The following is a 57,274-nucleotide window of genomic DNA, read 5'->3' on the forward strand; positions in this document are numbered from 1 at the left end:
CGCCCGGCCCGTCCCCCCCTCGGCGGCCCGCCCCCCCCCCCACGCCCAGTTTCTGCTGCGTGCCGCCCCCCCCCCCCCCCCCCTGCCCCCCCCGCACCTGGCGCCCCCCGCCCCCCCCCGTCCCTGTCTTGCGAGGAGCGCAGCGAGAAGGCTCAGTCCTCGTCGTCGAGCGTGATGGAGCTGGTCTGCTGGACCTGCATCAAGAACTCGGTGTTGGAGCCGGTCTTCTTCAACCGGTCCAGCAGCACCTCGATGCCCTGCTGCGAGTCGAGCGCGGCCAGCACGCGGCGCAGCTTCCACATGATCTTCAGCTCGTCGTTGCCGAGCAGGATCTCCTCGCGGCGGGTGCTGCTCTGGTTGACGTCGACGGCCGGGTAGATGCGACGCTCGGCGAGCTGACGCGACAGGCGCAGCTCCCAGTTGCCGGTGCCCTTGAACTCTTCGAAGATGACCTCGTCCATGCGGGAGCCGGACTCGATGAGCGCGGTCGCCAGGATGGTCAGCGAGCCGCCGTTCTCGATGTTGCGGGCGGCGCCGAAGAACTTCTTGGGCGGGTAGAGGGCTGCCGAGTCGACACCACCGGACATGATGCGGCCGCTGGCGGGCGCTGCCAGGTTGTAGGCACGGCCCAGGCGGGTGATGCCGTCCAGCAGCACCACGACGTCCTGGCCGAGCTCGACCAGGCGCTTGGCCCGCGCGATGGCGAGCTCGGCGACCTCGGTGTGGTCCGTGGCGGGACGGTCGAAGGTCGAGGAGATGACCTCGCCCTTGACCGAGCGCTGGAAGTCGGTGACTTCCTCGGGACGCTCGTCGACGAGCACGACCATCAGGTGGCACTCGGGGTTGTTGGTGGTGATCGCGTTGGCGATCGCCTGCATGACCATGGTCTTACCGGACTTGGCCGGTGCGACGATCAGGCCACGCTGGCCCTTGCCGATCGGCGCGACCAGGTCGATGACCCGGTTGGTCAGGTGCTTCGGGTCGTCCTCCAGGCGCAGCCGCTCCTGCGGGTAGAGCGGGGTGAGCTTGCCGAACTCGACGCGCTCCTTGGCCTGCTCGGGCGTCATACCGTTGACGGTGTCCACGCGCACCAGGGCGTTGAACTTCTGCCGGCTCGGCAGCTGCTCGCCCTCGCGGAGCGCACGGATCGCACCGGTGACCGCGTCGCCCTTGCGCATGCCGTTCTTCTTGACCATGCCCAGCGGCACGTAGACATCGTTCGGGCCCGGCAGGTAGCCGCTGGTGCGCACGAACGCGTAGTTGTCGAGGACGTCGACGATGCCGGCCACCGGCACCAGGACGTCGTCCTCGCGCACCTGGGTGTCGACGTCGCCGAAGTCGTCGCCGCGGCCGCGGCCGCGCTTGCGGTCCCGGCCGCGCTGGCGACGCCGGCCCCGGCCGTTGCCACCGTCGTCGTTCCAGCGGTCGTTGTTCCGGTCGTTCCGGTCGTTGTTCCGGTCGTTGTTGTTGCGGTCGTTGCGGTTGTTGCCGCGGTTGTCGCCCTGCCGGTTGTTGCCCTGGCGGTCGCCGTCGTTGGCCGCCTGCCGGTTGCCGCGGTCGTTCGAGCGATCATTCGAGCGATCATTCGAGCGATCGTTGCGGTCGCCGGAGCGCTCGGTGTTGTTGCGCTCGGTGTTGTTGCGCTCGCCGGAACGGTCGTTGCCGGGCTCCTGCTCGCCCTGGCGGTTGCCGCGGTCTCCCCGGTTGCCGCGGTCGTGCGAGCGGTCAGCGCGCTCACCGCGGTCGCCCTGCGATGCGTTCTGCTCCGCGGGCTTCTCGGCCGGCGCGGTCTCAGGCGTGGTGTCGGCGGACTGGGCCTCGACGGGGGCCGGCTGGGTGCGGGCCGTCTCGGCGGGGGCCGCCTCGGCGGGGGCGGCAGGCGCAGCAGTCGCCCGGCGCGAGCGGCGCGGAGCGCCGGTGCTCTCGGCGGCCGGCTTGTGGTCGCCGCCGCGGTCGCGGATCGCCGCGAGGACATCGCTCTTGCGCATCTTGGAGGTGCCGCTGATGCCCATGGTCACCGCGAGCTGCTTGAGCTGGTCCAGCTTCATCGTGCTCAGGTTGCCCTGGGAGCTCGAAGCGGGCGCCGCGGAGAGTTCGGTGGTTTCGGTCACGAAGGTTCCTTCCCCCTCGTTCGTCCGGTGCTACGACCGGTGTGGGGTATGCCAAAAATCGTTGCTTCTCAAGCGAAGTAACTCTCACATCACCGGCACGTGCACTGCCGACAGGAATCGGTGAGGAACGTTGCGGTGAGACATCGACTTCCGGGACAGGACTGTCACGCGGTCGGCTTGGGCCGTCGATGCACTGCCCAACTTACACCGTGTGGGGTGCCGAATGCGAAACGACTCGCACACCCGACGCGGCAATCCCCGGCCGCGGCACCTGCCAGCCCGCCGGCAGGTCGTCCGCGCCGACCAGGATCTCGCCCGCACCGAGCACCAGCACGGCGGGCCCGGCGCCCGAGATCGTCGCCGCGAGCCCCCGCCCGCGCAACCGGTCCACGACCGCCATGCTCTGCGGGTATGACGCCCTGCGAGGCTCCTGGTGCAGCCAGTCCCGGGTGGCCGGGAGGAGCAACTCCGGCTCCTGGGTGAGTGCGTGGACGAGCAGGGCGGACCGGCCCGCGGTCGACGCCGCGGCCGACATCGAGACGGCGTCGCCCAGCGCGGCCCGCGCGGAGTCCGTCGACAGCGTCGCTTCGGGCAACAGCAGCGCCACGTCCACGGCCGGGTGCAGGGCCGGGCGCACGGTCCGCCAGCCGGCGCCCTCGTCGTCGGCCCAGGACACGGTCAGTCCTCCGTAGACACTGGCGGACGCGTTGTCCGGGTGCCCCTCGACCTCGCCGGCGAGGCTGCTCAGCATCGACAGCGAGGCCGCAGTCGCGAGACCGTCACCGCGGACCAGCGCGAGCGCTGTCGCCATACCGGCGACGATCGCGGCGGCCGAGGATCCGAGGCCGCGCGAATGCGGAATCCCGTTGCGGCAGTGCAGAGTCAGGCCGGCGGGCGGCTCGATGCCGAGCCGCTGCCACATCGTCTGCGCGGACCGCCACACCAAGTGGGTGCCGTCGGTCGGCACGTCCGCCGCCCCCTGGCCCTCGACCGAGATGCGCAGGCCGGCCCCGCCGACGGTCGCCCGGACCGTGTCCGTGATTGCCAGCCCCAAGCCGATCGAGTCGAAGCCGGGGCCGAGGTTGGCGCTGCTGGCGGGTACCTCGACGGTGACGGACGCGCCGGGCGAAAGCACTTGTGAATCCATCGGATCGGGCCCCGGTCAGCCTTCCAGGCCGAGGGCCCGCGCGGCGCTCACGGCGTCCACCGGAACCTTCGTCGGCTGCACCTGCTGGCCGCTCTGGTCCTGCAACGCCCACTGCGGGTCCTTCAGACCGTGCCCGGTGACCGTGCAGACGATGGTGGCGCCCGCGGGGATGGCACCGCGCTCGTGCATCAGCAGCAGGCCGGCGATGCTCGCCGCTGAGCCGGGCTCAACGAAGATGCCCTCCTTGCTGGAGATGATGTGGTGTGCGTGCAGGATCTGCTCGTCGGTGACCGCGTCGATCAGCCCGTCCGACTCGTCGCGAGCCGCGATCGCCTGCTGCCAGGACGCCGGGTTGCCGATCCGGATGGCCGTCGCAATGGTGTCGGGCTCGTCCACCGGGTGCCCCTTCACGATGGGCGCTGCGCCGGCAGCCTGGAATCCCCACATCTGCGGCGTGCGGCTCGCTGCACCGTCGGAACCTGTTGGCATCTCAGCAGATTCGCGGTAGCCCTTCCAGTACGCCGTGATGTTGCCGGCGTTCCCAACCGGCAGACAGTGGATGTCCGGTGCATCGCCGAGCACGTCGATCACCTCGAACGCGGCGGTTTTCTGGCCCTCGATGCGAGCCGGGTTGACCGAGTTGACCAGCTCCACCGGGTAGGCCTCGGCGAGCTTGCGGGCGAGGGTCAGGCAGTCGTCGAAGTTGCCGTCGACCTGCAGCAGCTGCGCACCGTGCGCGATGGCCTGGGCGAGCTTGCCCATGGCGATCTTCCCCTCCGGCACCAGCACGCCGCACGTCATACCGGCCTTGGTCGCGTATGCCGCCGCCGAGGCGGAGGTGTTGCCGGTGGAGGCGCAGATCACTGCCTTGGCACCCGATTTCGCCGCCGCCGAGATCGCGGTCGTCATACCGCGGTCCTTGAAGGAACCGGTGGGATTGAGGCCTTCGTATTTCACGTGCACGTCGGCACCGACGTGTGTGCTGAGCCACTCGGCATGGATCAGCGGCGTGCCGCCCTCACCCAGAGTGACCACCGGGGCGCCCGTCAAGGACGGCAGTCGATCGGCGTACTCGTGGATCACGCCTCGCCATTGCGTTGCCATTACAGTCCTTCCACACGCAGCACGGAGCTGACCTCGTGCACATCGTCCAATGTGCGTAGCCCATCGACCGTCGCCTTCAGCGACTCGTCGGTTGCCTGATTGGTGACCAGGTGCAGGATCGCCAGGCCGTCCTCCGACCGGCGGACGCCCTGGCGCATGCTCTCGATCGAAACATCATGTGCGCCAAAGACATTCGCAACCCGTGCCAGCACACCGGGCCGGTCCAGCACGTCCAGCCGGATGAAGTAGCTGGTGTTGGTGCGGGCGATCGGCAGCACCGGGAGTTCGGCGTATGCCGACTCGCGGGGGCCGTGCCCGCCGACCACGCGGTGACGGGCTGCCTGCACCAGGTCGCCCAGCACGGCGGACGCCGTCGGTGCGGCTCCGGCACCCTGACCGTAGAACATCAGCTCTCCGGCGAGCTCGGTCTCCAGGAAGACGGCGTTGAACGCCTCGTGCACCGACGCCAACGGGTGTGAGCGAGGCACCAGCGTGGGATGCACCCGGGCGCTGACGCCGTCGGCGGACCGCTCGCAGATTGCGAGAAGCTTGACGACACAACCGATCTTGCGCGCGTCGCGGATGTCGGCGTCGGTGACGCCCATGATCCCCTCGCAGTGCACGTCGTCGGTCGAGACACGGGTGTGGAAGGCCAGCGACGCCAGGATGGCCGCCTTCGCTTGCGCGTCGTGCCCCTCCACGTCGGCGGTCGGGTCCGCCTCGGCGTAGCCCAGTTGCTGGGCCTCGACGAGCACGTCCTCCAGTGCCGCCCCGGTGCGATCCATCTTGTCCAGGATGTAGTTGGTGGTGCCGTTGACGATGCCCATCACCCGATGCACGTCGTCACCGGCGAGCGACTCGCGCAGCGGACGCAGCAGCGGTATGGCGCCGGCCACCGACGCCTCGAAGGACAGGTCGACGTTGCGTGCATCGGCCGCGGCATACAACCGGGGCCCGTCGGATCCGAGCAGCGCCTTGTTGGCCGTGACGACCGCGGCGCCGTGCTCGATCGCCCGCAGTAGCAGCGAGCGCGCCGGCTCGATGCCGCCCATCAGCTCGACGACGAGGTCGGCGTCGGCGACCAGCGACTCGGCGTCGGTGGTGAAAAGCGCTGCGGGCACGCCGGATTCGGGCCGCGGCTTGTTGACGTCACGGACTGCGACACCGATCAGTTCGAGCGGGGCGCCGGCGCGCGCTGCCAGGTCGGCAGCGTCCTCGGTCAGCCGGCGGGCGACCGCGCTGCCGACCACTCCGCAGCCGAGCAGCGCAACCCTCAGTGGCTTGGCCATGCGTTTACTCCCCTTCGAGGGCCAACAGGTCGTCAATGGTCTCGCGTCGCAGCCAGGTGCGCACACCCTCCGGCGTCACGGCGAGCACCGGCGGCCGCGTGACGTGGTTGTACTGGCTGGACAACGCGCGGCAGTAGGCGCCGGTGGCCGCCACCGCGAGCAGGTCACCCGGGGCGATGTCGGCCGGCAACTGCTGGTCGCGGACGACGATGTCGCCGGACTCGCAGTGCTTGCCGACCACCCGGGACTGGGTCGTCGGCGCGTCGCTGCGCCGACTGGCAAGCGTGGCAAGGTAATCCGCCTGGTAGAGCGCGGGCCGAGGGTTGTCGCTCATGCCGCCGTCGACGGAGATGTAGGTGCGGGTGAGTTCGTCGGTGGCCTGCACCGGCTTGACCGTGCCGACCTCGTAGAGCGTGATCCCGGCGGGGCCGATGATCGCCCGACCGGGCTCGATGGACACCCGCGGCACCGGGGTCTGCGCGTCCTCGCAGGCCGCCCGGACGATGGCGGCCAGCTGGGTGGCCATCTCGCGCGGAGACAGCGGCTCGTCCTCGGGCACATACGCGATGCCGAAGCCGCCGCCGAGGTCGAGCTCGGGCAGCACCACCCCGTGCTGCTGGGCGATCTGCAGTTGCATGGCGATGAGGCGCTGGGCGGCGACCCGGAAGCCGTCGGAGTCGAAGATCTGCGACCCGATGTGGGAGTGGAAGCCGAGCAGCTGCAGTTGGTCCGGGTGGCCCAACACTGCGGCCGCCGCCTCCGCGGCCTGGCCGCCGGCAAGGCTGAAGCCGAACTTCTGATCCTCGTGAGCGGTGGCAATGAACTCGTGGGTGTGCGCCTCGACGCCGGTCTTGACCCGCAGCATCACTCCGACGCGGGTGCCGCGGCTGCGCGCCGTGGCGACGACCCGGTCGATCTCCTCCAGCGAGTCCACGATGATCCGGCCGACACCGTGGTCGACGGCCGCCTCGATCTCGGCGACCGACTTGTTGTTGCCGTGCATGCCGGTGCGTTCCCCCGGGAAGCCGGCCTTGGCGGCGACCGCGAGTTCGCCGCTGGTGCACACGTCCAGGCTGAGACCCTCCGCGTCGAGCAACCGCACCAGCGCCGAGCACAGGAAGGCCTTGCCGGCGTAGAAGACGTCGCACGTGGTACCGATCGCCTCGAACGCGGCCGCGAACTCGTCCCGGAACGCCCGCGCGCGCACGAGTAGATCGGGCACGTCGACGAGGTATGCCGGCGTCCCGTACGTCGTCGCGAGGTCGCGCAGGGTGATCCCCTGCAGGGCAAGCTCGCCGTCGGCGGTCTCGGTGAGCCCGGACGGCCACACGTGGGCGGCAAGTCGCGTGGTGGCGGAAGTCACGGGCGACACGATACGGCGGAGCGGTCGCGGCATACCGGCACGTCCGGCGGATGAACACCGCCCATCCGCACCGAGCGGGCGAGCGTCGTCACCGATCCTGCTGTCGATTCGAAGCGAGCGTCCTGCGACTGCTAATGTTGCGGAGCGCGGTTCGCCGCACGCCCCCGTAGCTCAGGGGATAGAGCACCGCCCTCCGGAGGCGGGAGCGCAGGTTCGAATCCTGCCGGGGGTACAAAATGCCAGCAGCTTGCTGCTGGTTTTTTTGTACCCCCGGGCAGAAGTAACAGGCGCGTCGGACGCCCGAGGAACGAGGTCGGACGAGGCGCCGACGGGGGTACAAAATGCCAGCAGCTTGCTGCTGGTTTTTTTGTACCCCGGGCAGAAATAACAGGCGCGTCGGACGACCGAGGAACGAGGTCGGACGAGGCGCCGACGGGGGTACGGCGTACTTAACCGGCAACGATCGCCGGAACGGGACGCATTCGAGGCCCATCGGCGTACTTAACCGGCAACGATCGCCGGAACGGGACGCATTCGAGGCCCATCGGCGTACTTAACCGGCAACGGTCGCCGGAACGGGACGCATTCGAGGCCCATCGGCGTACTTAACCGGCAACGGTCGCCGGAACGGGACGCATTCGAGGCCCATCGGCGTACTTAACCGGCAACGGTCGCCGGAACGGTCAGACGCACGGCCCGACGGCGTACATAACCAGCAACGGTCGCCGGCAATTCGCAGGTCCGCGCCCCGCCCGCGTACACAACCAGCAACGGTCGCCGAAACCAGCCAGGCCCGCGGGCCGGTGGCGTGTCCGCGTGCCACGCACCGCTGGCTACCGTGGTCGTATGACGAGCCGCGACGCCTGGACCGAACGCATCGGGCTGTGCTCGATCACCTTCCGCCGGCTGTCCCCCACCGCACTGCTGGCCATCGCGGCCGACGCCGGCATCCGCCGGATCGAGTGGGGCTCGGACGTCCATGCGCCGGCCGACCGACCGGACGTCCTGGACGAGGTACGGCACCGGACCCTGGACGCCGGTATGACGGTGGCGTCCTACGGCACCTACTGGCGTCCCGGCGCCCAGACCGACCCGTCGATCGAGCAACTGGTCGAGGCCGCCGCCCGGCTCGGTGCGCCGCGGATCCGGGTCTGGGCCGGCGCGCACGGCTCGGCGGAGTCGTCACCGGCCCAGCGCGAGCAGGTGGTCCGGGCGCTGCGGCACGCCGCCGAGGTGGGGGCCGCCCACGACATACTCATCGGGCTGGAGTTCCACGGCGGGACGCTCACCGACACGGTCGAGTCGACCGCCTGGCTGCTGCGCGAGGTCGACCATCCCAACCTCGCGACCTACTGGCAGCCGCGGGTCGGTGACCCCGCGGCGGAAGCGGTGGCGGGGCTGCGGACGCTGGCGGACGACGTCTGCGCCGTGCACGTCTTCTCCTGGTGGCCGCAGATCGAGCGGCTACCGCTGACCGATCGTGCGCCGTTGTGGCGGCAGGTGCTGGCGTTGCTGGACGACACGTGCCGGCCGCGGGACCTGCTGCTGGAGTTCGTGCCGGACGACGACCCCGCCGTGTTGTCCCAGGAGGTCGCCACGCTGCGCTCGTGGCTCGTCGAACCGCGCTGAGTCAGTCGCCGACCGCCGCCGCGCGGGGACGGGCTCGCACGTGCGCCTTCTCCCCCTGCTTGCCGAAGAGGCTGAGGTATTCGACCGGCTGCTCGTCTGCCGCGCCGAACCAGTGCGGCGTGCGGGTGTCGAACTCCGCCGCTTCGCCGGCCCGCAGCACCAGGTCGTGGTCGGCCAGCACCAGCCGCAGGTTGCCGGTCAGCACGTAGATCCAGTCGTAGCCCTCGTGGGTCTTCAGGCTCGGCTGCTGGCGACTCGTGCGCCCCGGTATGACGAATTTGTAGGCCTGGATCCCGCCGGGGCGGCTGCTCAGCGGGACCATCGTCATGCCGTGGACGGTGACCGGCCGCAGGTTGACCCGCGGGTCGCCGGTGGGCGGTGCGTCCACCAGCTCGTCGAGCGTCACCCGATAGATCTCCGCCAGCGGGAGCAGCAGCTCCAGGGTGGGTCGCCGGCCGCCGGACTCCAGCCGGGACAGGGTGCTCACCGCGACACCGGTGCTCAGCGCGACCTCGGTGAGCGTCAGTCCGCGCTGCTCGCGCAGTTGCCGTAGTCGAGGGCCCACCGCGGTGAGCGCAGCTTCGAGATCCGTTGTCGCCATACGACCAGCTTGCCATATTGGCAACACTGTTTGCCATCACCCGCTGTGCAGCGCACGCTGCTTGTATGACGACAACTGCCGAACTGCCCACTGATCTCGACGTTCTGGTGATCGGCGGTGGCCCCGCCGGACTGAGTGGCGCACTGATGCTGGCGCGTTCGCGGCGCTCGGTCGCGGTCATCGACTCCGGGTCGCCCCGCAACGCGCCCGCGCCGGCGGTCCACGGCCTGCTCGGGTATGACGGGACGCCACCGGCGGAATACCTGCGCCGTGGCCGTGCCGACGTGCGCCGGTACGGAGGCGTGGTGCTCGCCGGCGAGGTGAGCGATGTGCGTCGCGACGACACCGGCTTCGCCGTCAGCCTGGCGGACGGCCGTGCCACCCAGGCACGTCGGCTGCTGCTGGCGACCGGCCTGACCGACGAGCTCCCCGCCGTCGAGGGGCTCGCCGCGCGGTGGGGGCGCGACCTGGTGCACTGCCCCTACTGCCACGGATGGGAGGTGCGCGATCGGGCGATCGCGGTCCTGGCCACCGGGCCGATGGCCTTCCATTCGGCCGTCCTGTGGCGACAGCTGTCCGACCGGATCGTGTTGCTGCGCAACGGGATCGACCTGCCGACGGAACAACTCGACCAGCTGCGCGCTCGCGGCGTGCGGATCGTCGACGGCGCGGTGCGTTCCGTCGTCACCGGAGACGACGCGATCCGCGGTGTCACCCTGGACGACGGTCGGGTGGTGCCGTGCGAGGTGATCGCGGCAGGAACGCACCTGGTCGCTCGCGGCGCCGGCCTGTTCACGGCGCTGGGCCTCACCCTGGCCGAGCACCCCTCCGGCATGGGCACCCACGTGCCCACCGATCCGGTCGGCCGCACCGACGTGCCCGGCGTGTGGGCGGCGGGCAATGTGACCGACCTGTCGGCCCAGGTGGGAGCCGCCGCGGCGGCCGGCGCCATGGCGGGCGCCCAGCTGAACGCCGAGCTCGCCATGGCGGAGACGCAGCTCGCCGCTCGCGGCGCTGCTGCCCCGACGGCCAGGCCGGAGAGTGCGAAGATGCCCGGGTGAGTCCGACGATCGACAGCGAGCCCGAGTCCGCCCGGGTGATCCGCCGGCTGCGCGACGAGATCCTCGACGGAGTGCGCGTGTCGGGCAGCAAGCTCGTCGAGCGGGACATCGCCGAGGAGCTCGCGGTGAGCCGGGTGCCGGTCCGCGAGGCGCTGAAGGTGCTCGAGGCGGAGGGGCTGGTGACCCTGCGGCCACGGACCTGGGCCGTGGTGCGCGAGTTCACCCCGAGTGACGTGGCCGACCTCAACGAAGTGCGTTCCGCCGTCGAACCGTTGACGTTCCGGCTGGCGGCACAGCGCCATGAACCCGCCGGGCTGGCGCAGCTGCGCTCCACCGTCGAGGCTGAGCTGGCCGCCGCACGTGCCGACGACCCGATCGAGGCGCGCCGGGCCGCGGCCGACTTCCACGAGGTGGTCACCGAGCTCAGCGGCAATCTGCTGCTGTGCGAGTGGATGCAGACGATGCGCAGCCGGATGCGCTGGCTGATGGCACAGCACGACGACCTGCTGCACGTCGCCCTGGAGCACCAGGCGCTGTATGCCGCCATCGCCCGCCGCGATCTCGACGAGGTGGCCGCCCTGGCGGCGAATCACCTTGGTGACACAGGTCTTTCGCCCACTGCGAGCGGCCGCTGAGCGTCATACGGCCGGTGCGTCGCCGGCCTCGGCGGCCTAACGGATGTGCAGCATGCTCGGCACCCGGACGCCTATCAGCGCGAGGGCGAGCAGCAGACCGCACGCGGCACCGAAGGTGGTGAGACCGACGCCGACCCGTTCGGCGATCGCGCCGAGCGCGAGCGTGGAGACCGGCATGACGCCGATCGCCAGTTCCTGCAACCCGAGCACCCGGCCGTGGACGGATCGGTCGGTCGTGATCAGCAGCAGGGTCGTCTGCAGCACGGCGAACGCGGCACTCGTCATACCGATCCAGGCCATCAGCACGAAGCCGAGCGCGGGCGAATGCGCCCAGGCGAACAGCGCCCAGCCGACCGCCCAGAGACCGGTGCCGACGACGAAGAACGCCCCCTTGGCACGGAAGTCGCCGAGCGCGGCGATGATCAGCGACCCGATGAGGCCGCCGATCCCGCTGCAGGTGAGCAGGCTGCCCAGGCCCGCCGGGCCCAGCCCGAAAGCCTCGTCCGCGAAGACCGGCATGAACGTCTGGAAGATCGGCCAGAGCATCAGGTTGGCCGAGACGGTCACCAGCAGGATGGCGACGGCCAGCCGATTGCGCCCGATCGTCCGCAGTCCGCCGACGACGGAGGCGAGCACGGACTCGTGCTCGCCGGCGGGTGCGGCGATCGTGCCGGCACCGCGCAACGGGATGAGCAGCAGCAGGGAGATTGCGTACCAGCCCGCCGACACCCATAGTGCCGCCGGTGCTCCGATCGCGGCGATCATCACCCCGCCGAGCGCCGGGCCGAAGACCTGAGTCATGTTCAATGCCAACGCATTGAGCGCGTTGGCGTTGGAGATGCTCTCCTGCCCGACGAGGTCGAAGACCAGCGAGGCGCGTGCCGGTTGCGATGGCGACTGCGCGATGCCGATGGCGAGACCGCCGACCACGAGCACGCCGTAGGACAGGGCACCGAACGAGCCCAGCGCGGCCACCAGCGCCGCGACGGTCGCCGCCCATCCGCACGCGAGCGTCAGCAGCAGCACGCGGTTGTGCCGGTCCGCGATCGCGCAGCTCATCGGGCCGAGCAGCAGGGGCGCGAGCCGCACGGCCGTGAAGACCGCGACGAGCAGATCCGAGCCGGTCAGGTGGAACGCGAGCCAGCCCATCACCAGGGTCTGAGTCCACACGCCGCCGAAGAAGAAAAGGTTGGACAGCCACAGGTAGCGGAAGGTGCGGTTGCCGCGCAGGGAGGACAGCGGGCCGCCGGTGCGCGGGCGCACCGCGGTGGGCGGTTCGGCGAGGGCTTCGGTGATCAGTGGAGCACCTCCGCCGGCCCGGTACCGGCGCGAAGGCAGGTCATGCGGGTGTCAGTCACGACAGAATGGTATACCAAACTGTGTGGCCTGCAGCGCGCCGGGCAGTGCGCCGCTGCTTGCCTCGGCGTCCACGACCCGCGATAACGCCCGGGCTACTGCACCAGCAGACAGAAAGGGTGACCGGCCGGATCGGCCAGCACGTAGAGCGGCTCGTCGTCGTCCTCCGAGCGGTCGTGCAGCACCCGCGCGCCCAGCTCGAGCGCACGGTCCCGATGCCGTTCGAGTTCGGCGACGCCGGACACGCCGAAGTCGAGGTGCAGCTGCATCGGCACGTCCTCGGACGGCCAGGTCGGCGGTGTCGTGTCCGCCTTCTCCTGCACCGCCAGCACGCGCTCACCGGCGTCGTCGACCAGCACCAACCAGTCGGCGTGATCCACCTCGCCGTCAGCCGGCGGTGCATCACCCGCGCGATAGCGCAGGCCGAGCAGCCGGCGGTAGAACTCGGCCAGCCCGCGGCAGTCGCGCGCATCGATCGCCGTGTGCAGCAGGACGGGGTATGCCGGCATGAGCTTCTCCTCGATCGGGAGGATTCACGCTAGTCCGGGGGTGCGACATCCGGTGTGCCGACAGGCAGCTCGGGTCTCGATACACTCCTCCGCTGCGCTCCCCCGTTACTCGACCAGCGAGCTGGCCAACCAGCGACCGTTGCCGGTGACACACGCCACCAGCGGCCAGGTCACCGCTGGGTGGCGTCCTCCACCTCGCCGACGAGTTCCTCGAGCACGTCCTCCAGGAAGACCACACCCAGCACCCGCTGGGCGGCGTCGTCCACGACGCGCGCGAGGTGCGCACCGCTGCGCTGCATCGTCACCAGCATGTCGTCCACCTCGTCGGACGGCGCGACGGTCGCCAATGGCCGGATGCGCCGCGGGGGCACCGGTTCGGCATACGCCTCGTCGGTCGCGTAGAGCACATCCTTGAGGTGCACGTAACCGGCGATGACGCCGCGGCGATCCAGCACCGGGTAGCGCGAGAAGCCATGTTTGGCGACGAGTCGTTCGATGTCTTCGGGCGTCGCGCCGACCTGCACGGTGACCAGCTCGTCGACCGGCACGGCGACGTCGGCGGCCACCCGGTCGGTGAACTCCAGCGCGCCCTGCACGCGCGCGGACTGCTCCTCGGGCAGCGTCCCCTCACGCTGCGACTCGGCGACGATGAGCTCGACCTCTTCGGCCGAGAACGCTGATGCCGCTTCGTCTTTCGGCTCCACACCCAGGCGGCGCACCGCCCACTTCGCGATCGCCTCGACCGCGCGGATGATCGGCCGCAGCACCCGCGTCACCCACAGCAGAGCGGGCGCGAGCAGCAGCGCGGCGCGGTCCGGCCCGGCGATGGCGAGATTCTTCGGGACCATCTCGCCGAGCACGACGTGCAGGTAGGCGACGATCAGCAATGCCAGCAACAGTGCGACGACGGTCGACAAACCTTCCGGCGCACCGATGCCGGTGAAAAGCGGTTCGATCAGGTGGTGCAGCGCGTCCTCGGCAACCGCACCCAGGAGCACCGAACACACGGTGTTGCCCAGCTGGGCGCACGCCAGCAACGACGAAACGTTCTCCAGCGCTTCGAGACTCAGCTTCGCCCGCTTGGAGCCAGCCGCCGCGAGCGGCTCCAGTTGCGAGCGCCGCGCGGCCATCACCGCGAACTCGGCGCCGACGAAGAACGCGTTGCCGAGCAGGAAGACCAACGACAGCCAGAGCTTCATTCGGAAACCTCCGCCTCGTCGGCCGGTATGACGGGAGCCAACCGGACCCGGTCAACCCGCCGGCCGTCCATGGCCACCACCCGCACGGTCCACCCGTGCAGCGCGACCTCGTCACCGACCTGCGGCACGCGCCCGACCGCAGCCATCACGAATCCGCCGACGGTCTCGTAGTAGGCGCCTTCGGGGATGGTCGCGCCGATGCGGTCGTGCACCTCGTCCGGCCGCCAGAGTCCCGGCACCGTCCAGGAGCCGTCCGGCAACAGGCGGCTGACGTCGACCCGCGGGTCGTGCTCGTCGCTCACCTCGCCGACGATCTCCTCGATCACGTCCTCGAGCGTGACGACGCCTGAGGTGCCGCCGTATTCGTCGACCACGATCGCCAACTGGAAGCCGCCGGCCCTTAGCAACAGCAGCAGCGGGTCGAGCAGCATCGTCTCGGGCACGAGCACCGGCCGGATCATCAGTGCCGTGACCGGCACGTCGTCACGGCGGTCCTGCGGGACCGCGATGGCCTTCTTCACATGCACCACGCCGACGACGTCGTCCCAGTCGTCGGCGATGACCGGGAATCGCGAATGACCAGTGCTACGAGCCAGATCCACCACATCGGCAGCGGTCGCGTCGCGCTCGACATACACACAACGCACCCGGGGGCTCATCACGTCGGAGGCGGTGCGCTCACCGAAGTCGAGCGACCGGGTGAGCAGCCGCGCGGTGCCTTCCTCGAGGGTGCCCGCCTCGGCCGAACGCCGCACCATCGACGACAACTCCTGCGGCGTGCGCGCCGCACTCAACTCCTCCTGCGGCTCGATGCCGAGCCGCCGCAGCACGGCGTTCGCCGATCCGTTGAGTATGACGATCAACGGCCTGGTCACGGTCGCGAAGATGCGCACCGGGCCGGCGACGATCTTGGCGACGCCCAGCGGGGCGGAGATGCCGAGGAACTGCGGGATCAGCTCACCGAAGATCATCGAGAAGAGTGAGGCGATGACCAGGGCGAGCACCGTGGCGACCGCGGCGGACGCGGTGCCGGACACCCCGATGGACTCCAGCGGACCTTCCAGCAACGTGCCGAGCGAGGGTTCGACCAGGTAACCGAGCACCAGCGTGGTGATCGTGATGCCGACCTGCGCCGCCGACAACTGCGTGGACAGGCGCCGCAGGGAGCTGAGCACGACGCCGGCACGCGCGTCGCCCTCGTCGACCGCACGCTGCACCGTGGGCCGGTCCAGCGCGACCAGGCTGAACTCGGCGGCGACGAACAGGGCGGTGCCGACGGTCAGCACGACCCCGGCGAGGATGAGCAGCCATTGCACCAACATGTTGGCGACATAGTTTCATGCGTAGGGCGTTCCGACCGCATTCGGAAACGCCCGGCGCACGCACACGCTGGTCGAGTAGCGGCGAGGCGCTAGCCGACGCCCTTGATCTCGATACGTCGCTCGTCCCTCGCGACACTCGATCAGCGGGCGCACGCGACACTCGATCAGCGGGCGCGCGCGACACTCGATCAGCGGGCGCGCCGACCGCCGTGGCTACTTCAGCTGGTCCAGCTGCCGCTTCGCTTCGTGCACGATCCGCAGCGCCTCGGCGCGCACCGACTCGGCGGTCTTGCGCGACCGCAGGATCGAGCGCGCGCTCTGCCGCAACTCGTTGATCGCCTGCTCGAACTCCCCGCGCGCCCGGCCGCTCATCGGCTCACCGGTCGCCGGTTGGGCGACCCGGCGCGCCTCCTGCGCGGCCGCCTTGAGCTCGGCGCGCAGGTCCGCGGCCTCACCTTTGACCCGCGAGCGCACCTCGTCGGCGAGCTGACTGGCGGACCGGTCGAGGTCGTCCTCCAGGTCGCCGAGGTCGGCCTGCCGGCGCGCCACCTCCGCCCGGCCGGCGTCGGTGATCGTGTAGGTCACCTTGCGGCCGTCGTCGCCGCGGCTGACCAGGCCTTCCTCCTCGAGCTTGGCCAGCCGTGGATAGACGGTGCCGGCGCTCGGCGTGTAGAGACCGTTGAAGCGTTGCTCCAGATCACGCATGATCTCGTAGCCGTGCCGCGGCCCCTCGTTGAGCAACGACAGCAAATACAGGCGCAACTGCCCGTGGGCGAAGACCGGACTCATAGCGACCCCCTCCTCCGTCGGGTCTCGCTCTTCGACTGCGCCTTTGTTCGCTCGCTTCGCTCGCTCATCAGAGATCCTTCTCCAGCGACGGTCGGTTCGGCCGCTCCGCCGCACGCAGCACCACGACATCCCCGGACACCGACGACGCCGACAGCCGCAACGACTCGTCACCGTCGCGGGTCTCTCCCCCGCGGTGCCACTTGCCGCCGAGCTTGACGCCGTCGACGATCGCGGTGCCGCTCATCGTGGAGACGTTGACCCGGTATCCGCCGCCGGCGGGCACGCGCACCGTCACGTCACCGGAGACGGTGTTGGACTCCACCGTGGCGCTCTGGTTGGTCAGATCGAGGGTGATGTCACCCGAGACACCGTTGAGCTCGATCGGGTCGAGCACGCTGTCGTGCACCGTCATACTCCCCGACACGGTGTTGGCCTCGAGCCGACCGCGCAGGTTGTGACCCTCGAACGTGCCCGACACGCCGTTGATCTCGATGCGGCCGTCGATGTCGTCCGCCGTGATGTCACCGCTGACCGTGTTGAGCGAAGTGCGCGCATGGATGCCGCTCACCACCGCCCCGGCACTGACGGTGCTGACGTCGGTCCGGGCGTCCCGGGGTATGGCGATCGCGACCCGCGCGCGGATCTGCATGGAGCCGCCGAAGTTCTTCACGCTGGCCCAGAGGTTCTCGCCGCTGTGCTTGACGTGACTGATCTTCAGCTTATGGCCGTTCCAGGTGACCTTCAGCGGCGGACCGACCACCTCCTGCACCTCCACCTGCGCGGTCGGCGAGTCGTGCGTGACGACGTCGACGTGGCCGCCGACCAGGGCGACGGCGAGCGCGTCGACCCGCTCGCCCTCTCCGCCGACGTCGAGCACCTTCGGTCCGTCGAGTTCCCACTCCTGCGCCATGTCGCCTCTCCTTGTCCGTCGGTCACGACATATCGCGTTCAGAATAGACGCGATATGTCGTGAGTTGCAAGCCCTGATTGCTTCCGACAATGCCTGCCCGAGCCGGCCGACACGCCGCGTACGGCGCCGAAAAACCGTATAGCACACGCCCCATGACCTGTTGTCGGCGAGGAACCGCCGGGCGTTAGGCTGGACCTCGTATGGCGGTCCCCGTCGTCATACGCCTGAAACCCGCATAGCCGGACATCCTCAGCATGGCCGTGCCGACCTTGATGAAAGAGGCGCATTCGCGTGTCATCCCAGTCGCCTGACCCCCTCGCGACATTCGGACCCAATGAATGGCTCGTCGACGAACTCTACGAGCAGTTCAAGAACGACAAGAACTCCGTCGACAAGGCGTGGTGGAGTTTCTTCGAGGACTACCGGCCACGCACGGCGGAGACGCCGGCGGGCAACGGCACGACAGAGCCGCCCACACCCAGCACGGCCAGCACCGACACCAGCACCACCGCGAGCAAGGACACCGCGAGGGCCACCACCAGCACCGCCCCGGCCGCCGAAGCGCCGAATGGCGCCGCCCGGCAGGCCCCCAAGGGCACGAAGGACAACCGCCGCGACCCGGCGCCGCGCCCCAACCCCGAGGACTATGAGCGCCGGGAGGGTAAGGTCATCGCCCGCGACGCGGGCACCCCCAAGGTGCCGGAGGTCGAGGCCGCCGAGAACCAGACGGTCCCGCTGAAGGGCGTCGCGGCCCGCATCGTCTCCAACATGGAGGCCAGCCTCGAGGTCCCGACCGCGACCAGCGTGCGTGCCGTCCCGGCGAAGCTGCTGATCGACAACCGGATCGTCATCAACAACCACCTGTCCCGCAGCCGCGGCGGCAAGGTCAGCTTCACCCACCTGATCGGCTACGCCATCATCCGGGCGCTGAAGCTGATTCCGGAGATGAACTACTCGCTCGGCGAGGACGAGAAGGGCAAGCCGACGCTCGTCAAGCCCGGCCACGTCGGCTTCGGCCTGGCGATCGACCTGGCCAAGGACGACGGCTCCCGCACCCTGGTCGTGCCCAGCATCAAGGGCGCCGAGGAGATGGACTTCGCGCAGTTCTGGGCGGCATACGAGGAGATGGTGCGCAAGGCGCGCACCAACAAGCTCACGGTCGAGGACTACGCGGGCACGACGATCAGCCTGACCAACCCCGGCGGCATCGGCACCGTCCACTCGATCCCGCGGCTGATGAAGGGCGCGGGCGCGATCATCGGCGTCGGCGCGCTGGACTACCCGGCCGAGTGGCAGGGCGCGAGCAAGGACACCCTCAACGAGGCGGCCGTCAGCAAGATCATCACGCTGACCTCGACCTACGACCACCGCGTCATCCAGGGCGCCGTGTCCGGCGAGTTCCTGCGCGTGGTGCACCAGCTGCTGCTGGGCCAGGACAACTTCTACGACGACATCTTCCAGTCGCTGAAGATCCCCTACGAGCCGATCCGCTGGGTGCAGGACATCGACGCCGGCCACGACGACGACATCAACAAGGTCGCCCGGGTGCAGGAGCTGATCCACGCCTACCGGGTCCGCGGTCACCTGATGGCCGACACCGACCCGCTGGAATACAAGCAGCGCCGGCACACCGACCTGGACGTCACCACCCACGGCCTGACGCTGTGGGACCTGGACCGCACGTTCCCGACGGGCGGGTTCGGCGGCAAGCCGTTCCTGAAGCTGCGCGAGATCCTGGGCATCCTGCGCGACGCCTACTGCCGCTCGATCGGCATCGAATACATGCACATCCAGGACCCCGAGCAGCGGGCCTGGATCCAGAGCAAGGTCGAGAAGGGCTACGAGAAGCAGTCCAGCGCCGAGCAACTGCGCATCCTGCGCCGGCTCAACGCGGCGGAGGCCTTCGAGACCTTCCTGCAGACCAAGTTCGTCGGCCAGAAGCGCTTCTCCCTCGAGGGCGGCGAGTCGGTCATCGCGATGCTCGACCGGATCATCTCCGAGGCCGCCGACGACTCCATGGACGAGGTCTGCATCGGTATGCCGCACCGCGGCCGCCTCAACGTGCTGGCCAACATCGCCGGCAAGTCCTACGGGCAGATCTTCCGCGAGTTCGAGGATCAGCAGTCCAAGAAGTCGGTGCAGGGCTCCGGGGACGTGAAATACCACCTCGGCACCGAGGGCACCTTCACCTCCGACGCCGGCAACAGCACCAGCGTCTACCTGGCGGCCAACCCCTCCCACCTGGAGGCTGTCAACCCGGTGCTGGAGGGCATCGCTCGTGCCAAGCAGGACCGCATCAACCTGGCCGGCGCCGCGTTCACGGTGCTGCCGATCCTGATGCACGGCGACGCGGCGTTCGCCGGGCAGGGCATCGTCGCCGAGACGCTCAACCTGTCGCAGCTGCGCGGTTACCGCACCGGCGGCACGATCCACATCGTGGTCAACAACCAAGTGGGCTTCACCACCGCACCGGAGCAGAGCCGCAGCTCGACATACAGCACGGACGTGGCGCGCATGATCCAGGCGCCGATCTTCCACGTCAACGGCGACGACCCGGAGGCGTGCGTCGGCGTGGCCGAGCTGGCCTACGAATACCGGCAGAAGTTCAACCGTGACGTCGTCATCGACATGGTCTGCTACCGCCGCCGCGGCCACAACGAGGGCGACGACCCGTCGATGACCCAGCCGATGATGTACAAGCTGATCGAGGCCAAGCGCAGCGTCCGCAAGCTCTACACCGAGGCACTGATCGGCCGCGGCGACATCACCCCGGACGAGGCCGAGGCCGCGCTGAAGGACTACCAGAAGCAGCTGGAGCGGGTCTTCACCGAGACCAAGGCCGCCAAGCAGGAGCTGTCGGCTCCGGCCGCGGACAGCTCGGTCGGCACCGACGCCGAGGGCCACGGCGGCCTGGAGCGGCCGTCCGCGCAGGAGGCCGACGACACCCGCGCCGACGGCAGCGTCTTCGACACCGCGATCAGCAGCGAACAACTGCTGACCATCGGCAAGACCTGGGCCAACCCGCCGGAGGGCTTCACCGTCCACCCGAAGCTGGCCAAGCTGATGCAGCGCCGGGCGGACATGACGACCAGCGGCGGCATCGACTGGGCGATGGGCGAGCTGCTCGCCTTCGGCTCGCTGCTGATGGAGGGCACCCCCGTGCGCCTCGCCGGTCAGGACAGCCGTCGCGGCACGTTCGTGCAGCGGCACTCGGTGCTGATCGACCACACCAACGGCAACGAGTGGACGCCGCTGCGCTATCTCTCCCCCGACCAGGCGTGGTTCTGGGTCTACGACTCGCTGCTGAGTGAGTATGCCGCCCTCGGCTTCGAATACGGCTACTCGGTGGAGCGCCCGGACGCCCTGGTGCTGTGGGAGGCGCAGTTCGGCGACTTCGTCGACGGCGCGCAGACGATCATCGACGAGTTCATCAGCTCCTCGGAGCAGAAGTGGACGCAGCGTTCGTCGGTGGTGTTGCTGCTGCCGCACGGCTACGAGGGCCAGGGAGCCGACCACTCGTCGGCGCGCATCGAGCGTTTCCTCCAGCTGTATGCCGAGGACAACATGACGATCGCCTACCCGTCGACGCCGGCCTCATACTTCCACCTGCTGCGCCGTCAGGCGGCCGCCCGGCCGCGCAAGCCGCTGATCGTCTTCACGCCCAAGCAGTTGCTGCGGGTGAAGGCCGCGACGTCCAACCCGGAGGACTTCACCAACGGCCGTTTCCGTCCGGTGATGCCGGACCACCAGTCGCCGAAGCCGGAAGACGTGACCCGCGTGATCCTCGCGTCGTCGCGGGTGGTCTACGACCTGGAGGCCGAGCGCGCCAAGCGCGGGGACACCCAGACCGCGATCGTGCGTGTCGAGCAGCTCGCGCCGATCCCGGCTCGGGAGATCGCCGAGGAACTGCGCAAATACCCGCACGCCGAGATCGTCTGGGTGCAGGACGAGCCGAAGAACCAGGGTGCCTGGTCCTTCATGGCGCTCAACCTGCCCGAGATGCTGGCCCCGCTGGGTGAGACCCGCCCGCTGCGGCTGGTCTCCCGCCCGGCCTCGGCCGCCCCGGCCACCGGCTCGCACAAGCGGCACGACGAGCAGCGCGAGCAGCTGATGAAGCTCGCCTTCGACCGACGCTGATCGAGTAGGGCGAGGGACGAGCCCGTATCGAGATCAAGTCACGCTGGTCGAGCGCTTGCGCCCTGAGGAGCCCGTGAGGCACGAGCGGGCGTCTCGAAGGGCTCGCGCTGGTCGAGTAGCGGAGGAGCGAAGCGGGGGAAGCGTATCGAGACCCGCGCACCGCTCCACACAGCGCAAGGGCCGCACACCACCCGGTGTGCGGCCCTTGCGCGTATGCGATTCGTCCTTACAGCGCGACCGTTGGCCCTTCGGGACAGGGTTGCGTCGGCCGAAGTCAGTCCTCGACCGGGTCCAACACCTCAAATCCCAATTGCTCGGCAACCTGCGACATGTTCCGATCGTGACTGACGATGACGAGATCGTCCAGACCGGAATGCAGGGCCGAAGCCAGATGGATGGCGTCCAGTGTCTTCACGTGCGGCACGATCGCTTCCGCCGCAGTGAGCGTTCCGTGATCCACCGGAATCGTCGCGAGGCGGTCGATGATTTCGCCCCGCCGCTCCAACGAAAGCCCCTCCCTCCGGAGCAATCTGGTCAACTCCGTGCGTAGGAGTCGAGACGACACCAGGTATTCCCCGTCGCTGACAGCCTGAGCGAACCAGTCCACGGCCGATGGCGAATGGCCGAGCAGAATCCTCCCGGCTACGGAGGTGTCCAGATAGAACTGGCTCACCACTCGCCCTTCATGTCCTGCAGCAGCTCATCGATCGAGCCAGCTGTATTCAACGCATGGCGAGCAAACACCGAAGTGTCCACCGGGCCTGTCGTCTTCGCTGGAATGATGCGTGCCGCGTTCCGCTCCGGCACGATTCTGCCCACTTGCCGGCCGTGAATGGTGAGCGCGTAGGTTTCTCCGGCTTCGACGTCGTGGAGCATCTTCGAGGGGTTCTGACGCAGCTCCCGGGCACTGATCGTCTTCATGACCTCAGCATACGCAGGTTGATCTACTTTGATCTACATTCACCGAATGACTGTCAGGAGTGCGTGCACTCAGTCCTCGGTCTCGTCGCGGATGCGCTCGGCCTCCTCGACGCGTTCCTTCTGTTCTTCGTCCATCTTGCGGGTGTCCCGGGGTTCGGCGAACGGTTCGACGTCGGGCGGCATACCGGCCTGCACCTCCCGCTCCCGTTGCGTCTCGGCGTCGAACTCCAGGCCCAGCAGGATCGCGATGTTGGTGATCCACAGCCACACCAGGAAGATGATGACGGTGGCGAGCGACCCGTAGGTCTTGTTGTAGGAGCCGGAGAACGAGACGTACAACGCGAACAGCCCCGAAGCGATCAGCCACAACACCACGGCAAGGACGCCGCCGAGGGTGATCCAGCGGAACTTCGGCTGCTTGACGTTCGGCGTCACGCGATACAGCAGCGCGAAGAGCAACGCGACCACGATGAGCAGGATCGGCCACTTCACGATCCGCCACACCAGCAGCAGCGAGTCACCGATGCCGAACGCGCTGCCGACCTGGCTGGCGATCGGGCCGCTGACCACGATGATCACCACGCAGATCAGCAGCATGATCACCACGGCGACCGTGGTCAGCACCCGCACCGGGATGGTGCGCCAGATGGGCCGGCCCTCGCCGATCTCGTAGACCGAGTTGGCGGCGCGCATGAAGGCGGCGACATACCCCGATGCCGACCAGAGGGCGATCACCAGACCGACGATCGCGCCGATCCCGGCGGCGCCGGCGCGTCCCTGCACCTGGGTGATGACCGTCTGCAGGAATGTGGAGACGCCGCCCGGCGCCAGCTGGCGCACGTTGTTGAGCACTTGGTCGGTGGTCGACTTGCCCAGCAGGCCCATGATCGAGACCAGCACCAGCAGCCCGGGGAAGATGGCCAGGATCCCGTAGTAGGTCAGCGCCGCTGCGTGGTCGGTGACGTTGTCGTGTTTGAACTGCTGGAGCGCGCGCTTGAGGATCGTCAGCCAACCCGCTTTGGGTATGTCGGCCGGTGTCTGCGGCTTCTGTGCCTCATCGTCGCCATCGGCTCGTGTCGAGGTCATCGCTTCTCTCCGTCGGGGTCGCAGGGTCACCCCGCGGTACCCGATGGTGAAGTCGATCAATCGCCGTCCACGCTGGTCGAGTAGCGCCCGAGCCCAACCACACGGCTGGCCGAGTAGGCCGAGCCCACACGCACGCTGGTCGAGTAGGCCGAGCCCACACGCACGGCTGGGCCGAGTAGCCCGAGCCCACACGCACGCTGGCCGAGTAGCCCGACCCCCCACGCACGCTGGTCGAGTAGGCCGAGCCGCTAGGCGAGGCCGTATCGAGACCATCCCCCAAACGTGGCATAATCGTGGCATGCCCCGCTCTCGCATCAGCACGACAGTCGACAGCGACCTGCTCGCTGCCGCTCGCGCGTCGGTCGCACCCGCAGCCGATGCGGCCTTGATGGACGCAGCGCTGCGTGCGCTCCTCGCCGGCAAACGGAGGGCTGAGATCGATGCTGCATACGATCTCGCATACTCATCGCATCCGGTGGATGAGCCCGACGCATGGGGGGATCTGGCGAGCTTCCGCGCGGCCGCGAGCAAGTCGTGAGCTGGCCCGCGAGAGGTGAGGTCTGGTGGTGCGAACTTCCGGAAGTGTCTCGACGCCCCGTCGTGGTCCTGTCGCGCGACGCGGCGATTCCCCGCCACCGACGGGCCCTCGTTGCTCCGTGCACCACGACAATCCGCGGATTGGCCAGCGAGGTTGTTCTCGAACCCGGCGAAGACCCCGTCCCGAAGCAGTCGGCAGTCAACCTCGACTCGGTGGAGAGCGTGTCGGTCGCCGCACTCACCGAGCGGCTCGGCAGGCTGGCGGACACGCGGATGCGGCTGATCTGCGCTGCACTTGCCGTCGCGGTCGACTGCGACGTCTGAGCACCCTTCAAACCTGCACGGAGGACACGTTGTACTTCACGGATCGAGGCATCGAAGAACTCGCCGCCCGGCGCGGTGACGAAGAGGTCACCCTGGGCTGGCTGTCGGACCAGTTGCGCACGTTCGTCGATCTGCACCCCGACTTCGAGACGCCGGTCGAACGACTCGCTACCTGGCTGGCCCGGCTGGACGACGACGAGGACGACTGACGGGCCCGACGAAGTCCAAACGCGTTCCTGAGCGACTCGCGACCACGCCCTTCCGGACTGCAGCGACGCCATGCGCGACAATGTCCGACGTGACGACTCACCACGACGGCAGCGACCCCGAGTTCAGCCCCACCGCACGCTTTCACGTGACCGAAGGTGACCGTCACGTCGGACTGTGCTTCGTCGGCGACTCCTTCGTGGCCGGCCTGGGCGATCCGAAGGCTCTCGGCTGGGTGTCCCGGGTGGTCGCCCGCACGCCGCACGCCGGCATCGACCTGGCCAGTTACAACCTCGGCATCCGCGGTCAGAGCTCGACCGACGTCCTGGCCCGGTGGCAGAGCGAGTGCGAGCCGCGCTGGGCGAGGGCCAACGAGCGGCGCCTGGTGGTCAGCGTCGGCCTCAACGACATCGCCCAGGGGCTGACCACCGCCCGCTCACGGCTCAACCTGGCCAACATCCTGGACGATGCGTCGTCCGGCGCCATCTCGACGTATGTCGTGGGCCCCTCCCCGACCATCGACGCGGAGACCAACGACCGGCTGCAGACGCTGGTCGACGCACAAGCCGACGTCTGCTCGCGCCGGGGTGTCACCTATGTCGACTGCTTCCGTCCCCTGCTCGGCCACGACCAGTGGCACGCCGACCTTGCCTCCGGCGACGGCATGCACCCCGGCCAGGCCGGCTACGGCCTCATCGCCTGGCTGGTGCTGCACGCCGGCTGGCAGGGCTGGCTGCAGCTGGACAGCTGAGGGGCGTCAGCTCTTCGACCAGTCGCCGGTCACCCCGCCGGTCCAGGTATTGTGCGCGGCGACCAGCCAGCCGTTGTCGCCGGCAAAGGTTAGGTCGGTCGCCGTGCTGGCACCCTGCACGCAGGTGATCGGCTGAGCGGATCCCTTGGCGACCGTGACCAGTTGGACGCCGTCACAACCCTTCGCGGTGCGCGCCACCACCAGCGTGTTGCCGCCGGTGGTGGCGATGCTCAGCGCGTCGGCCGACTGGTAGATCGTCTTCGGCGAGCCGCTCGTGGGGATCGCGCGCACCTCGCCGGTGGAGCACAGCACGTCGGCGGTGTCGCCGGCCACGGCGAGGTCGATGACCCAGCCCCGGTCGCATGCCTGTCGCGTGCTGCTGCCGTGGAGCACTTTGGCGCTGCGCGCGCCGGCCGGCAGCCAGGACGCGGAGCTGGACGTCGACCAGGTGTCGCCGGTCAGCAACCAGACGGCATGCGAGCAGTCGCCGCTCGTCTGCCCGCTCAGTTGCAGCCGGCCGCTGCCGCTGAGACTGATGCTCTGCATCGCCCCGGCCGGTGCCGCAGCCTTGGTCGTCCAGGTGCGGCCGCCGTCCTGGGTCTGTTGCACGGTCACCGACGAATTGGCGCTGCACTCGCCGGAGTTCACCGCACGCCAGGCGCGCTGCCCATTGGCGGCGATCACCGACACAGCCAGTGGGTCGACCGCGTCGACCTTCATGGACGCCGAAGCTGATCCGGCAGGCGACGCCCCGGTCGGCGTTCCGGTGGCCGGCGTGGTCATGGTGTCGTTGCTGGTGCTGGGGCTGGGCGTCAGCGACGCTGTGGCCGCTGACGCGGTCGCCGCCGGCACCTGGAAGTGCTGATGGACCGCGGCGAATGCACCGGCGTTGACCAGCACGAGCGCGCCGATCGCTCCGCCGACGAGCGACATCTTCATCCGCTGATCTCCCGACTCCGGTGCTTGAGTGACACATGAGGTGAATAGCAATCCGAGGTGAAATATGCAAGTGACTCGCTAGTAAGTGTGCTAAGGCGGTACGCTCCTCGACGGCTGCCTGTGATTTGCGGCCACTTCTGGGACGGAATGTACCTGGCTTTGCCACCGGGGGAAGGATCTCATGGACCTGCGCAGTTATCTTCGGATCCTTCGGAAGCGCTGGAAGACCGTCGCCGTCACCACTCTGGTCGTGCTCTTGCTCGCGCAGGCCTACAGCCTGTTGGCGCCGAAGCAGTATTCGTCCAGTCTGCAGTTCTTCGTCTCGACGTCCGACTCCAGTGATCCGGCACAGCTCGCCCAGAGCAGCACGTTCAGCCAGGCGCGTGTCACGTCTTACACGCAGCTGGTCAATGCGCCCGTGGTGCTCAACCCGGTGATCAAGCAGTTGCACCTGCCGGGCACAGCGAGCGACTGGGCAGGCAAGGTCACCGCGACGGTTCCGCCCAACACGGTGCTGATCGACGTCACGGTCACGGACCGCAGCCCGCACCAAGCGCAGCAGATCGCCGCCGCGATCGGCCAGCAGTTCCCGAAGACCGCGCAGAACCTCGAGCGGGTCTCCGCCGACAAGACCAGCCCGGTCAAGGTCACCGTCACCAAGAATGCGGTCATCAACCGTTCCCCGGTCAGCCCGAAGCCGACGCGCAACCTGGCGTTGGGCCTCATCCTGGGTCTGCTGCTCGGCTTCGGCCTGGCCGTGCTGCGGCACACGCTGGACAGCAAGGTGCGCACCAAGGAGGACGTCGAGGAGCTCTCCGAGGACCTGACCATCATCGGCGCCATTCCGTTCGACGGCGACGCGCCCAAACATCCCCTCTTGGTGCAGACCGACCCGCACTCCTCGCGCGCCGAGGCCTTCCGCACACTGCGCACCAACCTGCGCTTCGTTGATGCCGCCAACCACCCCCGCACCATCGTGATGACCTCCTCGCTGGCCGGTGAGGGCAAGACGACGACGACGGCCAACCTGGCCCTGGTGATCGCTGACACCGGCGCCAGCGTCTGCCTCGTCGAGGGCGACCTGCGCCGCCCACGGTTACTGGACTACCTGGGCATGGAGGGCGGCGTCGGCCTCACCGACGTGCTCATCGACCAGGCCGAGCTGTCCGACGTGCTCCAGCCCTTTGGCAAGCGCCGGCTCGCGGTGCTCGGTGCCGGCGCGCTGCCGCCGAACCCGAGTGAGCTGATCAGCTCGGCGCCGATGCGCGCCACTCTGGAGAAGCTGAACGACCAGTTCGACTACGTGCTGATCGACGCACCTCCCCTGCTGCCGGTGACGGACGCGGCCCTGCTGAGCACGATCGCGGACGGCGCGGTCCTCGTGGTTGGAAGCGGTTTGGTGACACGCGATCAGGTGAGCACAGCCCTCGAGTCGCTCGACACCGTCGACGCACAGCTGCTCGGAGTGACGATCAACCGCGTCCCACGCGGCAACCGCGTCGCCGGTTACTACGACTACTCCTATGGCTACGCGCCGCGCACCGACGTGCCGACCCGCATCGAGCCCGCCAACCCTGGGCACACTGATTCCGAGCCGGTTGACGCAACCGTCGGGGAAAGGGGTCGGCATGCCCGACTCCGCACCCGCTGAAGAGGCACTGCAGCCGCCGATGTCGTTGAGCGGTTCAGCACGTGAGCGAGCGGTGCAAAGCGTCTGGGCAGGAGTCGACGCACTGCTCGTCGTGGCCGCTACCTTCTTCGCGACCTGGATGCGCTACGACTTCGACGTCAGTGACCTCGGCAACTGGTCAGTGCTCAAGTTCGCCGTCGTGGCCGCCGCGATATACCTGATCATCGGAATCCTCGTCGGCCCCTACCGCATCGACCACGTCCGCGGCTCTTTCGAGGAGACCGTCGCGATCGGCTATTCGATCGTGCTGACCGCGGCTGCGCTCATCCTGCTTGCCCTGCTCTCGCCCTGGTTCCCGCACGTCCCCCGCAGCCTCGCGCTGATGGTGCCGGCGTTCGCGCTGATCGGCATGTTCACGCTCCGTTTCGTGGTGCGCTCCTACCGTTGGGGGCGCACCGCCACCGCCGACGACGTCGAGAAGGTCGTCATCTTCGGCGCCGGCGACGGCGGCCGCCGCCTGGTGCGCGCGATGCAGCGCGACAACGATTCGCATTACGCCCCGATCGCGATCCTCGACGACGACCCACGCAAGCGGCGCCTGAAGATCGACGGCGTTCCGGTCAAAGGCACCCGCGCCGACCTGGCTGCTGTCGCTGCAGCCAGCGGCGCGACCTCCCTGGTGATCGCCTCGCCCTCGGCAGACGCGGGGCTGGTGCGGACGCTGCGCGAAGACGCCCGGCGTGCCGACATGGGGGTCCTGATCCTCCCGACCGTCAACGAACTGCTCGGCCAGAAGCCGCAACACCAGGACCTGCGTCGCCTCAACCTGGAGGACCTGCTTGGCCGGCGTCCGGTCAGCCTCGACGAGACTGCCATTGCCGAGTCCATCTCGGGGAAGACCGTCCTGGTGACCGGGGCCGGCGGCTCCATCGGCTCCGAGCTGGCCCGTCAGATCGCACGCTTCGGGCCCGAGCGGCTGATCCTGTTGGACCGTGACGAGTCGGCGCTGCATGCCGCGCAGATGAGCCTGACCGGTCGCGCTTTGCTGGACGACGGCACACTTGCGCTGGTCGACATCCAGGATCTCGAGGCGCTGCGCCGGGTCTTCGCCCAGGAGCAGCCCGACATGGTCTTCCACGCCGCTGCCCTCAAGCACCTGACACTGCTGGAGCAGTTTCCGCTCGAAGCATGGAAGACCAACGTCCTTGGCACCCTCAACGTGCTGCAGGCGGCGCACGAAGCCGGCGTCGAGACGCTCGTCAACGTCTCCACCGACAAGGCGGCCCATCCCACCTGCGTGCTCGGCTACAGCAAGCGCCTCGCCGAGCGCCTCACCGCGAGCTTTGCGGAGCGCAGCGACGGCACCTACGTCAGCGTGCGGTTCGGCAATGTGCTCGGCTCACGCGGATCCGTCGTCACCGCGTTCACCGCACAGATCGAGCGTGGTGGACCGATCACGGTGACCCATCCGGAGGTTGAGCGCTATTTCATGCTCATCCCCGAGGCCAGCCAGCTGGTGCTGCAAGCCGCCGCCATCGGCGGCGACGGCCAGGTGATGGTGCTGGAGATGGGTAGCCCGGTGAAGATCGTCGACGTCGCGCGAACCCTCATCGATCTGTCCGGCAAGAAGGACGTCGACATCGTTTACACCGGCCTGCGCCCTGGCGAGAAGCTCTCCGAGGAGCTCTTCACACCCGGAGAAGACATTCACGCCTCCAGTCACCCGCTCATTGATTACGTCGGTGTGCCCTCGTTGAATCCATCGGTCGTGCTTTCGAGTGACCCCATGGACGGCGCCGGTGCCCTTTACCGGATGCGGACCGAGGCCACGCGCCGCCACCTCCATGCAAGGGAGGAGGCATGACACGGATCCACATGTCGCGAGCGGACGTGACCGAGGTCGAGGAGCGCCTGGTGCTGGAGGCGCTACGCTCCGGCTGGGTCGCACCGCTCGGACCGATGGTCGATCGCTTCGAACATGAGGTCGCCGAACGTGTCGGTGTGCATAGTGCGGTGGCGCTGTCCTCGGGAACGGCCGCCCTGCACCTCGCCCTACTGCACCACGGCGCCGGCCCGGGCAAGGTCGTCGTCGTTCCGTCCATGACCTTCGCGGCGACCGCGAACGCTGTCCTCTACACCGGAGCCGACCCGGTCTTCGTCGACTCGCAACACTCCGACGCCAACCTCGACGTCGACCTCACTCTCGAGGCCGTCGATGACCTGATCAGCGAGGGACGGGACATCGCGTGCGTTTTGTCGGTGGACCTGTTCGGTCGGGCCGTCGATTACGCCCGGCTCGAGCCAGAGCTAGCCGCCCGCGGAGTACAGCTCGTGGAGGATGCTGCCGAGGCGCTTGGTGCGTTGCACCAGGGGCGGCCGGCCGGATCCATCGGGTCGGTGGCGGCGCTCTCCTTCAACGGCAACAAGATCATGACGACATCCGGCGGCGGAATGCTGCTCAGCGACGACACCGACCTGATCGAGCGCGCCCGCTACCTGTCGACGCAAGCACGCCAGCCGGCCCCGTGGTATGAGCACACGGAGATGGGCTTCAACTACCGGATGTCCAATGTGCTTGCGGCCATCGGCGTTGGTCAGCTCAGCCGACTCGACCAGATGATCTCGCGACGACGCGCTCACCGGCAGCTGTATGTCGACCAACTGGGCAATCGACCCGGCATTCGATTTCTGGGCCGTGACCACGACGGCGACGACGCGGCCGACAACTGTTGGTTGACCTGCATGGTTCTCGACCCCACGGTCCACACTGCCCGCGCGGCCGACCTGATCGAAAGTCTCGCCGCGGACGGCATCGAAGCCCGGCGGTTGTGGAAACCCATGCATCTGCAGCCGCTCTATGCGAAGTCCGTCATGTATGGCGGCTCGGTCTCCGAACGTCTCTTCGAGGAAGGTGTCACATTGCCCAGCGGCTCAGAGCTCACCGCTCCCCAGATAGAACGAGTCATCGCCAGTGTCATCGCTGCCCTCGAACTCGCACCCAACGCAGCATGAGCACCACCGAGAGCCTTGCTGGTGCGACCGTCGCCATCACGGGTGGCACCGGATCGTTCGGTTCCACGATGGTGCGGCATCTGCTGAAGGAAGACGTCGCCGCCGTCCACGTCGTCAGTCGCGACGAGGCGAAGCAGGACGAGCTACGCAAGACCGTTGCGGACTCTCGACTGCGCCTCTTTCTCGGTGACATCCGTGATTACGACTCCGTCGCCGAGTCGTGCGTCGGCGCCGATTTCGCCTTCCACGCGGCTGCCCTGAAGCAGGTGCCGTCCTGTGAGTTCTTCCCCGAGCAGGCGGTCAAGACGAATGTGGAGGGCAGTCGAAACGTCATCCGCGCAGCACATGCAGCCGGTGTCCGTTCCCTGGTCTGTCTGAGCACCGACAAGGCTGTCTACCCCGTCAATGCAATGGGCATGACCAAGGCGCTGATGGAGAAGTCAGCCCAGGCCTGGGCACGCAACCACCCTGAGAGCGGCACGGTCGTGTCGACGACTCGCTACGGCAATGTGATGTACTCACGCGGCTCGGTGATCCCGCTCTTCGTCTCCCAGCTGAAGGAACGGCGGCCGGTCACTGTCACTGAGGGATCGATGACCCGCTTCCTGATGTCCCTCGACGAGTCGGTCGACTTGGTGTTGCACGCGTTCTTCAACGCACAACCGGGTGACCTCTTCGTCCGCAAGGCACCGGCCTCCACCGTTGAGGTGCTGGCAAAAGCGGTCGCCAAGGTGCTCGGCTACGACGAGCCGGAAATCAGGGTGATTGGCACTCGGCACGGTGAGAAGCAGCACGAGACGCTGCTGAGCCAGGAGGAGAGGGCCAAGTCGATCGATCAGGGTGACTATTTCCGGGTCCCACTTGACGCCAGATCTCTGGAGTACGAGCTGTATGTCGACGAAGGCGACCGCGCCGCGGCAGCGGTCACCGACTACACGTCGTCCAACACAACCCAACTCGACGTTGACGCGGCCTGTGAGCTGCTGCTCCGACTCCCCGAGATCCAGCATTTGCGGAAGGGCAATCATTCATGAGGATCCTTCTCACCGGATCCGCCGGCTTCCTCGGTTGGCACACCCGCGTGCGGCTGCGCGCCGTCAGCGAGCACGAGGTGGTGTTGGCGACACGCGACAATTGGTCGCAGCTAGCCGAGCTTGCCAAGGACTGCGAGGCGATCATCCATGTCGCGGGTGTGAACCGTGGCACGCCGCACAAGGTGAACGACGGCAACGTGCAATTGGCTGAGGACATCTCCGCTGTGCTCCGGGACAGTCCGTCGGTAAAGCGCGTCGTCTACGCAAACTCCATTTGGGCCGGCACCGCCAGCCCGTACGGCGAGGGCAAGGCGAAGGCGAACAACGTGCTGGCCGAGGCGGCCGCTACGACCGGGGCGACCTACGTGGATGTCCGGTTGCCGAACATCTTCGGCGAAGGGGGCCGACCCGACTACAACTCGTTCGTAGCAACCTTCGTGCACAAGATTATCTCCGGGGAGACCCCCGAGGTCGTCGACCGCCCGATCCGGTTGTTGCACGTGCAGGGTGCCGCACAGTCTTTGGTCGACGGACTGACCACCGGGCTGCCGAACCTTGAGCCGCTGGGCTCCGAAACGACTGTGCAGACGGTGTGGGACACGCTCGTGTCAATGAAGCAGCTGTATGACGTGGGCGACATCCCTCCCCTGCTGCACGAACTCGACGTCGAACTCTTCAATACCCTCCGGTGGGCGATGTTTCCGCAGCATTACCCGATCAAGCTGACTCAGCATGCCGACAATCGCGGCGACCTCGTGGAGACGATGCGCGCCCACGGCGGGCAGGGACAGACCTTCGTCTCGACGACCCATCCAGGCATCACGCGCGGCGAGCACTTCCATCTGGAGAAGGTCGAGCGCTTCGTCGTCATCCGCGGGAAGGCACGCATCTCCCTGCGCAAGGTCTTCACCGACGAGGTGGTCAGCTTCGACGTGACGGGTGACGAACCGGCCATCGTCGACATGCCCACGATGTGGGTTCACAACATCACGAACACCGGGGAGGACGAACTGGTGACGCTCTTCTGGGCGCATGAACTCTTCGACCCCGAGGCACCGGACACGTTCTGGGAGCCGGTCGCGCAGGAGCAGCTCGTATGAAGGTCATGACGATCGTCGGGACCCGGCCGGAGATCATTCGACTGTCGCGGGTGATCACGCGGCTCGACGCCACCGTCGATCACGTCCTCGTGCATACCGGCCAGAACTACGACTACGAGTTGAACGGTGTCTTCTTCGCCGATCTCGGCCTGCGCAAACCGGATCACTTCCTCGAGGTACACACCTCCACTCTTGGACACGTGCTCGGTGAAACGCTGATCAGGTCGGAGCAGGTGATGCTCGAGGAACGGCCGGACGCGGTGCTCGTGCTCGGCGACACCAACATTTCCATCGCTGCGGTGATGGCCAAACGACTCCGGATTCCCGTCTATCACATGGAAGCCGGCAACCGCTGCTTCGACGAGAACGTGCCGGAGGAGACCAACCGGCGGCTGGTCGACCATGTCGCGGACTTCAATCTGGTCTACACCGAGCACGCCCGGCGCAACCAGCTGACCGAAGGCCTACACCCGCGTCGAATCCTCAAGACCGGCTCGCCGATGCGTGAAGTACTCGACGCCTACCGCGCACAGATCGACGCTTCGGACGTGCTTGCCCAACGCGGACTCAAGGAGGGGGAATACTTCCTTGTCTCCGCCCACCGCGAGGAAAACGTCGACTCCCCTGACCGCCTGCACGCGCTGCTGGACTGCCTGATCGCGGTCCAGACCACCTTCGACAAGCCCGTATTCGTGTCCACCCACCCACGCACTCGCAAACGCCTTGAGGCATTGCCGGGCTGGAATGTGCCCGAAGGCATCACTTTCAGCGAACCTCTCGGGTTCCACGACTACAATAAGCTCCAGCTCGACGCCGCCTGCTGCCTCTCCGACTCCGGCACGATCGCAGAGGAGAGTTCTATCCTCGGCTTCCCGGCCGTGACGCGGCGCGACTCAATCGAACGACCCGAGGCACTCGACACCGCGGCCATCATTATGACGGGACTGCATGCCGACGACATGGTTGCTGCCGTACGCGTCACCATGGACAGCGTCTACCAACGGGATGGGGTATCGGATATCACACCCGACGACTATCTCATCGAAGATTGCTCACGGCGAGCGGTGAACTTCATCCTATCCACTGCTCACCGGCATCATCAATGGTCCGGAATTCGCCCATGATTAATCAGCCGCCAGACCGGGCTGCGGCGGAGATCCTCTATCTATCCTCGGCTCCGTCGCCTTCCGAATTCAACCGAATTCGCAGGAGGCTTAAGCCAGATGCGCAGGAAGTTACATACGGCATGGCTGCCGCGAGCTTCCGTTTCCATAATCTGATCCTTCAGGGTCTCGCCGCAGGACCTGCACACATCGAGTCGCGTGTCGGCCGACCGGTTTCACCTAGGTTTCACGCCGGCCGGTTCTGGAAGCGCGCAGAGGAAACCCAAGACAACGGGGTCCATGTCGTCTCACCTGCCTTCGTCAATCGGCCACTGGTAAAACAACTCGGCCTCGCCGCCGCAATAATGCACGAAACAGTGCGATGGCGCTGGCGTACGCGCGGGACGGACTCGCGCACATTCTTCGTCGACTGCTCTTACGTCTCCGCCCTCCCTGGCGCGCTCCTAGCGCTGAGCGGGACCTCGGTTAACCGAATCGGTATCTTTGCCGACTTGTACTCCTACATGGCTGACGTCGCCGATGCGAGCAACCGTAGGTTGACTATGGTGCATAGGATCTGCCGCCGCATTACCTGGCGCTGCATCAACTCGCTCGACGGGTTTGTGGTGCTAACAGAGGCTCTGAACGGGAAGATCAACGCTGCGGGCAAGCCGCACATCGTCATGGAGGGGATCGCGGACTCTCAGCGTGCCATGGCCCCGGTTCTTCTCGAAAACCGAGACGAACAGCCAACGGTGCTATATGCCGGCGCCCTACGCAAAGAATACGGCCTTGAAGCGCTGGTCAAGGGATTCCGTGCGTACAATGACAGCGACGCACGGTTGGTGATCTACGGCCAAGGTGACTACGCCGGTGAGATACGCCGTCATGCCTCTGAAGATTCACGCATCGACTTCCGTGGTTCCGTCGACGTCGAACAAGTCATCGCAGCTGAAGAACGAGCCTGGTTACTGGTGAATCCACGACCTGCCGACCAGGAGTTCACGAAATTCTCGTTTCCGTCGAAAAACATGGAATACCTTGCTTCTGGAACCGCCGTCCTGACCACTCGCCTCCCAGGAATGCCCCCTGAATACTACGATTATGTACTAACCATCGATGGATCCAGCGCCGATCACATCACCGAAGCATTGAGTCGGTCACTGGGGCTGGGGCTGCTTTCGTTACACAAACGAGGGGCAGAAGGTCGCCGCTTTGTTCTCGACAAGAAGAACAACCTTTATCAGGCGGGTCGCATGCGCCAACTCGCGCTCGACGTCGAGCGTCATCAGTCGGGCGGTTAGCCTATGCTCACCTGGGCAATCCTACTTATCGGTTTCGTATTTGCCGTCCATCTTCTCGCGCTGCCATGCGATCCAAGAACATGGGGATTTTGTTCCGGCTTTCTGTTCCTCGCCGGACATTCGTCTCTACGAGCGAGTGAAACGGCGGCGATTGCGCTGCGCGCCGAAGGTTTGCTCGTCCTCATCCTGTTCGCCGCCACATATCGGTCGGACGACACTGTTCAACGATGTCGGGTGCCCCGCGACATAACCGGATTGGTGCTCCTCGGGGGGCTGCTATATGCAATGTCTAGCGTTCTTGACAACTTCGCAGTCTTAACGGTTATCACCGGGGTCGCATTCGTCGTCGGCGTTTCCGCGGTCGCAGCAATGTACCGCACCGGGCAAAGTCAGCGCTTTGTAGAAGGCATGACTGTCGCCATCCAAGCTTGTTTGATCATAGGCCTAGTCATGTACGTCGCAACACCCGGGCTCTCGATTGTGGGCGACCGGCTTCAGGGTTTTTTTGTCAGCGCCAATACACTAGGATTTTTCGCGGCGATCTGGCTACTACACGCGATTACGACCAAACCGCTTAATTATCGGTTACTCGTCCTCTCCGTACCTGCAGTTGCTTCGATCCTCCTCTGCGGCAGCCGGTCAAGTGCCGTTGCGATTAGCGCGGCGCTGATCGTGCTCGTGCTTCGAAGCGAACACGAGTCGAACACTCGTGCTCGAGCTCGAAAGCTCACCGCCACAGCGTTCACTGGCGTTTCCGCCATGCTTATCGAGGGCGGCCCGCTGGTCGCTGAATTGCTCCGGACGAACAACAGTCGCGCAAACACCACTGCCTACGCTCTCCACGGCGCGACGTGGCACGTCTTGGGTGGTGTTGGTTATGGGAAGGCGGCCGTCGAGGTTGCTTCCACACCCCTTCGATGGCTCGCCGAGGAGGGCCTCATAGCGATGGCGTTGTGCGTCCTCGCATATCTCATCATCATCAAAGTCGGATTCCGATCCGGATCACGCGTCGCGGCGTGCGCCACGTTCGGAGTCGTCAGTTCACTGTTGGAAGGTTGGTATTTTGCCGGTGTCTCCGCGCTCTTCGTCATGTACTGGGCTGTGGTCATGGCTGCGCACAGCGCGACCGCGGACCCTCTTCGTCCTCCCACTACCATCACCGCAGCGGACGCCGGTCATGAACGCCATAGCCCAGGAAAGCGACGACGTCGCGGTGTTGTACTTGGCTCGGCGAAGTAACGTGCACGGATGGGGTGACCTGGTTGTCTCTCACCCACACCGCTACGTTGACGATACACTCAGGGACGGATTGGTCGTGGCTGCTTATGGGCTCACCTCACGGTCACTCCGGGTCATTGCGCCGTTTGGCTACCGTGGCCCGACCCGGGTGGGTCTGCTTCTGGCCGCGCATCTACGGCGTACCAAAGTAACCACCCGTTCAGACTCAAACATCCAACAGGTCGAGCGTGACTCGACATTCGCTCGTCGAGTCCGACAGATGTTGATGCGCGCAGCCTTCCCACGGGCGACCCGGGTGTGGACGGTTGGCGAGAAAAACCAAGAGTACTGGAACAAGTACCTGCGACGTAAAAACACACGCCTCATCCCCTACAGCACACCGGAATTGCCGAATTCGACTGGCAGTCCACCCCAACCTCGTAGATCAGACCCCAACGCGATGAACTTCTTGTTCGTCGGCCGACTGGATCCTGTCAAGAATATCGAAACCGTAATTCTTGCCTTCCTTTCCATCGACGCCACGATATCTAAAGAATGGTCATTCACTATCGTCGGAGACGGGCCATCACGCGGTGCCCTTCAGGAATTGGCAGTCGGTGATCCGCGCATTCACTTCACAGGCGCTATCGCATACCCGGAGCTGGACCGTTACTACCTGCCTGCCGACGTTGTCCTCCTTCCGTCACTTGCAGAACCATGGGGGCTGGTCGTCAACGAAGGTCTAGCGTTCGGAAGCCGCGTGCTGATCAGCGATCAGGTTGGCGCTTCGGAGTTATTGGTTGGCCATCCCGAACGGGGCAGTGTGCTTCAAGCACGTGACGTTGGAGCTTGGCAGGAGGCAATGACTCAAAGCGTCGATTACCTCGATCGTGTGCCCGTCCCACCATACGACCCTACGCAGGACATGCTCGATGACCTCCGCGCTCTGGGCGGTGTTCGTTGACCTCACCGCGAGAGAGTCTCGGTGGAGGTGTGGTACGTGCCTCCCTGACGAGCGTCGGCGTGAAAAACTGGCCCGTGGATATCTCGTTGATCGAGACTTCCCGTTCGCGTTCAGCACTTCGCAGTGTTCTGGTGCAGAGCGCATGGAATGTCATGCCAACTCCTGAGTTCGTCACCGCCTTGGCTCCGTATCCTGCACGTATGAAGATGGTCGCCGCTGCTCGTCGAGCCGTAGCGCAACTCCAGATTCGGCGGGCGGCTGAGGTCGTAGTCCTGACGCACGCAATGAGTGAGCTCCTGGCCGCCTCAACCGGCCGAACTCCAATTGTGGCCGAAGCGACTGCCGGCTTGAGTGGTTGGAGTGATACTCGACTCGCCGCTCAACCCACCGATCCTGGCTACGCGCTCGTCGTTGGCACTCTCAGCTGGTTTAAGCAACCGCAATCAGCTGCGGCACTCGTTCGTTCTCGACGCCCAGACCTCAGGCGAATTGTGTTCGCCGGAGCTGACGACGGTTCCGGCTGCTGGCCAGCCACTCTTGCTCGCTGCAGGGAGCAAGGTATCGATGGACAGCGCGTCCAGGTCAGCCATGACGAGATGTATGGCCTCTACAGGGGCGCCAGCCTCTGTGTGTTACCGAGCTCGCTAGAGAGCCTCGGATTCGGGTTGGCCGAAGCCCTTTTGCATAGCGGCAACGTTCTTGCTAGTCCACTTCCTGCTCACAAAGAAGTAGCATCCAGAGTCGGCCGTGAGCCAGCCTGGATCGGAGACCCGACGCCAATAAGTACGAACCATCGGTCACCCATCATCGACGAGCCGACCGTGCGCAAGCAGTGGCAATCTGTTGCAAATGCACTGCATTTACTACCCTGAGCTCGCAGCGAGACGCCGGTTCAAGGACACAGCTAGGACCAGCATCATGATGACACTGGCAAGCTGGCCGAGTGCTGTTGCCCAACCAACTCCTACGGCCCCATGCGGCACCAGCAGCACAGTAAGAAGAACAGTCGCCATGGTTGAAAGAACCAATGCGCGACTGTATTCCTTCTGATGTCCTGCCGCCACCAAGCATTGGGTACCGATCAGGTTGCCAACGATACCTAGAAACGTCCACAGCATCAGGGGAACAAGAAGTGTGGAAGCGTCGGCGTAAGCGTCACCCAGCACGGTACGGGCGAACAGGTCGCGCCCCAGAATTGCAGCGAAACTGATTATCCCGAATACCGGCAGCAAAATTGTCGAGATTCGGATCACGAAATGGTTGCCTACAACCCGCGAAATCGCGTAGCGACGACAGGCCTGCGGATACAGCGCGGTCCATAGTGGTGCAAACAGCAATAGAGCGGTCGTGGCGAGGCGCAGTACGGCTGCATAGTCCCCAACCTCGCCAGCGTTGGCCCGCACTGTCAACACGGTGATGCCAACTCCATTGCAAATCGTACTCATGATGTTCGCCACGAAGAGCGGCCAGGCGGAACGCATAGCATCTCTCACGGCTACGAACGGAATTGATACTAGACGCAATCCCACGTCACGACGAGCCAGGAAAATCTGAGCAACTGAGCCAGCAACAATCGAGGCGCCATACAGCACGCAGTACAGGACGGCGTCCCTGGGTCGACGAATCACGAAGAACACGGCAACAAGGAGTGGGATCTTTGTGAAGATGGTTGCCAAAGCCGCGAGACGCAACCGTTGAGTTCCGAGAAAAAGCCAAGTCTGGTTGTAGGTGAGTCCAACCAACGCAAGCATCATGGCGAACAGCGCACTGCGAGCGTCTTGACTTGATAATGCGGCAAGGCCACCGAGCGCAACCACGGATGCGCCAAGCAGAAGCGTCCGTGCCCACGTGATACGAGTGAAGAGGTCCGAGAGTTCCTCAGGCGTCTTTCTCGCAGCCTCCCGAGCACCCCACATGTCGAATCCCCATGCGGTCACGATACTGAAGTAGGTGATGTAGTTCAGTGCAGAGGCGAAGGTGCCGTATCCGGTGCGCCCGAGCGTCCGCGTGAGATACGGCAGCAACAAGAGCGCCACGAGAAGGTTCGTGGCTTGAAGCATGTACGCCCAGAATCCGTTTACGGCCGCGGCACGGAACCGCGCAGGGACGAACCCCGCGAACCTGCTCTGGACCTCCACCGAGTCAGTCAAGCGCCTTGACCGGCCGTGCAGGGACACCGAGAACTAATGTGTCCTGGGCGACATCATCAACGATCAGCGCCCCAGCAGCTGCGACACTTCCAGCTCTCATGGTCGACCCACCCAATACCATTGTGCGGGCGCCAAGCCAGCAACCGTCGCCGATCTCGATAGAAGTAGCGGTGCCAAGTCCAGCCCGACGCGAATGATCGCCAATATCGTGGCTTCCTACGACCAGCATTACTTCGGGAGCGAGGTCACAATTCGACCCTATTCGAATGGGCGCACCATTTGCTGCGATTAGGTGCGTACCCGGTCCGATCCAGCTATTCGCGCCAATCTCTACATTACCATAGGGAATCCTCGCCGTCCCTGAGATGCGCACACCGCGACCGATACGCACGCCCCCCACCTTAAATAGTGCCGCGCGCAAACCGAAGCACCTAGTCTGCGGCAGGGTCATCGAGACGACGTTGGCTACCCAAAGGGCAGTTTGTCTCGCCGGGTGCGGTTGACCCTTCGCATTTCGCACCTTGGGGAAGAGCATCTTCAATGAGCCCTCTGCTGGGCTGCAAAAACAGACGTCCATGCTTCGAAATCGCGAGGTGGTATTTCTCGGTTCTGCTCAACGAGAGCTAGCGCAGACTCCAGTTTGGCGGAGTCCATGCTAGACGTATCGTTCCAACACACTCCGGTCTGCGGCGTAAAAGTATCTACCCGTCGCACGTGGTCATACTGGCCACGTACAGTCTTTCCATAGTTGCGCTGCTCAAAGTCATGGTTGACGACGATCGAGTTGGGGCGAGTGGCGGCGACGGCTGCGATGGTCTCCGACCGCTCGGGCACAGTCTGCGAGTCATCGATGAACACAACGTCGAACTCCGAGAGGTCGCTCGGGACACTCTCGCGAACACGATCGACCAATCGAAGCTCGCATCGCGGGTCGCTACCGACCGCTGTCTCCACTTCTTTGAGCCACACCGGGTCGTCCTCGTATGACACGAGCCGCTCCAGATGTGGAAAGAGTCGCCTATCCAGCCATGCTGGCGTGCTCAACACTCCGGAACCAAGCTCAAGAACCGAGGTCACGCGCTGCGACACACCCACGGCAGTGAGGATCGGCAGGTGCGTTGCGAAGGGGTCGTCGTGACGCCCGCGGATCCCCTTAAGCTTGCGGTAGGTTCTGGAGCGCACCTTGATGAAGGCAGGCCGAATGCTCATGTGATCTCCTTGATATGAGGCTGCTAGGTCAGACAGGCAACTCGGCTCCTATGACTCCACCGTCAAGCATCGTCGAGCCTGACCTCAGACGCCGAAACACCACTGGAAGGATACAGTGCTCCGCCGCCACAGCATTCTCCTAGCCACAATTGCCGTCTTGGGACTGACCAACATCGGTACTGCGGTCGCCATCTGGAGGACAGACTCGCCCCAGACGGGCGTCGGATCCCTAACGTGGAAGTTCAAGGACTACTCGACGCTGGAGCATAAAGCCGGCGCGTACAGCGTCCCGCTCACTGACCTCCCCCGCGCGACGCAGGAGGGGTACACGTTGGTATTCACCAGTTCTGACTACCTATCGGTACCAGGAGGGTCGGGGCGGATCGTCGGAGCTGGCCTGACCGTCATTGATACCTCGATCCATAATGCGTTGTACCGAGCGGTGTGCCCACATGGACCGGCCAGCTGTCACCGCCTCAGCCCTCTCGAACAGGCCAAGTTGGCGACGAAAGTCACGCTCACCGTCGAGCGAGACGAGCACAACCCGGCCGTCGCGGGGTACTTGCTCGTTGATGAGAACCCAACAGATTTCGCTCCAGAACTCAAGATGATCGCCGGCACGATGCGTCGACTTGGTGCCCAGATCCCAACTGTTTGCGCGGTCGGTCGCTCGCTCCCAGCCAGCTCTCATGATGACGACGGGCCTCTGCAGAACGCGTTCGAGCGCCAGCTGCGTAACGTCTCGCCCCAGTGGTGTGACGCAATCCTTCTCTATGGCTACGCTCCCCTTGGTTCCGACCCGCGACCAAACCACGTGGACTGGACGATGAGCGCGGAACTGCCGAAGACACTCGCCAAACTGAGGACCACCGGTTGGGATCCAACTGTCGAGCCGCTCATTGGCGTTCCGCAAGCGTTCGTATTCAATCCACGCGTCTATGTCAAAGGTGGGAAGAACTACCGGGACTACTTCGCGATCCAAAGCCCCGCTGGCCTCGCGCAGCAGACGACTGCATTCTGCGAGGCTGGCGCCGACTCAGTCATCGCCTACGCCTGGAATGACAGTAATAGAGGCGGAGTATCGGAGCTCGGGACGAACGCCAACTTGCGCCAGGGCTTTCGCCAAGGGCTGGCAAATTGCCGCCGGATCTGGGCGGGGTTGCGTCCATCACCCGGCTGAGCCAATCATTCCGGCACCAACGGTGGCTCCCGTCGCCTCGTCGACCAGGATGAACGATCCCGTCGTCCGATTGCGCTCATAGGCATCGACGAAGATGGGCTGGGTGACGCGCAGTTGCACGCGTCCGATTTCATTGAGTCCCAGTCCGTGAATGTCGGTGTCACGGTGCAGCGTGTTCACGTCGAGGCGATAAGCAATCTCCTTGACAACGACACGCGCACTCCGACTGGTGTGCTTCATCGCCAGCTTCTGCCGCGGCCGCAGGGGCGCGTTCGCCATCCAGCAGACCATCGCGTCGAGGTCCTGCGTCGCGATTGGCTGGTTGTTTACCCGGGCAATCATGTCGCCCCGCGAGACATCGACATCATCGGAGAGGCGGACGACCACCGACATCGGAGCGAACGCCTCGTCCAGCTGCTCGTCGTACAGGTCGATAGCCTCGATCGTCGAGGTCATACCGCTGGGGAGGACGACCACCACATCGCCAGGCTTGAGCACACCTCCGGCGATTTGTCCGGCGTAACCGCGGTAGTCGTGGTGCTCATCCGATTTGGGGCGGATGACATATTGCACCGGGAAGCGGACGTCGCGCAGATCACGGTCGGACGCGATGTGCAGATGCTCCAGGTGGTGCATCAGCGAGGGGCCTTCGTACCATGACATCGACGCGGAGCGTGTCACGACGTTGTCGCCCTTGAGCGCTGAGAGGGGGATGACCTGCAGGTCCGGGATATTCAGCTTCGCCGCGAATGCCGTGAACTCGGCGTCGATCTGGTCGAAGACTTCTTGGTCGAAATCGACGAGGTCCATCTTGTTGACTGCGAGCACGAGATGCGGCACCCGAAGCAGCGACAGCAGCACCGCGTGCCGGCGGGACTGCTCCGTAAGCCCTTGACGCGCGTCGACCAGCACCAGACCGAGGTCTGCGGTCGAAGCACCGGTGACCATGTTGCGCGTGTACTGAACATGCCCAGGGGTATCGGCGATGATGAACTTGCGCTTCGGTGTCGCGAAATAGCGGTATGCGACGTCGATCGTGATGCCCTGCTCCCGCTCCGACCTCAAGCCATCGGTGAGCAGCGCCAGATCGGTGTAGTCGTAACCCTTCGACGCGCTGGTCGCCTCCACCGCATCGAGTTGGTCGTCGAAGATCGCCTTGGAGTCGAGCAGCAGCCGCCCGATCAGGGTCGACTTGCCGTCGTCGACCGAGCCGGCCGTTGCGAAGCGGAGTAGATCCATCGGACGGTCCGCAGGTGCCGGCGTCATCAGAAGTAGCCTTCCTTCTTGCGGTCTTCCATGGCCGCCTCGGAGAAGCGGTCGTCCCCCCGGGTGGCGCCCCGCTCGGTCAGTCGTGCGACGGCGATCTCGTCGATGATCTTCTCGACGGTGTCGGCATCAGACTCGACACAACCTGTCAGGGTCATGTCGCCCACTGTGCGGAAGCGGACGGTGCGCTCGGTGATCGACTCACCATCACGCGGCTGCACCGCGTCGGATGCCGACAGGAGCATGCTGTCGCGCTTGATCACCTTGCGGCGATGTGCGAAGTAGATGGTCGGAATCTCGATCCGCTCCCGGCCGATGTAGTGCCAGATGTCGAGCTCGGTCCAGTTGGACAACGGGAAGACTCGCATGTGCTCGCCGGCGTGCAACCGGCCGTTGTATAGCGACCACAGCTCGGGGCGCTGGTTCTTCGGATCCCACTGGCCGAATTCGTCCCGGTGGGAGTAGATCCGTTCCTTTGCGCGTGCCTTCTCTTCGTCGCGCCGACCACCACCGAAGGCGGCAGTGAAACCCTCCTCTTCGATGACGTTCAGCAGCGTGCCGATCTGCAAGCGATTGCGGCTCGTCTTGCCGTCATCCACCACGATGCCGCGCTTGATGGCGTCATCCACCGAAGCGACGATCAGCCGGGCGCCGAGTCGCTGCACCCAGCTGTCCCGCGCCGCAAGGACTTCGGGGAAGTCGAACCCGGTGTCGACCTGCAGGATCGGGAACGGAAGCTTCGCGGGGTGAAACGCCTTCTCGGCCAGCCGCAGCATCACGATCGAGTCCTTGCCGCCGGAGCACATCAGCACTGGCTTCTCGAACTCTGCGGCGACCTCCCGGAAGATGTGGATCGACTCAGCCTCCAGCTCATCGAGCTGACTCAGCCGGTAATCGGTGTGGGCAGGCATTGAACCCGGACTTCCTGGTCTTCGGCGCGATGTGACGGGGAGAGACTACCTGTTCCCAGTGCCGCAACCGTGCACGACTCCTCTGACATACTGCGCAACGTGCCAGACACGTCGGACGTCCTCCAGGTCTGCCCCGCACCCGAGACCCTGGACATGGTCGAGTTGGTGCGCATAGGAGCCCTTCGCCCAACGACCGACGTACCCATCCAACTGGCGATGCCCTCACCGGCAGGCAATGCCAACGTCGAGATCGTTGACCCCGAGGGCGTGCCACTCTTGCGACTGCAAGTCGATGGCACACCGGTAGCGCGCCTGGAGCAGGAGCCCCGTTGGCTGGGCACCCTCTCACCCCGCCCGTTCGAGCGCCTCTTCGTTCCACCGGCGGCAACGGAGGCCGGCGATGCACACCCGATCCTCATCGACCGACCAATCACCGCCGCGGACGTCCGTGTCTGGGGAGATCGGTCACTAATGCTCCTGGTGCTTGCCGGCCCGTCAACTGACCCCGGCCTGCAGACCCTGGCGACTCTCCGGTCGGCTGCTCACTTGGCCGACTCCCGAGCGAACACGATGGTGGTGGCGCTCCCCCTGGCGTCGACGCAAGCGGAGGCGGATCCTGTGCTGCTCGCGGAAGTCGTCGCCGCCTACACGGATCGTCAGCCAGCACGTCTGCCGGAGCTACCGGGGGAAACGAGACCGCACCGCGGAACGGTTTTGCTCCTCACCGGCCTGTCCGGATCGGGCAAGTCGACGATCGCTCGCGCGGTGCGCAACGCGATCCTGGAGCGCTCCGACGACTCGGTCAGCTTGCTCGATGGCGACCTCGTGCGCCGTCACCTGTCTGCGGGCCTCGGCTTCTCTCCCGCTGACCGCGAGACCAACATCCGTCGCATCGGCTGGGTTGCCGCAGAGATCGCCCACCATGGCGGGCTCGCCATCTGCAGTCCGATAGCGCCATACGCCTCGATCCGTTCGGAGGTTCGCCGGATGGCCGAGGCGCGCGGCTGCCGATTCGTGCTTGTGCACGTCTCAACTCCACTCGAGGAATGTGAGCGGCGAGATCGCAAGGGCCTGTATGCCAAGGCACGTCGTGGCGAGATCCGCGACTTCACCGGCGTCGACGCGCCATACGAAGTTCCTCTGGACGCCGACCTTCGGCTCGACACCACCGCGTTGGACGTCGACGTGGCGCGGGACCAAGTGCTGGACCTGTTGGATTCGCGGAGGAGCCTGCTGTGACCTCACTCATCGACTCCGGAGCGCTGCAAGTCCTGGTCGTCGCATTCGGCATCGGGATTGTCGTCGGGCTGACCGGCATGGGCGGCGGTGCACTGATGACACCGGCATTGATCTTTCTCGGCATTCCACCCACCTCCGCGGTTGCTAACGACCTCGTCGCCGCTGCCATCAACAAGTCGGCCGGTGCGGCCGTGCACCTGCGGCACGGCTCCCCCAACCGCGTCCTGGTGAAATGGCTTGTGCTCGGTTCCGTGCCGATGGCACTTCTTGGTTCATGGCTGGTGACAGCCATCGGTGGCGAGGAGGATCAGCAGAAATTCCTCAAAGTCGCCATCGGCTGTGCGCTGTTGCTCACCGCGGCGACCTACGCCATGCGGATGTATTTCGAGCTGGCGCGGGGCATCGAGGACGACCCCAATGCGCCTGACCCGCGCGTTCATCCGTTGCCGACCTTTGCGATCGGTGCGCTCGGCGGACTGCTGGTCGGCATCACCAGCGTCGGATCCGGGTCGCTGATCATGGTGAGCCTGCTGCTGCTCTATCCGGCCCTTTCCGCAGTGCGTCTGGTCGGCACCGATCTCGTGCAGGCGATCCCACTGGTCATCGCGGCTGCTATCGGCCACGTGCTGTCATCGGGAGTCGATTGGTCGGTGCTCATCCCGCTCATCGTCGGCGGCACTCCTGGGACGCTGCTGGGCGCTCGGCTGGCGTCCCTGGTCTCGCAGTCAATCGTGCGCCGTGGCATCGTCATGGTCCTGACGCTGACCGGTCTCGGGATGCTGAAGATTCCGCCGGTCTGGGTGGGCATTCTCGGCGCCGCCATGGTCATCCTCGGACCGGTCGGATGGGGACTGCTGCGGCAAGCCCACGGGGTGCCCGCTTTCGAGCATCGACCGTTCCCATTGCGGGAGAAGTCGTCCAGAGTCAGTCGGAACGACTGAACACCGACTGCACTGTCTGCCAGACGGCGCGCAAGTCTTCACGCAGGGTCCACGACTCGATGTAGGTGCGGTTGATGCGCACCTTCTCCGGCCAAATGACCTCTCGGTTGTAACCCTCTGGGTCATCCGCTGCCGCGAGCATGGCTTCCTCGTGGCGGAACGCGAGCGAGGCGGGCCCGGTAATGCCTGGTCGGACCTGGAGCACCACCCGATCAGCACCGACCAATTCGTCGGCCCAGCCCGCAACGTCCGGCCGTGGCCCGACGATGCTCATGTCTCCCCGCAACACATCAACCAGCTGCGGCAACTCGTCGACCTTGAGTTGGCGGAGCACTCGGCCGAGCGTGGTGATGCGCGGGTCACCACCCGCGGTAACCGTCGTGGTGTGAGTGTCTGAAGTGCGCATGGTCCGGATCTTGTGCACTCGAAACGGCTTGCCGTGCAGACCGATTCGTGACTGGGAGAATATGCCCCATTCGCGGGTGTCGATCGTCGCCAGGACCACGCTCAGCGCCGTGACTGGTGCGGTGATGACGACGCCGACTCCCGCTACCAGCAGGTCGAATGCCCTCTTCTGCCGCTCTTGCGTCGGGGTGAGGCACGCCTGCTCCTGCTCGCACACCAGGTTCTCAGGCATAACCGAGTGCCGCGAGAGTATCGTGCCCGATCGCGTCGAGCCTGGCCGTCACGTCCGAGCCGAGCGTTGCGCGGCCCTTGCCCACGCTACTGTTCCGCACGTTCTTGGTGGCTGTCGGGTCGTAAGCGTCGTCTCTGCCCAAGAACCCGAGGATCTCCCGCAGACCGGCATCCGGATCCTTGACGAAGTCCTCATAGACGACCTCGATCATTCGGTCGTCCGGCAGCGAATTGAAGTCCTCGCGACTTCGCTCGACACATCGTTGCCATTGGATGAAGGCAGCTTCTTCAAGTGTGTGTTGCTGCATCAACTCCCGGAAATCGTGCGGCCGGGGTCCCCACCAGGTCTCGACCTTGGTCTGGCCGTCCGCAATGCCCGCGGTGCCAGTACGCAACTGCTTGACTTTCTTGCCGACGAAAGACGCAAAGTGAACAGGAAAATCGCGGGCCGGAACGTAACGCACCTTCTTGAGGGTGTAACGCAGGTCGAACGGCGCGTTCCATCGTTTGATTGCCGATGCAGTCGCGTCGATGCCGTCCCGCCGGATGAAGACGTATCGTGCGTCCGGCAGTGCGGCCGCGACAAAACCGACCCGCAGCGAGGTCGCGCACGTCTTCTCGACGACCACATCGGCGCGGTGCTTCCGCCCGAAATCAGCGAAGGCCTTTCGCAGATAGGTGGCAACCTCGGGTCGCGCATCCTCGGCCGTCAGCTCGTCGTGCGGCACACCGATGTTGCCGTGCTTCCAGATCAGGTTGATCTCATCGCAGTCCCAGGTGGCGAAGCCGGTTAGGGCGCTCAGGACATCACGCAACATGTTCGTGCCCGAGCGCGGCGCTCCAACAATGATCACGGGGTCAGACACCGGAAGGGTTCCTGTCATCGAGAAGGTTCAAGGCGAGCTGTTGCCATTTAGTGAGAGCAGCCGCCTCTGAGAAGTTGCTGGCAGCATAACGTCGGGCCCGTGTCGCAAACTCAGCAAGATCACCGTGTCGAGCGAGTTGTGTCGACGCCTCCACGACAGCAGTCTTCAGCTGTCTCACGTCGCTCGCCGCCCAGCCGATGCGCTCATCGGTGACCGTGCGCGCCAGTTCACTGCTCTCGTCACACAAGGCCAGCACCGGAAGGTCCTCGCACAGATAGGTCGCGGTCTTGCTCGGATACGCGTAGCGCACAACGTCCGGCTGCAGGCTGACGAGCCCGAGGTGGGACTGTGCCATCAACGCGCGTGCACGGACCGGACTGCCGTGCGGCAGAAAAGTCACGTGCAGTCTGCTGTGCTGATCGAGTTGCTCTGCCCGTCGCTCCAGCTCGGGTTTCGCGCGCCCGTCTCCCATGAAGACCAATTCGACGTCCCGGTCGATGTCTGCGAGCGCATCGACCACTTCAGACAAGCGCTGGAAGCGCCCGACGTTACCGGTGAAACAGATCCGCAAGGTGCCCTCGGAAGGCGGCGGAAGCGGCGGCTCCGCATCGACATCATCGAAATCGGGCAACGCGAAGTTGTTCAGCACGACGACGCGGTCCTCGAGCGCCGGATCGCGGTCCAGCGCGGCCTGCCGCATGTCCTCGGACAGGACCACCACAGCATCAGCTCGGCGCATGGTGGCCGTGTCCAGCTTCATCAGCGCTCGGTAGACGAGTGGATTGCTGAATTCACCTGACAACCGGCCGATTTCGGGATGGACATCCATGCAGTGATAGACGAACTTCGCGCCCCGTGCTTTTGCTACAACCGATGCTGCTGTCCCCAGCAAGACCTGGGGCGCGGTCGAGCACATCACCAGATCGGCGTGTCGGGTACCGATCAGCATTCCGGCGATCTGGATCGGGAATCCGATCAGGTTGATCATCTTGCCAGCACGGAACTTTGCTTCGTCGATCACGCGCACTCGCCGTACGTACAGGTCCCCTAGTCGCTCCATACGTGGCCGCCGGCGGATGCCGGCGGCAGAGGTATAGGACGGTTGCGCAGTCAGGACCGTTACGTCGGCGCCCTCAGCGCTCCACCGCTCTGCGATGGCTCTCAGCATCGACGCATAGGGCGGAGTGTCCGGCCAGAAGTGCCGGTGAATCACAACGACGCGGTGTCGCACCGTCCCTCCTCTCATGTCATGGATCATCTGTGCCCGCGTAAAGCTACTTGAGCCGACACGCTGTCCCTCACCTCGGTGTCCAATGACGCCCCTCGTTGGCGACTCGTGCACGCTGCGACCCAAGGTGGGGACTGGTCGTACGGAAAGCCCAGGTCGAGCGGTCGGACGACATGCGGGGCAAAACCGCGCACGAGACGACGGGCCTGTCAGGACGCCCGGTGGAGACCCGGGCCCGAGCACACGTGTGTCAGCGCGTCCACGACCTGCGGCAGGGCCGCGTCGATCTGCTGCTGCATGTGTTTGAAGGCGCGGTTGCCTTGACCGAAGGGGTCGACGATGTCCGCCTTGTCCGCCGGCCGCGGCGTGGCACGGCCGAGGTGCCGCGCTGCGCCGCTGACCAGCAACCCGAGGGGTGACAGGTCCGGCGGGTCCATGAAGGACGGCCGCAATTGCGCGACGTCCAACTGCGCGACGATGTCGCTGAAGTCGATCAACGCGAAGGTCTTGCGCAGCCCGCTCGAGTCCGTGCGCACGACCTCAGTGCGCTGACGACGAGTCGCCGTCAGGATCAACGTGGACTCCCGCACCAGGTCGGCGGTCAACTACCGGGCGGCGAAATCGTCGGTGTCGACGCCCTTGGCAGCCAGCAGCTCGGCACAGCCGGGATCGACCGGCTCTCCAACCAGTGCGTCGGTGCCGGCGCTGCCGATCCGCAGGACCGCGTCGAGCGCGTGTCGCAGCGTGAATTCGACATACGGAGAACGACATACATTCCCGGTGCACACAACGAGCACGAGATCCGGGGGCATGGCCCCAGCCTGGCATCGTCGCCTGCAACGATGCTGAGAAAATTCAGCGAGGGAGCCGGTCGGGACCTCGATGCGGACCTCCGCCGCTTCGCTCCCCCGGCCCTTACTCGGCCACAGCGGGGCAACGGCCGCCGCTTCGCTCCCCCCGGTCCATACCCGTCGATACCCCGCTCGGGTTCAGCGGCCGCCGGCGACCTCGCGTGCCGCCTGCACGATCCGTGGGAGCACGTCGCTGACCTGCCTTGCCATGAAAGCGAAGACGCTGTCGTCCTGGCGGAACGGGTCCACGATGCCGGAGTCCTCGGCAACACGGGCCGCGACCTCGCCGCGCGCGGACTGGGCACGGGCGGCCAGCTTGACCACCACTGAGGCGTCCGGCGACTCCAGGAACGACGCAGTCCGCAGATCGGCGGCCGCCACCAGGTCACTGAAGTCGTCGACGGCGTGCGCGTAGCGCAGCGCCTTCGGCTCCAACTGGACGACCTCGCGTCGGTGCTCACGGGTCGCGGTCAGCACAAGATCGGCCTCCGCCAACATGGCGGCAGTCAGTTGCCGGGCGACGAAGTCGTCGGTGCCGATCCCGGCCTCCTCCAGCAGGCGTGCCGATCCTTGGTCCATGGGCTTGCCGGCCAGCGCACGGGTGCCTGCGCTGGACACCTCGACGTCCAGACCACGCAGTCCGACGGCGAGCAACCGCTCGATGTACGGCGACCTACACACGTTGCCCGTGCACACCACCAGGATTCGCCCGCCTTCACTCACGTGGCTCAATGTAGCCGAGGCCAGTGTCGGGACCTCGAGACGCTCATGCCTCGCTCCTCGGCCACCTCGAGGTGGTTGAACGGCTTGACCCTGCCGCACCGCCCACGTAGTCTTGACTTGACCGGCTTGACCGATGGAGGTTGTCATGAGGATCCGCGGCGACTCTCGCGAGCTCAGCCCCGAGGAATACAGCGAACGCGTGGGCAAGGCCATGACGAAGCAGGTCCACTCCCTCGCGGTGGCCTGGCAGCAGAGCGCCATACCTGCGCCGCCCGAGGACGAGTTCGTGCAAGCCGTCCTCACCCTGCCCGCCCTGGCACGGGTCGACACCGACCTCGACGAGCAGATCGGCCCGTTCTACGACACGGCCGGGGTGCAGAAAGTGCTCGGTGGGATCAGCAAGCAGGCTGTCGAGGCAAGGCGCCGGAAGGCGAGCATCCTCGCGCTGCGCACCTCGGACGGGAAGTTCGTCTACCCGGTGTTCCAGTTCGCCGGCGGTGCTGTCGACTCGGCGCTCCTTCCTGCGATCCGAGCGCTCGGCAGCAGTCCTGCCTGGTCGGTCGCTCTCTGGTTCGTCACTGCCAACGACGACCTCGACGAGATGAGCCCACTGAAGTGGGCGCGAGCCGAGCTGCCCAGCGAAGCCATCGAGACAAGTGCCCGGCGCACCGCAGCAGAGTGGCGGTGACGCCCGCCGACGAGCGCCGCTCCGAGCCGGTCCAGGTCGGACCGCCGGCGGAGCTGCGCCGCGCGCCGAAAGGGGCGATCACGCCGACGGCATGGTTCCGAGAGCACCAGCGACGCCCCGGAAACGACGGCGGTTGCTGGTATTTCGCCAGCGTGCCGCCTGACCCCGCCATGGAGTCCGGTCGATTCGACCTCCCGGCCCCCGAAGGCACGTGCTACTTCGGAGCCACCCCGGCGACAGCAGCATTCGAACGTGTCGGCCGGTTCACCGCCAAACACCGGCCCGTCCCCGCCGACTTCCTGGTCGGGCGGGTCGTCACCGAGATCGACGGACGGCTCCTGCCGCGACACGCGATCAACCTCGCCTCGCGGAGGGCGGCCGTGCTCGGTGTGACCGGAGAGCTGTTCACCATGTCCGACTACACGATCCCTCAGCAGTGGGCACACGCGATCCGGCAACTCGGCCACGACGCGCTGAAATACACCCCACGCTTCACACCGGGTGGCCACGCCGTCGCATACTTCGGCCAAGCCGGGCCGCGGCCGGCTCCTGTCGTCGGGCACACCTCGCTCCGCCAGATCCTGCAGCAGACGGGTGTCCGCATCGCGGAGCTCCCCGCCAGCGCCTCCTTGACCATGGCCGACCCGGACGACCAGTAGCGGCAACCTGTGGCGGGCAGCAACCTCGTCATACACCGCCGACTTTGTGCACCCGCGCTCGATCACCGCATTTTGTTCATCTGCCGACCCGGGCCGACCCGGGCCGACCTTACTGTTCCTTTACCTTTCCAGGCGTGATCGGCCGGCGATGGCAGATCGCACCTGCGGCGACCACATGGGGGAAGCACTTGATGACCGAGGCACACCCGACGGGCCCTGCTTGCCAGGACGGTCACGAGCAGGCGACTCCTCCGGTCAGTGTGCGGGTGGGCACTCACGTGCACGACGTCGGCTCGATCGAGGCGTTGATCGGGAGGCACGGGCGCAGATATCTCGACCGCACATTCACTGCAGAAGAGGTGCGGGCATGCGGCGGCTACGACGCCGAACCCCATCTGCTGGCGCCCGGACTGGCCGCCCACTTCTGTGCGAAAGAAGCCACGCTCAAGGTGTTGCGGCCGGTCGCGATCATGCCCGAGTGGACCGACATGGAGATCGTCAGCGTGGCAGGGGGCTAGCTCGGTCTGAAGCTGACCGGCTCGGCACTGCAGATCGCCGGTGAGCGTGGGCTGGTCGATCTGCAGGTTTCGATGTCGCACGAGAGATCGGTCGCGGTCGCGACGGTCGTCGGGACCGAGAGCCCGCACACCGTCATCGACTGAACTCACTGACCTTTGAGTCCGTTGATCGCTTCACGACGTCGAGCATGTAGAGAATCCACTGGATCGCAGCGATCGGTAGTAATCGTTCTTGCGCTCGATGATCGCTCTCGACTGCTACGGAATCGAGTCGTTCAGCAGACCGCCGTCGATCGGCCGAGAACCCAGCGACGGCAGGTCCACGACTGCCATCGCTCCAGCACCTCACCACCCAGTGCCCGGTGCAACCGCTCCCCGTCTTCGGTGGCGTTGAACAAGAACGGGCGTGGCGGGTCGCCTCGTGCTGCGAGGTCGACGCCGAAGTGCACCAAGGACAGCGCGGCGCGAGTGCGCCGCGCGGAGCGGCGCACCCCCATGCCCCAAGCACAGAGAGCCTCGGGTCCGGCCGTCAGCAGCCCACAACCGACCATTTCGCCATTCAGGAAGATCCCCCAGCTGGAGGTATCACTTCTGGCGAACACCGTTTCGTTGAAGAGCGCACGCCCCAGACTCTCCGGCCCGGCGAAGGCGTCCATCACACACTCGCGCGCGGCAGGGAAGTCCGTCACGGTCAGTTCGCGGATGTTCGGATCCGCGGGGCGCCGGCGCGGCCGCTGCCTCATGAACGGCACGTCTCTGACGTGCGACCAACCACCAGCGGACAAGACCGGCTCGACATGTTCCGCACCTGGTGGCAGGAAGACCATCGCCGGGAGGCCGTGCCGTGACGCCGCTTGCAGCACCTGCTCGGCCCGGCGGGGTCCGTTCGGCCCGCTCAGCATCGCGACGTTGTAGTCGACGTTGTCAATCCCCGAGAACATCAGCCACGAGTCATCGTCCTGCCAGAATTCAAGACTGGCCAGCGGTCGCGCTGCCCCGCCGAGCGCATGCCGCAGGCGTCGCATCTCGTCGTCGTTGATCGCCGACTTGACGTCGGGCACCGCCTCGGCTGTGCACGTGTGTGTTGCGGTCTCGACATCCATGGTCGCCTCCGGACTCTGACCGTTCCCTCGACCTGCCCGGCGAACCTAACGGGGACTCATCTACCGGCCGCGACAAATTCCGCGGCCCGCGCCACTTCGCAATTGCTCACATTTGAGGTCTCACGAAGTCGGCAAGTGCGGCTCGCCAGTCGCGGATCCCCCCCCGTCGCCGGCCAGCACACTTGATGCCGGCCGCGGAGCGGGGCGTGGGAATTCGGCTGTCGTGCAAGGACTCGCGCGCTCCGGGTCGCGGTGGCCGGCGGTTGGCGGTTGGCGGTTGGCGGTTGGCGGTTGGCGGTTGGCGGTTGGCGGTTGGCGGTTGGCGGTTGGCGGTTGGCGGGTGGCGGTTGGCGGTTGGCGGTTGGCGGTTGGCGGTTGGCGGTTGGCGGTTGGCGGTTGGCGGTTGGCGGTTGGCGGTTGGCGGTTGGCGGTTGGCGGTTGGCATCGTGTCATTCCGGGGCACGTAGTGCCGCTTCGATGTCAGCAACCTTCTGGACGAGCAACAGACTGTCCGGGACACGGCGGAACCCGAGCGACTCGTAGAAGATGGCGACTCGCTCGTGCAGTGCGTCAACGACGACCAGTCGGGCGGCTACCGTTTGCGTCGCCTCGACCACACGGGCGAGTGCGTCGGCGACAAGAACTGCGCCATACCCCTGCCCGCGCAGCGATCCCGACAGCGCGAGCCGAGCCAGCAACACCGCAAAACTCTCAGACGGTCCGCCTCTCCCGCCTGCGGGCGGAACGCTCTCGCGGGCGACCTTGTGTGCGGCCAGCGCGTAATAGCCGACGACGGTGCCCTTTGATCGACCCACACCCAGGTTCGAGCGGTACGGCGTGCGGTTGCCGGAACAGCTTGTTCGCGCAGCCACGTATCCAAGGACGGCTCACCGCAGGTAAAGGAAAATCAGACCCGCTCGACCGCCGCCAAATACGCCGCGATGCGCTGCTCCCACGAGCCGATGACATCGTCGTCGTGCGCCAGCACGCTGCTGGCCGGGCGAGGTGCCGGGCGCGGGAAATCGCTTGTCGTGCAGGGCGTTACGCGGTCCGGATCCCATCCGGACACGCGGAAGATCTCGCGGGTGAAGCCGCACCAGCTCGTCGCGCCCTCAGACGTGCCGTGGTAGTAGCCGCCCGGTCGATCGGCGGTGACCAGCTCGACGACATACGGGGCCAGATCCTTGGTCCAGGTGGGCTGACCGATCTGGTCGTCGACCACGTTCAGGGTGTCGTGCTCACCGGCCAGGCGTTGCATCGTCTTGACGAAGTTGGGGCCGTGCTCGCCATACAGCCAGGCGGTGCGGACGATCAGCGCATCCGGATTCGTCGCACGGATCGCCCACTCCCCCGCAGCCTTGGTGCGCCCGTATGCCGACCGCGGATTCTGCGGGTGATCCGGTCTGTATGGCGCTGTGGCGGTGCCGTCGAAGACGTAGTCGGTGGAGATGTGCACCATCCGGGCGCCGGTCTCGGCCGCGACCAGCGCGACGTTGCGAGCGCCGGTGGCGTTGATCGCAAACGCTTCTGCCTCATGGGTTTCCGCGTCGTCGACCGCTGTCCAGGCGGCAGCGTTGACCACGACGTCGAAGCCGCGCAGCGTCGCGCGCACCGCCTCCAGCGAGCGTATGTCGCACTCGGCCGACCCGACCGCCACCACGTCGTCGCCGCGCTCGCGCAGCAACGCGACCAGGTCGGTGCCGAACATGCCCCGGCCACCGGTGACCAGCCAGCGCATCAGCCGATCACCGACTGACCGGCGTAGCGCGCCTCCGCGGCGGCCTTCTGCGGGCGCCACCACGACTCGTTGTCGCGATACCAGTCGATGGTCGCCGCAAGGCCGGCGTCGAAGTCGGCGAACTCCGGCGCCCAGCCCAGCTCCTCACGCAGCCGGGTGGAGTCGATCGCGTAGCGTCGGTCGTGCCCGGCCCGGTCAGTCACCCGGTCGTAGGCGTGCGCGTCCTGGCCCATGCCGACCAGGATCTGCTCGATGACCTCCTTGTTGTTGCGCTCGCCGTCCGCGCCGATCAGGTAGGTCTGCCCCAGCTCGCCGTGCTCCAGGATCGTCCACACCGCCCGGTTGTGATCGTCCACGTGGATCCAGTCGCGCACGTTGAGGCCGTCGCCATACAGCTTGGGGCGGACGCCGTCGATGATGTTGGTGATCTGCCGCGGGATGAACTTCTCCACGTGCTGGCGCGGGCCGTAGTTGTTGGAGCAGTTGCTGATCGTCGCACGCACCCCGAAGGACCGCACCCACGCGCGCACCAGCAGGTCACTGCCCGCCTTGGTCGAGGAATACGGACTGCTCGGGTTGTATGGCGTCGCCTCGGTGAAGCGCTGCGGATCGTCCAGCTCCAGGTCGCCATACACCTCGTCGGTGGAGATGTGGTGGTAGCGCACATCGTGCCGGCGCACCGCCTCCAGCAGCGTGTAGGTGCCGACCAGGTTGGTCTGCACGAACGGCCACGGCTCGGCCAGCGAGTTGTCGTTGTGCGACTCGGCGGCGAAGTGCACCACCGCGTCGGCGTCCGCGACGAGCCCGTCGACGAGCGCGGCATCGGCGACGTCACCCTCGACGATCGTGATCTTGTCCTCGAGGCCGGCCAGCGAGGCACGGTCACCGGCGTAGGTGAACGCGTCCAGCACGGTCACCTGCACGTCCGGCCGGGTCGCCGCGGTCAGGTGGACGAAGTTGCTGCCGATGAAACCGGCTCCTCCGGTGACGACTATGCGCATGCCCGGAATGGTAACCGGGGTGTGTGGCACTCGATCTCGATACACCTCCGCCACTGCGCTCCCCCGGCACTCGATCAGCGTGCGAGTTCACCCCACCCCACGCTGGTCGAGTAGCGGCGAGGCGCCAGCCGAGACGCGTATCGGGACCACCCCGGCACTCGATCAGCGTGCCGATTCACCCCCACCCCACGCTGGTCGAGTAGCGGCGAGGCGCTAGCCGAGACGCGTATCGAGACCACCCCGGCACTTGATCTCGATACACCTCCCCCGCTCCGGCACCCCACGAAGTTTCTCCCCCGCTGCGCTCCTCCGAATACTTCGCGGGGGCCCCGCCCGCTCCTCCGGCACTCGATCAGCGTGCGTGCACTCGATCAGCGTGCGCCGGTCAGCCGGCGAGGGACAGGCAGTCGCTCGGCATGCCGGCCGGCACGTCGGAGACCGCTGTCCCGGTCTCCTGCCACCAGATCGCGTGCCGTTGCACCTGCTCACCGGCCAGCTGCGGACTCGCCGCGAAGAGCGCCAGGTCGGGGTGGTTGCTCATGCCCGCGGCATACACGACCGTCGGCGCGAGCACCGGGTCCGCGGCCAGTGCGGCCAGGTCCACGTGCTCGGGCACCCCGCCGGCGCGGGCCAGCGCGACCAGCATCGCGGCGCGCGACTCCGGCACCGTCTCCAGCAGGTCGACCAGATCCTCGCGCTGCTCGGGCACCGCCAGGTAGCTGAGCGCGTGGCCCGCCGCGTGCGCGGCATACGGACCGGCCGGTGCCCGCACCTGCTCCAGCGCCACCTCCGAGACGACCTTCCGGTACGGACTGACCGCCAGCAGCAGCGAGGAGTGGTGCCGCCGCTCCACGAAGTCCGGCGACAGCGCCTCCCGCAGCAGCCGATCCAGCATCGGGTCGTCCAGCCCGGACGCCTGCAGGGCGGCCGCCCGGTAGGCGCTCAACGCGGTCGGGCTCTGCACCCGGGCACCCACCGCGGTCGGCGCCGCGTAGTAACCCAGCCGGGTCACGACCTGCTGGGTCAGGTTCGCCGAAAGCCGTTGCGCCAGCGCGAAGGCCGGCTCCCCGCGGCC

54 protein-coding genes and 1 tRNA gene (1 of these 55 cut by a window edge) are annotated in these 57,274 nt (G+C 66.3%); 24 read left to right on the forward strand and 31 right to left on the reverse strand.

Annotated features, from left to right (window positions below; genetic code table 11):
- Positions 1–152: 152 nt before the first annotated feature.
- From rho to lysA, 5 genes are all read right to left on the reverse strand, one after another.
- Complete coding sequence (rho, locus tag ACTHL4_RS05175) at positions 153–2,111, reverse strand: transcription termination factor Rho (RefSeq protein ID WP_440281673.1); 1,959 nt, start codon at positions 2,109–2,111, stop codon at positions 153–155.
- Positions 2,112–2,313: 202 nt separating this feature from the next.
- Positions 2,314–3,246 carry a homoserine kinase gene (locus tag ACTHL4_RS05180; protein ID WP_440281674.1) on the reverse strand — a complete coding sequence of 311 codons (933 nt, stop codon included), beginning with the start codon at positions 3,244–3,246 and terminating at the stop codon, positions 2,314–2,316.
- A gap of 27 nt (positions 3,247–3,273) precedes the next feature.
- Complete coding sequence (thrC, locus tag ACTHL4_RS05185; protein WP_440281675.1) at positions 3,274–4,362, reverse strand: threonine synthase; 1,089 nt, start codon at positions 4,360–4,362, stop codon at positions 3,274–3,276.
- Positions 4,362–5,651 carry a homoserine dehydrogenase gene (locus ACTHL4_RS05190; protein ID WP_440281676.1) on the reverse strand — a complete coding sequence of 430 codons (1,290 nt, stop codon included), beginning with the start codon at positions 5,649–5,651 and terminating at the stop codon, positions 4,362–4,364. The genes thrC and ACTHL4_RS05190 overlap by 1 nt, the downstream gene beginning before the upstream one ends.
- 4 nt (positions 5,652–5,655) lie before the next feature.
- A complete protein-coding gene (gene lysA, locus ACTHL4_RS05195; protein WP_440281677.1) occupies positions 5,656–7,014 on the reverse strand; it encodes a diaminopimelate decarboxylase in 1,359 nt (452 codons plus the stop codon).
- A 160-nt stretch (positions 7,015–7,174) separates the two neighbouring features.
- Here lysA and ACTHL4_RS05200 point away from each other — a divergent pair.
- A tRNA-Arg gene (locus tag ACTHL4_RS05200) sits at positions 7,175–7,246 on the forward strand.
- Positions 7,247–7,860: 614 nt separating this feature from the next.
- The gene (locus tag ACTHL4_RS05205; protein WP_440281678.1) at positions 7,861–8,643 is read left to right on the forward strand and encodes a sugar phosphate isomerase/epimerase family protein; all 783 of its coding nucleotides are present in this window, start codon (positions 7,861–7,863) and stop codon (positions 8,641–8,643) included.
- A gap of 1 nt (position 8,644) precedes the next feature.
- Here the strand turns inward: ACTHL4_RS05205 and ACTHL4_RS05210 are convergent, their stop codons facing one another.
- Entirely contained in the window at positions 8,645–9,244 is a 600-nt protein-coding gene (locus ACTHL4_RS05210; protein ID WP_440281679.1) for a helix-turn-helix domain-containing protein, read from the reverse strand.
- A 65-nt stretch (positions 9,245–9,309) separates the two neighbouring features.
- On the opposite strand from ACTHL4_RS05210, the gene ACTHL4_RS05215 reads away from it, so the two are divergent.
- Together ACTHL4_RS05215 and ACTHL4_RS05220 are read left to right on the forward strand one after the other, a co-directional pair.
- On the forward strand, positions 9,310–10,305 hold the full coding sequence (locus ACTHL4_RS05215; protein ID WP_440281680.1) for an NAD(P)/FAD-dependent oxidoreductase: 996 nt from the start codon (positions 9,310–9,312) through the stop codon (positions 10,303–10,305).
- Positions 10,302–10,940, forward strand: coding sequence for a GntR family transcriptional regulator (locus ACTHL4_RS05220; RefSeq protein ID WP_440281681.1), 639 nt, complete (start codon positions 10,302–10,304; stop codon positions 10,938–10,940). Before ACTHL4_RS05215 ends, ACTHL4_RS05220 begins: the two co-directional genes overlap by 4 nt.
- A gap of 36 nt (positions 10,941–10,976) precedes the next feature.
- Here ACTHL4_RS05220 and ACTHL4_RS05225 read toward each other — a convergent pair whose 3' ends face one another.
- From ACTHL4_RS05225 to ACTHL4_RS05250, 6 genes are all read right to left on the reverse strand, one after another.
- Positions 10,977–12,203 (reverse strand): MFS transporter, encoded by a 1,227-nt coding sequence (locus tag ACTHL4_RS05225; protein WP_440281682.1) that lies wholly within the window; start codon positions 12,201–12,203, stop codon positions 10,977–10,979.
- 188 nt (positions 12,204–12,391) lie between these two features.
- Positions 12,392–12,805 carry a VOC family protein gene (locus ACTHL4_RS05230; protein WP_440281683.1) on the reverse strand — a complete coding sequence of 138 codons (414 nt, stop codon included), beginning with the start codon at positions 12,803–12,805 and terminating at the stop codon, positions 12,392–12,394.
- Between the two features lie 170 nt (positions 12,806–12,975).
- Positions 12,976–14,004: a hemolysin family protein gene (locus ACTHL4_RS05235; protein ID WP_440281684.1), complete on the reverse strand. Its 1,029-nt coding sequence runs from the start codon at positions 14,002–14,004 to the stop codon at positions 12,976–12,978.
- Positions 14,001–15,323, reverse strand: coding sequence for a hemolysin family protein (locus ACTHL4_RS05240; protein ID WP_440281745.1), 1,323 nt, complete (start codon positions 15,321–15,323; stop codon positions 14,001–14,003). The genes ACTHL4_RS05235 and ACTHL4_RS05240 overlap by 4 nt, the downstream gene beginning before the upstream one ends.
- 216 nt (positions 15,324–15,539) lie before the next feature.
- Positions 15,540–16,115, reverse strand: coding sequence for a helix-turn-helix transcriptional regulator (locus tag ACTHL4_RS05245; RefSeq protein ID WP_440281685.1), 576 nt, complete (start codon positions 16,113–16,115; stop codon positions 15,540–15,542).
- Positions 16,116–16,182: 67 nt separating this feature from the next.
- Positions 16,183–17,025 carry a DUF4097 family beta strand repeat-containing protein gene (locus ACTHL4_RS05250; protein WP_440281686.1) on the reverse strand — a complete coding sequence of 281 codons (843 nt, stop codon included), beginning with the start codon at positions 17,023–17,025 and terminating at the stop codon, positions 16,183–16,185.
- Positions 17,026–17,310: 285 nt separating this feature from the next.
- Between ACTHL4_RS05250 and ACTHL4_RS05255 the strand changes: the two genes are divergently transcribed.
- Positions 17,311–21,162 carry a multifunctional oxoglutarate decarboxylase/oxoglutarate dehydrogenase thiamine pyrophosphate-binding subunit/dihydrolipoyllysine-residue succinyltransferase subunit gene (locus tag ACTHL4_RS05255; protein ID WP_440281746.1) on the forward strand — a complete coding sequence of 1,284 codons (3,852 nt, stop codon included), beginning with the start codon at positions 17,311–17,313 and terminating at the stop codon, positions 21,160–21,162.
- Between the two features lie 274 nt (positions 21,163–21,436).
- Here the strand turns inward: ACTHL4_RS05255 and ACTHL4_RS05260 are convergent, their stop codons facing one another.
- The 3 genes from ACTHL4_RS05260 to ACTHL4_RS05270 form a co-directional block, all read right to left on the reverse strand.
- Positions 21,437–21,835, reverse strand: coding sequence for a PIN domain-containing protein (locus ACTHL4_RS05260; protein ID WP_440281687.1), 399 nt, complete (start codon positions 21,833–21,835; stop codon positions 21,437–21,439).
- Positions 21,832–22,083, reverse strand: a complete 252-nt coding sequence (locus ACTHL4_RS05265; protein WP_440281688.1) for a type II toxin-antitoxin system Phd/YefM family antitoxin — start codon at positions 22,081–22,083, stop codon at positions 21,832–21,834. The genes ACTHL4_RS05260 and ACTHL4_RS05265 overlap by 4 nt, the downstream gene beginning before the upstream one ends.
- Before the next feature lie 69 nt (positions 22,084–22,152).
- Positions 22,153–23,169: a YihY/virulence factor BrkB family protein gene (locus ACTHL4_RS05270; protein ID WP_440281689.1), complete on the reverse strand. Its 1,017-nt coding sequence runs from the start codon at positions 23,167–23,169 to the stop codon at positions 22,153–22,155.
- Positions 23,170–23,467: 298 nt separating this feature from the next.
- Here ACTHL4_RS05270 and ACTHL4_RS05275 point away from each other — a divergent pair, with 298 nt between their 5' ends.
- From ACTHL4_RS05275 to ACTHL4_RS05290, 4 genes are all read left to right on the forward strand, one after another.
- Positions 23,468–23,707: an antitoxin MazE5 gene (locus ACTHL4_RS05275; protein WP_440281747.1), complete on the forward strand. Its 240-nt coding sequence runs from the start codon at positions 23,468–23,470 to the stop codon at positions 23,705–23,707.
- Positions 23,662–24,030 (forward strand): type II toxin-antitoxin system PemK/MazF family toxin, encoded by a 369-nt coding sequence (locus ACTHL4_RS05280; RefSeq protein ID WP_440281690.1) that lies wholly within the window; start codon positions 23,662–23,664, stop codon positions 24,028–24,030. The genes ACTHL4_RS05275 and ACTHL4_RS05280 overlap by 46 nt, the downstream gene beginning before the upstream one ends.
- Before the next feature lie 29 nt (positions 24,031–24,059).
- Positions 24,060–24,239, forward strand: a complete 180-nt coding sequence (locus ACTHL4_RS05285; protein ID WP_440281691.1) for a DUF6104 family protein — start codon at positions 24,060–24,062, stop codon at positions 24,237–24,239.
- A gap of 80 nt (positions 24,240–24,319) precedes the next feature.
- Positions 24,320–24,988: a GDSL-type esterase/lipase family protein gene (locus tag ACTHL4_RS05290; RefSeq protein ID WP_440281692.1), complete on the forward strand. Its 669-nt coding sequence runs from the start codon at positions 24,320–24,322 to the stop codon at positions 24,986–24,988.
- Between the two features lie 6 nt (positions 24,989–24,994).
- On the opposite strand, the gene ACTHL4_RS05295 is transcribed toward ACTHL4_RS05290, so the two are convergent.
- On the reverse strand, positions 24,995–25,927 hold the full coding sequence (locus ACTHL4_RS05295) for a hypothetical protein (RefSeq protein ID WP_440281693.1): 933 nt from the start codon (positions 25,925–25,927) through the stop codon (positions 24,995–24,997).
- Between the two features lie 181 nt (positions 25,928–26,108).
- On the opposite strand from ACTHL4_RS05295, the gene ACTHL4_RS05300 reads away from it, so the two are divergent.
- The 9 genes from ACTHL4_RS05300 to ACTHL4_RS05340 all read left to right on the forward strand — a co-directional run bounded on the left by ACTHL4_RS05300 (position 26,109) and on the right by ACTHL4_RS05340 (position 37,292).
- On the forward strand, positions 26,109–27,578 hold the full coding sequence (locus ACTHL4_RS05300; RefSeq protein WP_440281694.1) for a polysaccharide biosynthesis tyrosine autokinase: 1,470 nt from the start codon (positions 26,109–26,111) through the stop codon (positions 27,576–27,578).
- Entirely contained in the window at positions 27,556–29,421 is a 1,866-nt protein-coding gene (locus tag ACTHL4_RS05305) for a polysaccharide biosynthesis protein (RefSeq protein WP_440281695.1), read from the forward strand. Before ACTHL4_RS05300 ends, ACTHL4_RS05305 begins: the two co-directional genes overlap by 23 nt.
- Complete coding sequence (locus ACTHL4_RS05310) at positions 29,418–30,569, forward strand: DegT/DnrJ/EryC1/StrS family aminotransferase (protein ID WP_440281696.1); 1,152 nt, start codon at positions 29,418–29,420, stop codon at positions 30,567–30,569. The genes ACTHL4_RS05305 and ACTHL4_RS05310 overlap by 4 nt, the downstream gene beginning before the upstream one ends.
- Complete coding sequence (locus tag ACTHL4_RS05315; protein WP_440281697.1) at positions 30,566–31,603, forward strand: polysaccharide biosynthesis protein; 1,038 nt, start codon at positions 30,566–30,568, stop codon at positions 31,601–31,603. The genes ACTHL4_RS05310 and ACTHL4_RS05315 overlap by 4 nt, the downstream gene beginning before the upstream one ends.
- Positions 31,600–32,703, forward strand: a complete 1,104-nt coding sequence (locus tag ACTHL4_RS05320) for a polysaccharide biosynthesis C-terminal domain-containing protein (protein ID WP_440281698.1) — start codon at positions 31,600–31,602, stop codon at positions 32,701–32,703. Before ACTHL4_RS05315 ends, ACTHL4_RS05320 begins: the two co-directional genes overlap by 4 nt.
- The gene (gene wecB / locus ACTHL4_RS05325; protein ID WP_440281699.1) at positions 32,700–33,827 is read left to right on the forward strand and encodes a non-hydrolyzing UDP-N-acetylglucosamine 2-epimerase; all 1,128 of its coding nucleotides are present in this window, start codon (positions 32,700–32,702) and stop codon (positions 33,825–33,827) included. The genes ACTHL4_RS05320 and wecB overlap by 4 nt, the downstream gene beginning before the upstream one ends.
- A complete protein-coding gene (locus ACTHL4_RS05330; RefSeq protein ID WP_440281700.1) occupies positions 33,824–35,110 on the forward strand; it encodes a glycosyltransferase in 1,287 nt (428 codons plus the stop codon). Before wecB ends, ACTHL4_RS05330 begins: the two co-directional genes overlap by 4 nt.
- A 3-nt stretch (positions 35,111–35,113) precedes the next feature.
- Positions 35,114–36,349 (forward strand): hypothetical protein, encoded by a 1,236-nt coding sequence (locus ACTHL4_RS05335; protein ID WP_440281701.1) that lies wholly within the window; start codon positions 35,114–35,116, stop codon positions 36,347–36,349.
- A gap of 148 nt (positions 36,350–36,497) precedes the next feature.
- Entirely contained in the window at positions 36,498–37,292 is a 795-nt protein-coding gene (locus ACTHL4_RS05340) for a glycosyltransferase family 4 protein (RefSeq protein WP_440281702.1), read from the forward strand.
- A gap of 863 nt (positions 37,293–38,155) precedes the next feature.
- Here the strand turns inward: ACTHL4_RS05340 and ACTHL4_RS05345 are convergent.
- Positions 38,156–39,469: an oligosaccharide flippase family protein gene (locus ACTHL4_RS05345; protein WP_440281703.1), complete on the reverse strand. Its 1,314-nt coding sequence runs from the start codon at positions 39,467–39,469 to the stop codon at positions 38,156–38,158.
- Positions 39,470–39,979: 510 nt separating this feature from the next.
- Entirely contained in the window at positions 39,980–40,651 is a 672-nt protein-coding gene (locus tag ACTHL4_RS05350) for a hypothetical protein (protein WP_440281704.1), read from the reverse strand.
- A gap of 157 nt (positions 40,652–40,808) precedes the next feature.
- On the opposite strand from ACTHL4_RS05350, the gene ACTHL4_RS05355 reads away from it, so the two are divergent.
- Entirely contained in the window at positions 40,809–41,831 is a 1,023-nt protein-coding gene (locus ACTHL4_RS05355) for a hypothetical protein (protein ID WP_440281705.1), read from the forward strand.
- On the opposite strand, the gene ACTHL4_RS05360 is transcribed toward ACTHL4_RS05355, so the two are convergent.
- Both ACTHL4_RS05360 and cysD read right to left on the reverse strand, forming a co-directional pair.
- On the reverse strand, positions 41,820–43,097 hold the full coding sequence (locus tag ACTHL4_RS05360; protein WP_440281706.1) for a sulfate adenylyltransferase subunit 1: 1,278 nt from the start codon (positions 43,095–43,097) through the stop codon (positions 41,820–41,822). The two genes, ACTHL4_RS05355 and ACTHL4_RS05360, sit on opposite strands and share 12 nt — an antisense overlap.
- Positions 43,097–44,008 carry a sulfate adenylyltransferase subunit CysD gene (gene cysD, locus ACTHL4_RS05365; protein WP_440281707.1) on the reverse strand — a complete coding sequence of 304 codons (912 nt, stop codon included), beginning with the start codon at positions 44,006–44,008 and terminating at the stop codon, positions 43,097–43,099. The genes ACTHL4_RS05360 and cysD overlap by 1 nt, the downstream gene beginning before the upstream one ends.
- Before the next feature lie 153 nt (positions 44,009–44,161).
- On the opposite strand from cysD, the gene cysC reads away from it, so the two are divergent.
- Complete coding sequence (cysC, locus tag ACTHL4_RS05370) at positions 44,162–45,247, forward strand: adenylyl-sulfate kinase (protein ID WP_440281708.1); 1,086 nt, start codon at positions 44,162–44,164, stop codon at positions 45,245–45,247.
- The gene (locus ACTHL4_RS05375) at positions 45,244–46,188 is read left to right on the forward strand and encodes a sulfite exporter TauE/SafE family protein (protein ID WP_440281709.1); all 945 of its coding nucleotides are present in this window, start codon (positions 45,244–45,246) and stop codon (positions 46,186–46,188) included. The genes cysC and ACTHL4_RS05375 overlap by 4 nt, the downstream gene beginning before the upstream one ends.
- Here the strand turns inward: ACTHL4_RS05375 and ACTHL4_RS05380 are convergent.
- The 6 genes from ACTHL4_RS05380 to ACTHL4_RS05405 all read right to left on the reverse strand — a co-directional run bounded on the left by ACTHL4_RS05380 (position 46,172) and on the right by ACTHL4_RS05405 (position 50,492).
- Positions 46,172–46,825 (reverse strand): sugar transferase, encoded by a 654-nt coding sequence (locus ACTHL4_RS05380; protein WP_440281710.1) that lies wholly within the window; start codon positions 46,823–46,825, stop codon positions 46,172–46,174. The genes ACTHL4_RS05375 and ACTHL4_RS05380 overlap by 17 nt on opposite strands.
- Positions 46,818–47,690, reverse strand: coding sequence for a sulfotransferase family protein (locus ACTHL4_RS05385; protein ID WP_440281711.1), 873 nt, complete (start codon positions 47,688–47,690; stop codon positions 46,818–46,820). The genes ACTHL4_RS05380 and ACTHL4_RS05385 overlap by 8 nt, the downstream gene beginning before the upstream one ends.
- Positions 47,683–48,948, reverse strand: coding sequence for a glycosyltransferase family 4 protein (locus ACTHL4_RS05390; protein ID WP_440281712.1), 1,266 nt, complete (start codon positions 48,946–48,948; stop codon positions 47,683–47,685). The genes ACTHL4_RS05385 and ACTHL4_RS05390 overlap by 8 nt, the downstream gene beginning before the upstream one ends.
- 179 nt (positions 48,949–49,127) lie before the next feature.
- A complete protein-coding gene (locus ACTHL4_RS05395; protein WP_440281713.1) occupies positions 49,128–49,454 on the reverse strand; it encodes a hypothetical protein in 327 nt (108 codons plus the stop codon).
- A 69-nt stretch (positions 49,455–49,523) separates the two neighbouring features.
- Complete coding sequence (locus ACTHL4_RS05400; protein WP_440281714.1) at positions 49,524–49,730, reverse strand: arsenate reductase/protein-tyrosine-phosphatase family protein; 207 nt, start codon at positions 49,728–49,730, stop codon at positions 49,524–49,526.
- Between the two features lie 177 nt (positions 49,731–49,907).
- Positions 49,908–50,492, reverse strand: coding sequence for an arsenate reductase/protein-tyrosine-phosphatase family protein (locus ACTHL4_RS05405; RefSeq protein WP_440281715.1), 585 nt, complete (start codon positions 50,490–50,492; stop codon positions 49,908–49,910).
- Between the two features lie 145 nt (positions 50,493–50,637).
- Between ACTHL4_RS05405 and ACTHL4_RS05410 the strand changes: the two genes are divergently transcribed.
- The 3 genes from ACTHL4_RS05410 (at position 50,638) to ACTHL4_RS05420 (ending at position 52,357) form a co-directional block, all read left to right on the forward strand.
- The gene (locus tag ACTHL4_RS05410; RefSeq protein ID WP_440281716.1) at positions 50,638–51,180 is read left to right on the forward strand and encodes a hypothetical protein; all 543 of its coding nucleotides are present in this window, start codon (positions 50,638–50,640) and stop codon (positions 51,178–51,180) included.
- The gene (locus tag ACTHL4_RS05415; RefSeq protein ID WP_440281717.1) at positions 51,177–51,839 is read left to right on the forward strand and encodes an RES family NAD+ phosphorylase; all 663 of its coding nucleotides are present in this window, start codon (positions 51,177–51,179) and stop codon (positions 51,837–51,839) included. Before ACTHL4_RS05410 ends, ACTHL4_RS05415 begins: the two co-directional genes overlap by 4 nt.
- Before the next feature lie 191 nt (positions 51,840–52,030).
- Positions 52,031–52,357, forward strand: coding sequence for a 4'-phosphopantetheinyl transferase superfamily protein (locus tag ACTHL4_RS05420; protein ID WP_440281718.1), 327 nt, complete (start codon positions 52,031–52,033; stop codon positions 52,355–52,357).
- A 275-nt stretch (positions 52,358–52,632) separates the two neighbouring features.
- Here ACTHL4_RS05420 and ACTHL4_RS05425 read toward each other — a convergent pair whose 3' ends face one another.
- From ACTHL4_RS05425 to ACTHL4_RS05445, 5 genes are all read right to left on the reverse strand, one after another.
- Complete coding sequence (locus tag ACTHL4_RS05425) at positions 52,633–53,382, reverse strand: hypothetical protein (RefSeq protein ID WP_440281719.1); 750 nt, start codon at positions 53,380–53,382, stop codon at positions 52,633–52,635.
- A gap of 527 nt (positions 53,383–53,909) precedes the next feature.
- On the reverse strand, positions 53,910–54,332 hold the full coding sequence (locus tag ACTHL4_RS05430) for a GNAT family N-acetyltransferase (RefSeq protein ID WP_440281720.1): 423 nt from the start codon (positions 54,330–54,332) through the stop codon (positions 53,910–53,912).
- Between the two features lie 35 nt (positions 54,333–54,367).
- Positions 54,368–55,198, reverse strand: a complete 831-nt coding sequence (gene rfbD / locus ACTHL4_RS05435) for a dTDP-4-dehydrorhamnose reductase (RefSeq protein ID WP_440281721.1) — start codon at positions 55,196–55,198, stop codon at positions 54,368–54,370.
- Positions 55,198–56,199, reverse strand: a complete 1,002-nt coding sequence (gene rfbB / locus ACTHL4_RS05440; protein ID WP_440281722.1) for a dTDP-glucose 4,6-dehydratase — start codon at positions 56,197–56,199, stop codon at positions 55,198–55,200. The genes rfbD and rfbB overlap by 1 nt, the downstream gene beginning before the upstream one ends.
- A 385-nt stretch (positions 56,200–56,584) precedes the next feature.
- A protein-coding gene (locus ACTHL4_RS05445; protein WP_440281723.1) for a hypothetical protein crosses the window boundary here: on the reverse strand, positions 56,585–57,274 show its final stretch. It continues 858 nt past the right edge of the window; 690 of the gene's 1,548 nt are visible here — the last part of the coding sequence; its start codon lies off the right edge, out of view; the stop codon is at positions 56,585–56,587.

The sequence above is a fragment of the Flexivirga sp. genome (assembly GCF_051955415.1).
Classification (GTDB): domain Bacteria; phylum Actinomycetota; class Actinomycetes; order Actinomycetales; family Dermatophilaceae; genus Flexivirga.

Coding starts and splice junctions, on each gene's coding strand:
- wecB (WP_440281699.1), top strand. CDS start 32,700: ATGAAGGTCATGACGATCGTCGGGACCCGGCCGGAGATCATTCGACTG.
- ACTHL4_RS05320 (WP_440281698.1), top strand. CDS start 31,600: ATGAGGATCCTTCTCACCGGATCCGCCGGCTTCCTCGGTTGGCACACC.
- ACTHL4_RS05310 (WP_440281696.1), top strand. CDS start 29,418: ATGACACGGATCCACATGTCGCGAGCGGACGTGACCGAGGTCGAGGAG.
- ACTHL4_RS05380 (WP_440281710.1), bottom strand. CDS start 46,825: ATGCCTGAGAACCTGGTGTGCGAGCAGGAGCAGGCGTGCCTCACCCCG.
- ACTHL4_RS05305 (WP_440281695.1), top strand. CDS start 27,556: ATGCCCGACTCCGCACCCGCTGAAGAGGCACTGCAGCCGCCGATGTCG.
- ACTHL4_RS05265 (WP_440281688.1), bottom strand. CDS start 22,083: ATGAAGACGATCAGTGCCCGGGAGCTGCGTCAGAACCCCTCGAAGATG.
- ACTHL4_RS05290 (WP_440281692.1), top strand. CDS start 24,320: ATGTCCGACGTGACGACTCACCACGACGGCAGCGACCCCGAGTTCAGC.
- rfbD (WP_440281721.1), bottom strand. CDS start 55,198: ATGCGCTGGCTGGTCACCGGTGGCCGGGGCATGTTCGGCACCGACCTG.
- ACTHL4_RS05315 (WP_440281697.1), top strand. CDS start 30,566: ATGAGCACCACCGAGAGCCTTGCTGGTGCGACCGTCGCCATCACGGGT.
- ACTHL4_RS05245 (WP_440281685.1), bottom strand. CDS start 16,115: ATGAGTCCGGTCTTCGCCCACGGGCAGTTGCGCCTGTATTTGCTGTCG.
- ACTHL4_RS05215 (WP_440281680.1), top strand. CDS start 9,310: ATGACGACAACTGCCGAACTGCCCACTGATCTCGACGTTCTGGTGATC.
- ACTHL4_RS05335 (WP_440281701.1), top strand. CDS start 35,114: ATGCTCACCTGGGCAATCCTACTTATCGGTTTCGTATTTGCCGTCCAT.
- ACTHL4_RS05280 (WP_440281690.1), top strand. CDS start 23,662: ATGGGGGGATCTGGCGAGCTTCCGCGCGGCCGCGAGCAAGTCGTGAGC.
- thrC (WP_440281675.1), bottom strand. CDS start 4,362: ATGGCAACGCAATGGCGAGGCGTGATCCACGAGTACGCCGATCGACTG.
- ACTHL4_RS05275 (WP_440281747.1), top strand. CDS start 23,468: ATGCCCCGCTCTCGCATCAGCACGACAGTCGACAGCGACCTGCTCGCT.
- ACTHL4_RS05205 (WP_440281678.1), top strand. CDS start 7,861: ATGACGAGCCGCGACGCCTGGACCGAACGCATCGGGCTGTGCTCGATC.
- ACTHL4_RS05210 (WP_440281679.1), bottom strand. CDS start 9,244: ATGGCGACAACGGATCTCGAAGCTGCGCTCACCGCGGTGGGCCCTCGA.
- ACTHL4_RS05295 (WP_440281693.1), bottom strand. CDS start 25,927: ATGAAGATGTCGCTCGTCGGCGGAGCGATCGGCGCGCTCGTGCTGGTC.
- ACTHL4_RS05190 (WP_440281676.1), bottom strand. CDS start 5,651: ATGGCCAAGCCACTGAGGGTTGCGCTGCTCGGCTGCGGAGTGGTCGGC.
- ACTHL4_RS05235 (WP_440281684.1), bottom strand. CDS start 14,004: ATGAAGCTCTGGCTGTCGTTGGTCTTCCTGCTCGGCAACGCGTTCTTC.
- ACTHL4_RS05360 (WP_440281706.1), bottom strand. CDS start 43,097: ATGACGCCGGCACCTGCGGACCGTCCGATGGATCTACTCCGCTTCGCA.
- ACTHL4_RS05390 (WP_440281712.1), bottom strand. CDS start 48,948: ATGATCCATGACATGAGAGGAGGGACGGTGCGACACCGCGTCGTTGTG.
- ACTHL4_RS05400 (WP_440281714.1), bottom strand. CDS start 49,730: ATGCCCCCGGATCTCGTGCTCGTTGTGTGCACCGGGAATGTATGTCGT.
- ACTHL4_RS05420 (WP_440281718.1), top strand. CDS start 52,031: ATGACCGAGGCACACCCGACGGGCCCTGCTTGCCAGGACGGTCACGAG.
- ACTHL4_RS05250 (WP_440281686.1), bottom strand. CDS start 17,025: ATGGCGCAGGAGTGGGAACTCGACGGACCGAAGGTGCTCGACGTCGGC.
- ACTHL4_RS05230 (WP_440281683.1), bottom strand. CDS start 12,805: ATGCCGGCATACCCCGTCCTGCTGCACACGGCGATCGATGCGCGCGAC.
- ACTHL4_RS05270 (WP_440281689.1), bottom strand. CDS start 23,169: ATGACCTCGACACGAGCCGATGGCGACGATGAGGCACAGAAGCCGCAG.
- ACTHL4_RS05350 (WP_440281704.1), bottom strand. CDS start 40,651: ATGAGCATTCGGCCTGCCTTCATCAAGGTGCGCTCCAGAACCTACCGC.
- ACTHL4_RS05410 (WP_440281716.1), top strand. CDS start 50,638: ATGAGGATCCGCGGCGACTCTCGCGAGCTCAGCCCCGAGGAATACAGC.
- cysD (WP_440281707.1), bottom strand. CDS start 44,008: ATGCCTGCCCACACCGATTACCGGCTGAGTCAGCTCGATGAGCTGGAG.
- ACTHL4_RS05330 (WP_440281700.1), top strand. CDS start 33,824: ATGATTAATCAGCCGCCAGACCGGGCTGCGGCGGAGATCCTCTATCTA.
- ACTHL4_RS05425 (WP_440281719.1), bottom strand. CDS start 53,382: ATGCGACGCCTGCGGCATGCGCTCGGCGGGGCAGCGCGACCGCTGGCC.
- rfbB (WP_440281722.1), bottom strand. CDS start 56,199: ATGCGCATAGTCGTCACCGGAGGAGCCGGTTTCATCGGCAGCAACTTC.
- ACTHL4_RS05300 (WP_440281694.1), top strand. CDS start 26,109: ATGGACCTGCGCAGTTATCTTCGGATCCTTCGGAAGCGCTGGAAGACC.
- cysC (WP_440281708.1), top strand. CDS start 44,162: ATGGTCGAGTTGGTGCGCATAGGAGCCCTTCGCCCAACGACCGACGTA.